General features: G+C 69.6%; 43 protein-coding genes, 1 tRNA gene and 1 pseudogene (1 of these 45 running past the window's edge). 22 read left to right on the forward strand and 23 right to left on the reverse strand.

Annotated elements, in window-relative coordinates:
• Positions 1 to 148 precede the first annotated feature (148 nt).
• Together ABD366_RS00685 and ABD366_RS00690 are read left to right on the forward strand one after the other, a co-directional pair.
• On the forward strand, positions 149 to 1,531 hold the full coding sequence (locus ABD366_RS00685) for a pyridoxal phosphate-dependent decarboxylase family protein (RefSeq protein WP_324773981.1): 1,383 nt from the start codon (positions 149 to 151) through the stop codon (positions 1,529 to 1,531).
• The gene (locus ABD366_RS00690; protein ID WP_324773983.1) at positions 1,528 to 2,970 is read left to right on the forward strand and encodes a lysine N(6)-hydroxylase/L-ornithine N(5)-oxygenase family protein; all 1,443 of its coding nucleotides are present in this window, start codon (positions 1,528 to 1,530) and stop codon (positions 2,968 to 2,970) included. Before ABD366_RS00685 ends, ABD366_RS00690 begins: the two co-directional genes overlap by 4 nt.
• Before the next feature lie 2 nt (positions 2,971 to 2,972).
• On the opposite strand, the gene ABD366_RS00695 is transcribed toward ABD366_RS00690, so the two are convergent.
• Positions 2,973 to 4,787, reverse strand: coding sequence for a bifunctional metallophosphatase/5'-nucleotidase (locus ABD366_RS00695; RefSeq protein ID WP_324773985.1), 1,815 nt, complete (start codon positions 4,785 to 4,787; stop codon positions 2,973 to 2,975).
• A 138-nt stretch (positions 4,788 to 4,925) separates the two neighbouring features.
• Here ABD366_RS00695 and ABD366_RS00700 point away from each other — a divergent pair, with 138 nt between their 5' ends.
• Positions 4,926 to 5,630, forward strand: coding sequence for an SIMPL domain-containing protein (locus tag ABD366_RS00700; protein WP_324773987.1), 705 nt, complete (start codon positions 4,926 to 4,928; stop codon positions 5,628 to 5,630).
• 146 nt (positions 5,631 to 5,776) lie between these two features.
• A complete protein-coding gene (gene pyk / locus ABD366_RS00705; protein WP_324773989.1) occupies positions 5,777 to 7,213 on the forward strand; it encodes a pyruvate kinase in 1,437 nt (478 codons plus the stop codon).
• 3 nt (positions 7,214 to 7,216) lie between these two features.
• Here the strand turns inward: pyk and ABD366_RS00710 are convergent, their stop codons facing one another.
• Positions 7,217 to 8,005 carry a sigma-70 region 4 domain-containing protein gene (locus ABD366_RS00710; RefSeq protein ID WP_324774029.1) on the reverse strand — a complete coding sequence of 263 codons (789 nt, stop codon included), beginning with the start codon at positions 8,003 to 8,005 and terminating at the stop codon, positions 7,217 to 7,219.
• Between the two features lie 105 nt (positions 8,006 to 8,110).
• Positions 8,111 to 8,185: transfer RNA gene (locus ABD366_RS00715), tRNA-Leu, on the reverse strand.
• A 106-nt stretch (positions 8,186 to 8,291) separates the two neighbouring features.
• Between ABD366_RS00715 and ABD366_RS00720 the strand changes: the two genes are divergently transcribed.
• A complete protein-coding gene (locus tag ABD366_RS00720) occupies positions 8,292 to 8,948 on the forward strand; it encodes an ANTAR domain-containing response regulator (protein ID WP_324773991.1) in 657 nt (218 codons plus the stop codon).
• Positions 8,949 to 9,027: 79 nt separating this feature from the next.
• Here ABD366_RS00720 and ABD366_RS00725 read toward each other — a convergent pair whose 3' ends face one another.
• From ABD366_RS00725 to ABD366_RS00750, 6 genes are all read right to left on the reverse strand, one after another.
• Positions 9,028 to 9,744 (reverse strand): ABC transporter ATP-binding protein, encoded by a 717-nt coding sequence (locus ABD366_RS00725; RefSeq protein ID WP_324773993.1) that lies wholly within the window; start codon positions 9,742 to 9,744, stop codon positions 9,028 to 9,030.
• Positions 9,741 to 10,616 carry an ABC transporter ATP-binding protein gene (locus ABD366_RS00730; protein WP_324773995.1) on the reverse strand — a complete coding sequence of 292 codons (876 nt, stop codon included), beginning with the start codon at positions 10,614 to 10,616 and terminating at the stop codon, positions 9,741 to 9,743. Before ABD366_RS00730 ends, ABD366_RS00725 begins: the two co-directional genes overlap by 4 nt.
• 5 nt (positions 10,617 to 10,621) lie before the next feature.
• Positions 10,622 to 12,412: a branched-chain amino acid ABC transporter permease gene (locus ABD366_RS00735; protein ID WP_324773997.1), complete on the reverse strand. Its 1,791-nt coding sequence runs from the start codon at positions 12,410 to 12,412 to the stop codon at positions 10,622 to 10,624.
• 5 nt (positions 12,413 to 12,417) lie between these two features.
• Positions 12,418 to 13,347: a branched-chain amino acid ABC transporter permease gene (locus ABD366_RS00740; protein WP_324773999.1), complete on the reverse strand. Its 930-nt coding sequence runs from the start codon at positions 13,345 to 13,347 to the stop codon at positions 12,418 to 12,420.
• Between the two features lie 105 nt (positions 13,348 to 13,452).
• Positions 13,453 to 14,697, reverse strand: a complete 1,245-nt coding sequence (locus ABD366_RS00745) for a branched-chain amino acid ABC transporter substrate-binding protein (RefSeq protein ID WP_324774001.1) — start codon at positions 14,695 to 14,697, stop codon at positions 13,453 to 13,455.
• A gap of 402 nt (positions 14,698 to 15,099) precedes the next feature.
• Positions 15,100 to 15,756 carry a hypothetical protein gene (locus ABD366_RS00750; RefSeq protein WP_324774002.1) on the reverse strand — a complete coding sequence of 219 codons (657 nt, stop codon included), beginning with the start codon at positions 15,754 to 15,756 and terminating at the stop codon, positions 15,100 to 15,102.
• 144 nt (positions 15,757 to 15,900) lie between these two features.
• Between ABD366_RS00750 and ABD366_RS00755 the strand changes: the two genes are divergently transcribed.
• A complete protein-coding gene (locus ABD366_RS00755) occupies positions 15,901 to 17,826 on the forward strand; it encodes a Xaa-Pro dipeptidyl-peptidase (protein WP_324774004.1) in 1,926 nt (641 codons plus the stop codon).
• Here ABD366_RS00755 and ABD366_RS00760 read toward each other — a convergent pair.
• Both ABD366_RS00760 and ABD366_RS00765 read right to left on the reverse strand, forming a co-directional pair.
• Positions 17,813 to 18,277 (reverse strand): PaaI family thioesterase, encoded by a 465-nt coding sequence (locus ABD366_RS00760; RefSeq protein ID WP_324774005.1) that lies wholly within the window; start codon positions 18,275 to 18,277, stop codon positions 17,813 to 17,815. The two genes, ABD366_RS00755 and ABD366_RS00760, sit on opposite strands and share 14 nt — an antisense overlap.
• A 58-nt stretch (positions 18,278 to 18,335) precedes the next feature.
• The gene (locus ABD366_RS00765) at positions 18,336 to 20,615 is read right to left on the reverse strand and encodes an FdhF/YdeP family oxidoreductase (protein WP_324774006.1); all 2,280 of its coding nucleotides are present in this window, start codon (positions 20,613 to 20,615) and stop codon (positions 18,336 to 18,338) included.
• Positions 20,616 to 20,887: 272 nt separating this feature from the next.
• On the opposite strand from ABD366_RS00765, the gene polA reads away from it, so the two are divergent.
• Positions 20,888 to 23,557, forward strand: coding sequence for a DNA polymerase I (polA, locus tag ABD366_RS00770; RefSeq protein WP_324774031.1), 2,670 nt, complete (start codon positions 20,888 to 20,890; stop codon positions 23,555 to 23,557).
• A gap of 445 nt (positions 23,558 to 24,002) precedes the next feature.
• On the opposite strand, the gene ABD366_RS00775 is transcribed toward polA, so the two are convergent.
• Positions 24,003 to 24,845, reverse strand: a complete 843-nt coding sequence (locus ABD366_RS00775) for a DUF4184 family protein (RefSeq protein ID WP_324774007.1) — start codon at positions 24,843 to 24,845, stop codon at positions 24,003 to 24,005.
• A 213-nt stretch (positions 24,846 to 25,058) separates the two neighbouring features.
• On the opposite strand from ABD366_RS00775, the gene ABD366_RS00780 reads away from it, so the two are divergent.
• The 3 genes from ABD366_RS00780 to pgfA all read left to right on the forward strand — a co-directional run bounded on the left by ABD366_RS00780 (position 25,059) and on the right by pgfA (position 28,216).
• Positions 25,059 to 26,831, forward strand: coding sequence for a lytic transglycosylase domain-containing protein (locus tag ABD366_RS00780; RefSeq protein WP_324774008.1), 1,773 nt, complete (start codon positions 25,059 to 25,061; stop codon positions 26,829 to 26,831).
• Between the two features lie 211 nt (positions 26,832 to 27,042).
• On the forward strand, positions 27,043 to 27,177 hold the full coding sequence (locus ABD366_RS00785; protein ID WP_324774009.1) for an SPW_0924 family protein: 135 nt from the start codon (positions 27,043 to 27,045) through the stop codon (positions 27,175 to 27,177).
• Between the two features lie 46 nt (positions 27,178 to 27,223).
• Positions 27,224 to 28,216 (forward strand): cell envelope lipid trafficking protein PgfA, encoded by a 993-nt coding sequence (gene pgfA, locus ABD366_RS00790; RefSeq protein ID WP_324774010.1) that lies wholly within the window; start codon positions 27,224 to 27,226, stop codon positions 28,214 to 28,216.
• Here pgfA and hrpB read toward each other — a convergent pair.
• Both hrpB and ABD366_RS00800 read right to left on the reverse strand, forming a co-directional pair.
• The gene (hrpB, locus tag ABD366_RS00795) at positions 28,206 to 30,764 is read right to left on the reverse strand and encodes an ATP-dependent helicase HrpB (RefSeq protein ID WP_324774033.1); all 2,559 of its coding nucleotides are present in this window, start codon (positions 30,762 to 30,764) and stop codon (positions 28,206 to 28,208) included. The genes pgfA and hrpB overlap by 11 nt on opposite strands.
• A gap of 4 nt (positions 30,765 to 30,768) precedes the next feature.
• On the reverse strand, positions 30,769 to 31,632 hold the full coding sequence (locus ABD366_RS00800) for a class I SAM-dependent methyltransferase (protein WP_324774011.1): 864 nt from the start codon (positions 31,630 to 31,632) through the stop codon (positions 30,769 to 30,771).
• A 398-nt stretch (positions 31,633 to 32,030) separates the two neighbouring features.
• Between ABD366_RS00800 and rpsA the strand changes: the two genes are divergently transcribed.
• The 4 genes from rpsA to ABD366_RS00820 all read left to right on the forward strand — a co-directional run bounded on the left by rpsA (position 32,031) and on the right by ABD366_RS00820 (position 35,861).
• A complete protein-coding gene (gene rpsA, locus ABD366_RS00805) occupies positions 32,031 to 33,545 on the forward strand; it encodes a 30S ribosomal protein S1 (RefSeq protein WP_324774013.1) in 1,515 nt (504 codons plus the stop codon).
• A gap of 240 nt (positions 33,546 to 33,785) precedes the next feature.
• Complete coding sequence (locus ABD366_RS00810; protein WP_324774015.1) at positions 33,786 to 34,724, forward strand: PAC2 family protein; 939 nt, start codon at positions 33,786 to 33,788, stop codon at positions 34,722 to 34,724.
• 37 nt (positions 34,725 to 34,761) lie between these two features.
• A complete protein-coding gene (gene coaE / locus ABD366_RS00815; protein WP_324774017.1) occupies positions 34,762 to 35,367 on the forward strand; it encodes a dephospho-CoA kinase in 606 nt (201 codons plus the stop codon).
• A gap of 131 nt (positions 35,368 to 35,498) precedes the next feature.
• Entirely contained in the window at positions 35,499 to 35,861 is a 363-nt protein-coding gene (locus tag ABD366_RS00820; protein ID WP_324774019.1) for a tetratricopeptide repeat protein, read from the forward strand.
• Position 35,862: 1 nt separating this feature from the next.
• On the opposite strand, the gene ABD366_RS00825 is transcribed toward ABD366_RS00820, so the two are convergent.
• Positions 35,863 to 36,135: a DUF6343 family protein gene (locus tag ABD366_RS00825; protein ID WP_324774021.1), complete on the reverse strand. Its 273-nt coding sequence runs from the start codon at positions 36,133 to 36,135 to the stop codon at positions 35,863 to 35,865.
• A 62-nt stretch (positions 36,136 to 36,197) separates the two neighbouring features.
• Between ABD366_RS00825 and ABD366_RS00830 the strand changes: the two genes are divergently transcribed.
• From ABD366_RS00830 to ABD366_RS00840, 3 genes are all read left to right on the forward strand, one after another.
• Positions 36,198 to 37,181: an acyltransferase domain-containing protein gene (locus ABD366_RS00830; RefSeq protein ID WP_324774023.1), complete on the forward strand. Its 984-nt coding sequence runs from the start codon at positions 36,198 to 36,200 to the stop codon at positions 37,179 to 37,181.
• A gap of 79 nt (positions 37,182 to 37,260) precedes the next feature.
• Positions 37,261 to 37,953, forward strand: coding sequence for a class I SAM-dependent methyltransferase (locus tag ABD366_RS00835; protein ID WP_324774025.1), 693 nt, complete (start codon positions 37,261 to 37,263; stop codon positions 37,951 to 37,953).
• A 217-nt stretch (positions 37,954 to 38,170) separates the two neighbouring features.
• On the forward strand, positions 38,171 to 38,629 hold the full coding sequence (locus ABD366_RS00840; protein ID WP_324775856.1) for a DoxX family protein: 459 nt from the start codon (positions 38,171 to 38,173) through the stop codon (positions 38,627 to 38,629).
• Between the two features lie 92 nt (positions 38,630 to 38,721).
• Here ABD366_RS00840 and ABD366_RS00845 read toward each other — a convergent pair whose 3' ends face one another.
• On the reverse strand, positions 38,722 to 39,210 hold the full coding sequence (locus ABD366_RS00845) for an RNA-binding S4 domain-containing protein (RefSeq protein ID WP_324775858.1): 489 nt from the start codon (positions 39,208 to 39,210) through the stop codon (positions 38,722 to 38,724).
• 192 nt (positions 39,211 to 39,402) lie between these two features.
• Between ABD366_RS00845 and ABD366_RS00850 the strand changes: the two are divergent.
• The 3 genes and pseudogenes from ABD366_RS00850 to ABD366_RS00860 form a co-directional block, all read left to right on the forward strand.
• Positions 39,403 to 39,651 (forward strand): annotated as a pseudogene (locus ABD366_RS00850) (YfcC family protein); the annotation flags it as partial.
• Positions 39,652 to 39,731: 80 nt separating this feature from the next.
• A complete protein-coding gene (locus ABD366_RS00855; protein ID WP_324775902.1) occupies positions 39,732 to 40,487 on the forward strand; it encodes a uracil-DNA glycosylase in 756 nt (251 codons plus the stop codon).
• Between the two features lie 10 nt (positions 40,488 to 40,497).
• Entirely contained in the window at positions 40,498 to 41,724 is a 1,227-nt protein-coding gene (locus ABD366_RS00860) for a nitrate/nitrite transporter (protein ID WP_324775860.1), read from the forward strand.
• A gap of 67 nt (positions 41,725 to 41,791) precedes the next feature.
• On the opposite strand, the gene ABD366_RS00865 is transcribed toward ABD366_RS00860, so the two are convergent.
• The 4 genes from ABD366_RS00865 to ABD366_RS00880 are packed head-to-tail and all read right to left on the reverse strand — an operon-like array spanning position 41,792 to position 52,036.
• Entirely contained in the window at positions 41,792 to 42,199 is a 408-nt protein-coding gene (locus ABD366_RS00865; RefSeq protein ID WP_324775862.1) for a (2Fe-2S) ferredoxin domain-containing protein, read from the reverse strand.
• Positions 42,200 to 42,227: 28 nt separating this feature from the next.
• Entirely contained in the window at positions 42,228 to 42,920 is a 693-nt protein-coding gene (locus tag ABD366_RS00870) for a GntR family transcriptional regulator (RefSeq protein ID WP_324775864.1), read from the reverse strand.
• A gap of 54 nt (positions 42,921 to 42,974) precedes the next feature.
• Positions 42,975 to 45,200: a UvrD-helicase domain-containing protein gene (locus ABD366_RS00875; RefSeq protein WP_324775866.1), complete on the reverse strand. Its 2,226-nt coding sequence runs from the start codon at positions 45,198 to 45,200 to the stop codon at positions 42,975 to 42,977.
• The gene (locus tag ABD366_RS00880) at positions 45,197 to 52,036 is read right to left on the reverse strand and encodes a DEAD/DEAH box helicase (RefSeq protein WP_324775868.1); all 6,840 of its coding nucleotides are present in this window, start codon (positions 52,034 to 52,036) and stop codon (positions 45,197 to 45,199) included. Before ABD366_RS00880 ends, ABD366_RS00875 begins: the two co-directional genes overlap by 4 nt.
• Positions 52,037 to 52,241: 205 nt before the next feature.
• Here ABD366_RS00880 and ABD366_RS00885 point away from each other — a divergent pair, with 205 nt between their 5' ends.
• Positions 52,242 to 53,330 (forward strand): beta family protein, encoded by a 1,089-nt coding sequence (locus tag ABD366_RS00885; RefSeq protein ID WP_324775870.1) that lies wholly within the window; start codon positions 52,242 to 52,244, stop codon positions 53,328 to 53,330.
• 13 nt (positions 53,331 to 53,343) lie between these two features.
• On the opposite strand, the gene ABD366_RS00890 is transcribed toward ABD366_RS00885, so the two are convergent.
• The 3 genes from ABD366_RS00890 to ABD366_RS00900 all read right to left on the reverse strand — a co-directional run bounded on the left by ABD366_RS00890 (position 53,344) and on the right by ABD366_RS00900 (position 56,659).
• Positions 53,344 to 54,270, reverse strand: coding sequence for a hypothetical protein (locus tag ABD366_RS00890; protein WP_324775872.1), 927 nt, complete (start codon positions 54,268 to 54,270; stop codon positions 53,344 to 53,346).
• Positions 54,271 to 54,342: 72 nt separating this feature from the next.
• Complete coding sequence (locus ABD366_RS00895; protein ID WP_324775874.1) at positions 54,343 to 55,464, reverse strand: AAA family ATPase; 1,122 nt, start codon at positions 55,462 to 55,464, stop codon at positions 54,343 to 54,345.
• A gap of 10 nt (positions 55,465 to 55,474) precedes the next feature.
• Positions 55,475 to 56,659 (reverse strand): DUF262 domain-containing protein, encoded by a 1,185-nt coding sequence (locus tag ABD366_RS00900; RefSeq protein WP_324775876.1) that lies wholly within the window; start codon positions 56,657 to 56,659, stop codon positions 55,475 to 55,477.
• A gap of 288 nt (positions 56,660 to 56,947) precedes the next feature.
• Between ABD366_RS00900 and ABD366_RS00905 the strand changes: the two genes are divergently transcribed.
• On the forward strand, positions 56,948 to 57,671 hold the start of the coding sequence (locus ABD366_RS00905) for a hypothetical protein (RefSeq protein WP_324775878.1). 1,490 nt of this gene lie beyond the right edge of the window; the window shows 724 of its 2,214 coding nt (coding positions 1–724); its start codon is at positions 56,948 to 56,950; its stop codon lies off the right edge, out of view.

Below are 57,671 nucleotides of genomic sequence, written 5' to 3' on the forward strand. Positions count from 1 at the left end.
AACCGCAACTCCCCGCACACGAGTACCCCTTTCGGGTTTTTCTCCCCCCATTTGCCGTACACGCCCTCACGGAATGTCCAAGACTGGTTCTCGGCACGGCCCTGTGGCCCCGCGCCCCACCCACCAGTCACAGACCCGGAGGACGCCCATGAGCAGCCCCCCGCCCCTCGCCGGAGGAACCCAGGGCCCCGACGCCCTGCGGCCGCTGCTCACCACCGTCCTCGACGCCCTCCACGACGGAGCCACCCGCCGCGGCGGCCCCCTCCCCGTCGGCGGCCCCGACACCGTCGCCGCCCGACTCCGGGAACAAGCAGGCACCCTCCTGCCCGACCAGGGCACCGGAGCCCACGACGCCCTGCGCACCCTCGTCACCGCACTCACCGAAGGCGCCGCCGACCCCGCCGACCCCCTGTGCGCCGCCCACCTGCACTGCCCACCACTCGCCGTCGCCACCGCAGCCGACCTCGCCGCGAGCGCCCTCAACCCCTCCATGGACTCCTGGGACCAGGCCCCCGCCGCCTCCGCCCTCGAAGACCTCGTCACCGCCACCTTCGCCCGCGAGGTCTACGGAGACACCACACCGGCCGACGCCCTCGTCACCACCGGCGGCACCGAAGCCAACCAGCTCGCCGTCCTCCTCGCCCGCGAGACCACCCGCGGCCCCCTCCACCTCCTCGTCGGAGCCAACGCCCACCACAGCCTCGCCCGCGCCACCTGGCTCCTCGGCCTGCCCGACCCCATCACCGTGCCCGCCCCCACCGGCACCCTCGACCCCGCCGCCCTCGACGAAGCCCTCACCGACCTGCCCGGCACCAAGCTCGTCACCGCCACCGCCGGCACCACCGACGCCGGCCTCATCGACCCCCTCCCCGAAATCGCCGACGTCTGCGAGCGACACGGAGCACGCCTGCACATCGACGCCGCCTACGGAGCGGGCCTCCTCCTCAGCGACCGCCACCGCACCCGCCTCCACGGCCTCGCCCGCGCCCACACCGTCACCCTCGACCTGCACAAACTCGGCTGGCAACCCGTAGCCGCAGGACTCCTCGCCGTACGCGACCGCACCGACACGCGCGCCCTCACCTACCAGGCCGACTACCTCAACGCCGACGACGACACCGAAGCCGGACTCCCCGACCTCCTCGGCCGCTCCCTGCGCACCACACGACGCCCCGACATCCTCAAGATCGCCGTCACCCTCAAAGCCCTCGGCCGCACCGGACTCGGCGCCCTCACCGACCAAGTCATGGCCCTCGCCCACCACCTGGCCCGACTCGTCGACGAACACCCCGGCTTCGAGCTCTACGACACCCCCACCCTCTCCACCGTCCTCTTCCGGCCCCTCGGCGCCGACGAGCAGGACATCGCCACCATCCGCCGCACCCTGCTCACCGAAGGCCGCGCCGTCCTCGGCCGCGCCCGCACCGACGACGGAAAACTCTGGCTCAAAGCCACCCTGCTCAACCCGCACACCGAACCCGGCGACCTCGCCGCCCTCCTGAAACTGGTGGAAGGACACACCCCCCGATGAACGCCGTGCCAGCCGCGCGCGCCCCGCACCCCACCCGGCCCACCGAAGCACCCCGCGACCTCGTCGGCATCGGCATCGGCCCCTTCAACCTCTCCCTCGCCGCCCTCGCCCACCCCCTCACCGAACTCGACACCGCCTTCTACGACCAGCGCCCCGCCTTCCACTGGCACCCCGGCCTCCTCATCGACGGCGCCACCCTCCAAGTCCCCTTCCTCGCCGACCTCGTCACCCTCGCCGACCCCACCAGCCACTGGACCTTCCTCAACTACCTCAAAACCCGCGGCCGCCTCTTCCCCTTCTACTTCGCCGAGCAGTTCCACATCCAGCGCACCGAATACGACGCCTACTGCCGCTGGGTCAGCGAAAACCTCCCCGGCCTGCACTTCTCCCACCAGGCCGACGCCATCCGCTGGAACCCCGAACGCGCCCTCTTCGAAGTCGACTACACCCAGCTCGACACCGACGGAGAAGCCGAAGCCCTCGGCCGCACCTACACCAAACACGTCGCCCTCGGAGTCGGCACCGAGCCCTACGTCCCCGAACCCCTCAAACCCCTCGCCGACGCACCCACCGTGCCCGTCATCCACTCCGCCGACTACCTCACCCACCGCGACAGCCTGCTCACCGCCGACCACATCACCGTCATCGGCTCAGGACAGTCCGGCGCCGAAATCTTCCTCGACCTGCTCCGCGCCCGCCCCGCCGGCCACGAGAAGATCCACTGGCTCGCCCGCACCGAAGCCTTCGCGCCCATGGAGTACTCCAAACTGGGCCTCGAACACTTCACCCCCGACTACACCCACTACTTCCACCAACTCCCCGAAGCCGAACGCGACCGACTCGTCCCCGCCCAATGGCAGCTCCACAAAGGCATCGACGCCGACACCATCGCCGCCATCCACGAAGAGCTCTACCGCCGCACCCTCCACGGCGGCTGGCCCGACGCCACCCTCACCCCCGGCGTCAGCGTCCGCACCGCCGGCCGCGTCGCCGCCACCAAAGTCGAACTCCACCTCGAGCACCGCGGACAAGGCACCCGCTCCCGCCTCACCACCGACGCCGTCATCCTCGCCACCGGCTACAAAGAACGCCCCCTCGACGAACTCCTCGCCGGACTCGACCCCTACCTCCGCCGCGACAGCGCCGACCGCCCCCGCATCGACGAACACTTCCGCCTCGTCCTCGACAAAAGCGTGCAGGGCTCCGTCTACGTACAGAACGCCGAACGGCACACCCACGGCGTCGGCGCCCCCGACCTCGGACTCGCCGCCTGGCGCAGCGCCACCATCCTCAACACCCTGACCGGCAAAGACCCCTACCCCCAGCCCCAGCGCACCGCCTTCACCACCTTCGGCCTCACCCCCCACGAAAACCGCGCCCCCCGGCCCGGACATCAGGCAGGGGAGCGAGGCAACCTCATCGAACTGCAACAGGGCTAGAGCTAGAACACCGGTGTGCCGTCCCGCGTCAGCTTCCAGTCCACCGAAGCGAAATCAGCCGGATCCAGAACACCCTTCGCCGTCACCCACTCCGCGATCCGCGTCCGGATCTCCGTCGACTCCGCCCACAGCTCCTGCGCATTCGCCACATGCGGGAACGCGCCACCACCGTTCGCCCGGTAGTTGTTCACCGCGAACACGAACTGCGCCGCGTCGTCCAGGTCCTTGCCACCGAACTTCACGTTCTTGATCCGCGAACCCGCCGGCTGCGCGATGTCGATGTCGTACGTCAGCCCCGACACATAGTCGTAGTTGTAGTCCGGCCGGTTCTCCGCGTTCGTCAGCTTCTCGACATCCACCGCCGCACCCGCCGCCGTCTGCACGAAGTACTGCGCCGAGAACTCCAGGTACGCCCGCACCTGCGCACCCGTCAGCAACTTCGCCACCAGCGTGTTGTCGTACACATACAGACTCGACAAATCACGGATCGTCACGTCACCGGCCGGAATCTCCGACGTACGCGAGAACGGCGACGCCTGCGAAAGCACCGGCAGCGACGCGTACTGCGTCGACTTCAGCGCCTCCGTCACCACATCCGCCTGCACCTTGTTGATCAGGTCGATGATCGGCGCATCCTTGTACCGCGCGGCCACCGTGGTCAGCGTCGAAGTCGCCTGACCCACCACCTGGTTGACGTACTTCACGACGAGCGCGTGCTCATCCGTGAGCAGCTTCGTGATCTTCGGATCGTCCTTCACCGAAGCCGAGTTCAGCAGCTTCGACTTCACCGACCCGACCGACCAGCGGCCCTTCTCCCACACCAGGTCGAAGTCGAACAGCGCGAGGCGCTCCGCGTAGCACAGCGGCTCCGCGAGCACGACCGGCTTGCCCGTCTTCTCGTTCTTCACGATCTGCTGCTCGATCTCGACGTGCGCGTGCCCGACGAGGACCGCGTCGATCCCGGGGACCTTCGCCGCCATGCTCGCCGCCGCGTTCTCCACGTACGGCAACTGGTCACCCCATGACGACGTGCCCGACGCACCCGAGTGCACCGACACGATCACCACGTCCGCGCCCATCGACCGCAGCTTCGGCACCCACAGCGCGGCCTGCTCCTCGATACCGGGGAACTTCAGCTTGCCCTGTACGTACGCCTTGTCCCAGATCGCGATACCCGGGTTCGTCAGCCCCAGGATCGCCACCTTCACGTCCTTGCCGTGCGGCGTCCGCAGCTTCTTGATGACATACGGACGGAACGCCGGCTTCTCCGTCTTCGCGTCCACCGCGTTCGCCCCGAGCAGCGGGAACTTCAACTGCGACTCGAACTTGCGCAGCGTGTCGATGCCGTAGTTGAACTCGTGATTCCCGAGAGCCGCCGCGTCATAGCCGATCGAGTTCATCGCCTGCGCCATCGGGTGCACCGGACCGCCCTTGGCGGTGATCGGCTCCACGCGCGCGAAGTAGTACGTCAACGGCGTGCCCTGGATCGTGTCACCCGCGTCGATCAGGAGCGTGTTGCCACGGCCCTTCTCCTCACGGACCTGCTTCACCAGCGTCGAGATCCGCGACAACCCCTGCGCGTTGCCCGCCGTGTCCGTGTACTCGGCGTCCTTGTAGTAGTCCCAGTTGAAGACGTGACCGTGCAGATCGGTCGTGCCCATGACGGTGAAGGAGTACCGCTTGTGCTTGTCGTGCCCGTGGTGCCCGTGACCCCGGCCAGTGGCCTCGGCGGCGGGTGCGGCGACCGCGCCGGTCAGCGCCACCCCCACACCCGTCGCGGCGGACTGTCCCAGAAACCTTCTGCGGTTCAACGGCATCTCTGTACTCCTCGGGGGCGGGCGACGCGCTTGCAACGCGCGTAGATTCTGGCTCAGAACACACCCCCCGCAACACCCCCCCCGCAGGTTTCGATCCGATGACCGGACGCTGTCCAACACCGGTGAGACAGTGAACGCATGACACCCACACCCCCCGAACCCACCCCATACGGCACACCCCAAGCACCCCGCGTCGCCGTCCGCGGCGAAGCCCACCTCGAAGCCGACCCCGAACTCGCCCGCATCGCCATCACCGTCCAGGCCCGCGGCACCGACCGCCGCACCACCCTCGACGACCTCACCCGCCGCAACACCACCGCCCTCGACCTCATCAAGACCTACGGCGACGACATCGCCACCCTCGAAACCGGGGCCTTCTCCCTCACCCCCGAATTCACCAAACACGGCCGCGGCGAACGCATCCGCACTTACCACGGCCTCGTCCGCATCACCGCGGAACTCACCGACTTCACCACCCTGGGCGAACTCACCACACGCCTCGCCGACCTCGACCTCACCCGGATCGACGGACCCTGGTGGTCCCTGCGCCCCACCTCACCCGTCCACGCCCAGGCCCGCAGGCAAGCCGTCCACGAAGCCGTCCAGCGCGCCCGCGAATACGCCGAAGCCCTAGACACCACCCTCGCCGCGCTCGTCGAACTCGCCGACATCGGCGCCGAAGGCCCCGGACCCGCCGCCTTCGGCATGACCCGCTCCGCCACCAGGGCCTTCGCCGGCGCCGACGAGGACACGGCCGCCCCGGCCCTCGACCTCGAACCCGAACGCCAGCACATTCACGCCGCCGTCAACGCACGTTTCACCCTTCACCCCCCGACTCTCTGACCCCACGGCATATGCGTGCTCATCAGAGCGCCATTACGCGCAAATTCAAAACTTGGCGCCCTTTGTCAATAGCCCTTCATGCAAAGGTTGTTGAGTAGTCACCCCCGGCCAATTCTCTACCCACCGGTAAGCCCTAGGCTCGAACCATGCGCCGAGCAAAGATCGTCTGTACCCTGGGCCCCGCCACCGACTCGTACGAGCAGATCAAGGCACTCGTCGAAGCCGGAATGGACGTAGCCCGCTTCAACCTCAGCCACGGCACCTACGCCGAGCACGAGGAGCGCTACCACCGCGTGCGCAAGGCCGCGGAAGAAACCGGCCGCAGCGTCGGCATCCTCGCCGACCTTCAAGGCCCGAAGATCCGCCTCGGCCGCTTCAGCGAAGGCCCCGTACTACTTGAACGCGGCGACGAGTTCACCATCTCCGTCGAAGACGGCATCGAAGGCGACCGCCAGTGCTGCGGCACCACTTATAGCGGCCTCGCCGAAGACGTCACGCCGGGCGAGCGCATCCTCGTCGACGACGGCAAGGTCAGCCTCCAGGTCACCAGCGTCGACGGCCCCCGCGTCCGCACCGAGGTCGTCGAAGGCGGCATGGTCTCCGACCACAAGGGCCTCAACCTCCCCGGCGTCGCCGTCTCCGTCCCCGCCCTCTCCGACAAGGACGAAGCGGACCTCCGCTGGGCCCTGCGCATCGGAGCCGACGTCATCGCACTCTCCTTCGTGCGCAGCGGACGCGACATCGAGGACGTCCACCGCATCATGACCGAAGAAGGCCGCCGCCTCCCGGTCATCGCCAAGGTCGAAAAGCCCCAGGCCGTCGACAACATCGACGACATCGTCGCCGCATTCGACGGCATCATGGTCGCCCGCGGCGACCTCGGCGTCGAAATGCCGCTCGAACAAGTCCCGATCGTCCAGAAGCGCGCCATCAAACTCGCCAAGCGCAACGCGAAGCCCGTCATCGTCGCCACCCAGATGCTCGACTCGATGATCGACAACTCGCGTCCCACGCGCGCCGAGGCCAGCGACGTCGCCAACGCCGTCATCGACGGCACCGACGCCGTGATGCTCTCCGGTGAGACCAGCGTCGGCAAGTACCCGATCGAGACCGTCAAGACCATGAGCCGCATCGTCGAAGCGGCAGAGGAAGACATCCTCGCCAAGGGCCTCCCGCCCCTCACCGACCGCAGCAAGCCCCGCACCCAGGGCGGCGCCGTCGCCCGCGCCGCGGCGGAGATGGGCGACTTCCTCGGCGCCAAGTTCCTGGTCGCCTTCACCCAGTCCGGAGACACGGTCAAGCGCCTCTCCCGCTACCGCTCCCCGATCCCCCTCCTCGCCTTCACCCCCGACAAGGCCACCCGCGCCCAGCTCAACCTCACGTGGGGCGTCGAGACGTTCCTCGGCCCGCACGTCGACTCCACCGACGCGATGGTCGCCCAGGTCGACGAGGAGCTTCTGAAGATCGGCCGCTGCCAGCGCGGTGACATTGTGGTGATCACGGCCGGCTCCCCGCCCGGCGTCGCGGGCTCCACGAACCTGGTCCGCATCCACCACATCGGCGAGGACGACTCGCCGAAGTAGGGGTCAGTATTTGGGGCCTACGTGCATGTCCATGAGGGCTACGGAGGCTTTGCGGGCGACCGAGATGTTGAACGGGTCGACCCCGCGGGCCAGCGAACTCCACTCGACGCCGACCGCGTCGAGTGTGTCGCTGTACAGCTTCCGGATATCGTCGGACTTGTTGGTGAAGAAGTACCGGGGATACTCGTAGCGCTTGCGCTCGCCGCCGACAAGCCGGGTGGTCCAGTTGATGATTCGGCAGCCATCGGAGTGGATCAGCCCTCGAATGAACTCCCAGGGATACGTCCCGACGATCTCTTGTTGCCAGGGGGCGAGGGCGATCTTGCGGTTGTGTTTCATGCCTGGGCCATGCTGGGGGAAGAGGCAGGTCAGGTGTTTCGAGGTGAGTTTGACGTAATGGCACCCGACGCTCCGGACCCTGTAGACCCGGTTGGTCGGGAAGACGCGGCGCATCGCGGTCTCGGTTTCGTCGGCGATGCCGGGCCACGCGTCGGCGCAGGCGATGGAGAGACTCGGTACGCGGTGCTTCACGTAGTGGCTGATGTGGCCGTCCCCTAGGTACTGCCCCAGGAGATACGAGTAGGCGGGCGAGTCCAACGGGTGGTCGTCGCAGTGTGGGCAGGCCGAATTATGCGCTCCGGGGCATTCTCCGCGCTTGGCGCGGTCATTGTGCTTCCAGTGACCGATGGTTCCCACCGGAATGCCGAGCATGCGTGCGACATCTGCGTTCTTGACCCCTCCACGCAGGAGAGAGACGGCGCGCTGACGGATTTCGAGTGGATGCATATCCATGCACTCATGTTGCATGGATATGCGGTCGCGGGATGCAAAAAAGCGGATGTTCACGGGAGCGTGGACATCCGCTTCCAGGTGGCAACCTTCGATTCGAAGGAAAAGTGCCCCGGGTCGGACTCGAACCGACACTGTATGGGTTTTGAATCCATTGCCTGCTGCCAATTGGGCTACCGGGGCCCACGGAATCAAAGGTTTACCCCGACCCGCTGCCCGACTACCTTACCGCAGCTAGGTAGGCTTCTGGGAGCAGTACCCCCGCCCTGCTCAACCAAGGAGCGCCCCCGTGACCGCCCCCGAGTCGCCCCAGCCCGTAGACGACGCCGACGACGACAAGTCGCACGTCCCGCCGCTGACGACCCGTGTCGTCATCGCCGAGGACGAGGCCCTGATCCGCCTCGACCTCAAAGAGATGCTCGAGGAAGAGGGCTACTCCGTCGTGGGTGAGGCCGGCGACGGCGAGCAGGCCGTCGAGCTGGCCCGTGAGCACAAGCCGGACCTCGTGATCCTGGACGTGAAGATGCCGAAGATGGACGGCATCAGCGCGGCGGAGAAGATCGCGGGGGAGTCGATCGCCCCGGTCCTGATGCTGACCGCGTTCTCGCAGCGCGACCTGGTCGAGCGGGCCCGGGACGCGGGCGCGATGGCGTACCTCGTGAAGCCGTTCAGCAAGAGTGACGTGGTGCCGGCGATCGAGATGGCCGTGTCCCGGTTCACCGAGTTGAAGACGCTGGAGAAGGAGGTCGCGGACCTCACTCAGCGCCTGGAGACGCGGAAGCTGGTGGACCGGGCGAAGTCGGTGTTGCAGACGGAGTACGGGCTCACCGAGCCGGCGGCGTTCCGGTGGATCCAGAAGACGTCGATGGACCGTCGGCTGTCGATGCAGCAGGTCGCCGAGGCGGTCATCGAGGACGCCGAGGAGAAGAAGGCGTCTAAGGGCTGACAGCCCCGAGTGCTACGTGATGAGGCCCGTGCCCCGGTTCGTACCCGGGGCGCGGGCCTCAGTCGCGTAAAGGAGCGGCTCAGTCTTCGCCGAGGTATGCCTTCCGCACCGACTCGTCGGTCATCAGGTCCTGGCCCGTTCCTGACAGGACGATCGACCCGACCTCCATGACGTGTCCCTGGTCGGCCAGGGAGAGGGCCGCCTGGGCGTTCTGTTCGACGAGGAGGATCGTCGTGCCCTGGGACTTGAGTTCGACGATGGTCGACATGATCTTCTGCATCATGATGGGGGAGAGGCCCATGGAGGGCTCGTCCAGCATGAGGAGTTTGGGCTGGGACATCAGGGCGCGGCCCATGGCGAGCATTTGCTGTTCGCCGCCGGAGAGGGTGCCCGCTGCTTGCTTTCGACGTTCGCCGAGGATGGGGAAGAGGTCGTAGGCGCGCTGGAGGTCCTTCTCTATCCCCGCTGTGTCCTTGCGGAGGAACGCTCCGAGCTGGAGGTTCTCCATGATGGACAGGCGGGGGAAGATGCGTCGTCCCTCGGGGGAGTGGGCGAGGCCCATGGCGACGATCTTGTGGGCCGGGATGCCGTTCAGGGGCTGTCCGTTGAAGGAGATTCTGCCGCTGAGGGGCTTCAGGAGGCCCGAGAGGGTGCGCAGGGTCGTGGTCTTGCCGGCGCCGTTGGTGCCGATGAGGGTGACGACCTGGCCTTCTTCGACGGTGAAGGAGATGCCTTTGACGGCTTCGATCTTGCCGTAGGCGACCTTGAGGTCTTCGACTTCCAGCAGGGCGGTCACTGGTCGGTTCCTTCCGAAGAGCCTTCTGTCGCGCCTTCCGCGGCGTGGGCCTCGGCTGCTTGTACGTCCTTGAGTGCGGTGTCCTCGGGGGCGCCTTCGAAGGGGGTGCCGAGGTAGGCGGCGATGACGCGTTCGTCGCCCTGGACGACGTCGCTGGTGCCTTCGACGAGTTTTTCGCCTTGGACGAGGACGGCGACGCGGTCGCAGAGGTTGAAGATGAACCGCATGTCGTGCTCGATGACGAGGACGGCGATGCCCTTGTCGCGGATCGCGAAGACGAGTTCTTCGGTGGCGCGGGTCTCCTGCGGGTTCATGCCGGCGGTGGGCTCGTCGAGGAGGAGGAGTCCGGGTTCGCTGGCCATGGCGCGGGCGATCTCGAGCTTGCGCTGTTCGCCGTAGGGGAGGCTGCGGGCGAGGTGGTCGCGTTTGTGGTCGAGTCCGATGAACTCGAGGAGTTCCATGGCGCGTTCCTCGGATGCGGCTTCGGCCTTTTTGAAGCCGGGGCCGCGCAGGAGTGCCGACCAGAGGCCTTCTTTGGTTCTGGTGTGGCGGCCGACGAGGACGTTTTCCAGGACGGTCATGTTGGCGAAGAGCCGGATGTTCTGGAAGGTGCGGGCCATTCCCGCTTTGGTGACGAGGTGGGGTTTGGGCGGAAGGACGGTTCCTTTGTAGGAGACCTTTCCTTCGGTGGGGATGTAGAGGCCGGTCAGGCAGTTGAAGAACGTTGTCTTTCCGGCGCCGTTGGGGCCGATGAGGCCGACGATCTCGCCCTCGTTGACGGTGAGGTCGACGGAGCGTACGGCGGTCAGGCCGCCGAAGCGCATGGTGACGTTGCTGGCTTCCAGCACGGTCTGGGTCGTGGTGTTGGTCATCGTGGTCACGCTCCTGCCTTGGTCGCCTTGGAGGCGCCGGTGGTGCTGTCGGGCAGGCTCTGTTGTTCGGGGATGTCGAGTTGGCCGGTCTCGTGGAACTCGAGCTGCTGGCGGCGGTTGGCGATGATGCCTTCGGGGCGGAAGCGCATGAGGAGGACGAGGGCGATTCCGAAGGCGAGGAGCTCGTACTCCTTGAGGAAGGTGAGCTTCTCGGGGATGAGGTAGAGGAAGGAGGCGCCGAGCAGCGGGCCGCTGACGGTGCCCATGCCGCCGAGGACGACGGCGGCGAGGAGGAATGCGGAGTTGGGGGGTGCGGCGCCCGCGAACTGGTAGGGGCTGGGGACGACGCTGTAGGTGACGTGGGCGCTGACGGTGCCGGCGAGTCCGGCGAGGGTGGCGCCGAGTGCGAAGGCGATGAGTTTGACGCGGAAGCCGTTGATGCCCATGGCGGTGGCGGCTGTTTCGTCCTCGCGGATGGCGATCCAGGAGCGGCCGATGCGGGAGTCGGCGGCGCGGGTGAAGACGAGGACCACCAGTGCGGTGATGAGGAGCATCAGGAAGAAGTAGTTGGCGAAGCGGCCGAGGGTGAATCCGGCGATCTCGTGGCTGACGCCCATGTTGAATCCGAAGATTTCGAGATCGGGGATGGAGGGGATGCCGTCGGGGCCGTTGGTGATGTCGGGTCCTGAGGAGCCGTCCATGTTGTTGACGGCGATGCGGAAGATCTCTCCGAAGCCGAGGGTGACGATGGCGAGGTAGTCGCCGCGTAGCCGCAGGGTGGGTGCGCCGATGAGGACGCCGAAGATGAGTGAGGCGGCCATGCCCGTCAGCGCGGCGGCCCAGAAGGGGAACTGGACGCCGGAGAAGCGGGAGAACTCGGAGCCGGAGACGAGGGCGGCGGCGTAGGCGCCGACGCCGAGGAAGGCGACGTATCCGAGGTCGAGGAGGCCGGTGAGGCCGACGACGATGTTGAGGCCGAGGGCGACGGTGGCGAAGATCAGGATGTTGACGCCGAGGTTGGCGTTGTGGTCGTCGCTCTGGGTGAAGGGGAAGATGGCCGCTGCGAGGAAGGCCATGCCGGCGGCGAAGCCTTTGTGGCGGGCGCAGAGGGTGGAGAAGCGGGCGAGTTGTCCGGCGTGGACGAGGGCCCAGGTGGCGAAGAGGACGAGGAGGGCGAAGCCGACGAAGGTTTCGCTGTCGTCGTCGTTGATGCCGATGCCGTAGGTGAAGGCGATGAGGGCGAGGGCGATGCCGGCGGTGATGACCAGGCGCTGGACCCAGGGTGCGAGGTCGCGGGTGGGGGCGGGCTGGTCGGGGGCGGTCAGGTAGTCCTTGACGCTGTGGCCGGGGTGGGGCAGGGCCAGGGCGCCGACGACGGGGAGTGCCGAGGCGACGGCGGCGACGTAGGCGCCGGGGTCGAGGTTGGCGAGTCCGCCGAGGTCGACGGCGATGGCGATGGCGGCGAACCAGCAGACGCTGAAGGCGGCCAGGGCGGCGAGGAGGAGGGGTGAGGCGGCGCCGGCGGGGTTGAGCCAGCGCAGTCCTCGTACGTCCCACAGGCGCAGGCCGAAGAGGAGGGTGATGGCGCCTGCGACGAGGGCGACGACCTGGAGGCCTGCGGGGTAGCCGTAGACGGTGAGGTCGCCGGGGAATTCGGAGGTCCAGGTCCAGGACATGAAGGTGCTGGCGATGGTTCCGATGGCGCCGGCGGCGACGAGGATGCGGGGGGCGCCGTCGGGGAGGTTGATGGCGCCGCGGGGGGCGTCGGTTTTCTGGGTCTCGGTCTGTGTGGTCATGGTGGTCACGCCCTGTCCGCGACGCGTTCGCCGAGTAGGCCTTGTGGCCGTAGCAGCAGTACGAGGATGAGGAGGACGAACGCCCAGACGGAGGCCCAGCCCTGGCCGCCGAACTGTTCCATGCCGGGGACGTCGGCGATGTATGCGGTGGCCATGGCTTCGGTGAGGCCGAGGACGAGGCCGCCGAGCATGGCGCCGTAGATGTTGCCGATGCCGCCGAGTACGGCGGCGGTGAAGGCTTTGAGTCCTGCGGCGAAGCCCATGTCGTATTGGACGGAGCCGTATTTCACGCCGTAGGCGACGCCGGCGACGGCGGCGAAGACTCCGCCGATGGCGAAGGCGATGACGATGATGCGGTTGGTGTCGATGCCCATGAGCTGGGCGGTGTCCGGGTCCTGGGCGGTGGCCTGCATGGCGCGGCCGGTGCGGGAGAGGCGGACGAAGAAGGCGAGGATGGCCATGCACAGGGGGGCGGCGATGAGGAGGAAGACGTCGCCGCTCTGGATGCGGATGGAGCCGAGGTGGAAGGGCCCGAAGGGGAGTTGGGGGAAGACGCGGGCGGCCTTGGCGTCGGGGTAGAGGTTGAAGACGAGCTGCTGGATGGCGAGGGAGAGCCCGATGGCGGTGATGAGTGGTGCCAGGCGTGGTGCGCCGCGTAGGGGCCGGTAGGCGAAGCGTTCGGCTCCGACGGCGATGAGGGTGGCGACGATGGCGCCGCCGATGAGCATGGCGGGGAGGGCTATCCACATGGATATGCCGTCGGGGAGCGCGAGGTAGACCGTGAGGGCGCCGAAGCCGCCGGTCATGAAGATCTCGCCGTGGGCGAAGTTGATGAGCTGGACGATGCCGTACACCATCGTGTAACCGATGGCGATCAGCCCGTACATCGAGCCGAGGAACAGCCCGTTGGCCAGCTGCTGCGGCAGCGTGTTCACCGCGTGGCCTCCATGGGTGGGGAGTCTGGGGCAGGTATATGGGTGGGGCCGCGCGGAGACGGGTCGTCGTGGCCGCGCGGCCCTGGGTTCGTGCGGTGCGCTGGCTCAGCCGGCGTTGTAGGTGCCGCTCTTGACGGCCTTCCACTCGCCGTTGCTGACCTGGTAGACGGTCAGCTGCTTGTTCGTGGTGTCGCCGTACTGGTCGAAGGCGACGGGTCCTGCGATGCCGTCGAACTTGCTGTTCTGGACGGATTCGACGATCTTGGCGCGGGCGTCGGAGGGGACCTTGCCGTCCTTCACGACGTTGCCGACGGCCTTGATGATGGCGGTGGCGGCGTCGTAGGAGTAGCCGCCGTAGGTGCCGTAGTCGCCGGGGTACTTCTTCGCCTTGTAGGTGGCGATGAAGTCCTTGGCGGCGGGCAGGGTGGTGACGGGGACGCCGACGGAGGTGGCGAGGTCGCCCTCGGCGGTCTTGCCGGCGGTCTTGATGTAGGTCGGGGTGAACATGCCGTCGCCGCCGAAGAGCGGGATCTTGGCGCCGGCGTCCTTGAGCTGCTTGGTGAGGACCTGCGACTCGTCGTACTGGCCGCCGTAGTAGAGGAGGTCCGCGCCGGAGTTCTTGATCTTGGTGACGAGGGTGCCGAAGTCGCTGCTGCCGCCGCTGGAGATGGTGGTGACGTGGTCGGTGCCGACGACGGTGCCGCCCGCCTTCTTGAAGCCGGCGGTGAAGAGCTTGGCGAGGCCCGCGCCGTAGGTCTGCTTGTCGTCTACGACGTAGACCTTCTTCTTCTTGAGCGTGTTGTAGGCGTAGTCGGCCGCGAAGCCGCCCTGGAGGGCGTCGGTGGTGGCGGTGCGGAAGTACGTCGGGTACGTGCGCTTCTTGGAGGTCTGCCAGTTCTTGCCCTGGGTGAGCTCGGGCGCGGTGTTGGAGGGGGAGATCTGTACGAGGTTGGCCGTGTTGAAGACCTGCTGCATGGAGGTGGCCACGCCTGAGTTCAGGGGGCCGACGACTCCGAGGACGTCCTTGTTGGCGACGAGCGCCGTGGCGTTCTGCTGGCCGGTGGCGGGGACGGCCTTGTCGTCGAGTGCTTTGACCTCGAAGGTGACACCGGGGACGGTGTTCTTCTTGTTGGCGTCGTCGACGGCTATCTGGACGCCGTACTGGATGCCGAGGCCGGTGGCGGAGTTGGCGCCGGTCAGAGGGGCGTCGACGCCGATGACGACGGTGGTCTTCTTGTCGCTGCTGCTCGACCCCTTGTCGTCGTCGCGCGATCCGCAGGCGGTGAGCGTCAGTGCTCCGGTGGTGAGCACGGTGGTGAGTATGAGCAGAGAACGGTGTCGCACGATCATTCCTCTCCCTGGCGCGATCCCCGGGGTCGGGGACCGTGTGTCTCGCCGGGCCGTACTGGTGGTACAGGGGCCGTGCAATGGACGCGCCCGGCGGCGCGGTGACTGGCCGTGACTATAAGCGCAGGTCGCAGAGCACGGAGCGGTGCGGGGGAGGATGTGACGCTCTTGTTATGCCGGGCGGCCTTTGGGCGGGTGCAGTGGGGGCGATTGGGGCGTATGCATATCGCACTCGCGTGTTCGCAATGTGAGAACGTGCAGTTCCGCTAAGGGACTTGAGGCGATCTTGGTCCTTACTTGAAGGCCGTTCTGGTGCTGTGCGAGGGCTTGTGTCCGGGGTGGTGCGGGTGTAGAGGGCGGTGGTGTGGAGGGGCATGGCCGCGTTGCGATGCCGGTAACTGTGTGTTACTTCCGTGTGAGATCGTCCGGGCCCGCCGCGACGGGTGTCCGGGGGGCGGGGGCGGGGTCGCAGGAGGCGCGGATCCACCGCCACAGGTCGTCGCGGTAGGCGCCGCCGAAGAGGTACAAGTGGCGTTGCTGCGCGCGGCGGTTGCTCAGGGTCAGCTCGATGTAGGGCTCGTTGATGCCCTGGGGCAGGGCGTCGCAGGTGTGCAGGGTGAGGCGGACGGTCAGGTGCCAGCGGGTGCCGGGTTCCACCGTCACCGGGAGCGTGGGTGCGCTGTCCGTGGTCAGGCGGGCGGGTCCGGTGTCGAGCTGGCGCACGGTCACCGGGTGCGCGCCGGTGACGTGCACGGTGAAGCGGAAGCGGCCGAAGCCGGGTCCGGGGCCGTCGTAGCGGAGTGCGGTCACCTGGGAGGGCCAGAGCGGGAGCGTCGATGCGGGGGGATCCGGTCGCAGCAGGAGGAACGCGGTGGCGGCGAGGGCGGCGGCGAGAACGGCGGCGAGGGCCTGGGCGGCGCGGCGCCACCGGGCGGGCAGTGCTGCCCAACGCTCCGGCAGGCGGGGGGAGTCGGAGCCGAACGTGTCGAGGGTGTCGAGTCTGGATGCGGGGCCGGCGTCGTCGGCGGGGTCGTACGGCTCGACGGGCCCGATGCCGGTCATGCCTGACGGTAAGCCGGAGCAGGGCGCTCCGCCAACGTCCGTGGTGCGGGCTTCCCGGGGACGCCCTCTGGCGGGCCGGGGTCTGTCGCGGTGGAATACCGGCGTCCCGTGAGTGAACTCCCTTCCCGCGCCCATGGAGGCACGATGGTGAGATCCACCGGCTTGCGAGTACGCCGCTCGCGCGGTCCGGCCGTGGTGTGCGCGCTGGCGGCGGTGCTGGCGACGCCGTCCGCGTACGCTGCTGAACCGGCCGCGCACAAAGCCGAGTTGAGGATTTCCGGGCAGGAGACGCAGCCCGTCTTCTCCCGGGCCGACGCCGTGCTGCAGCAGGTCGACATCCGGACGGAGGCCGACAGTGACGGCGACGGGAAGCGGGACACCGTACGGATGCGGATCCTGCGTCCGAAGGAGACCGTGACGGCGGGCCTGAAGGTCGCCACGATCGTGGAGGCGAGCCCGTACTGGGCGGGTGGCAACGATGTGCCGAACCATGGTGTCGACCTCGACGAGGACGGGCTGCCCGTCTCCGGTCGTAGCGGTCAACTCCGGTCGCACAAGCCTGGGTTGACGGGCCCTGCGGTCGCGTACTCCGGCTACTACGACAACTACTTCTTGCCCCGTGGTTATGCCGTGGCCCAGGTCGACAGCCTCGGTACGGGCGGCTCCACCGGCTGTCCGACCTCGGGCGGCCGCAACGAGACGCTGGGCGCGAAGGCCGCCATCGACTGGCTGGGCGGCCGTGCCAAGGGCTGGGACCTGGACGGCAGGGAAGTGCGCGCCGACTGGTCCACCGGGAACGCCGCCATGATGGGCATCTCGTACAACGGCACACTGCCGACCGCCGTCGCCACCACGGGAGTCGAGGGCCTCAAGGCGATCGTGCCGATCTCCGGTATCTCCTCCTGGTACGACTACTACCGCGCGAACGGCGGCGTCGTCGCGCCCGGCACCTTCCAGGGCGAGGACACCGACGTCCTCGCCCGCTACGTGTACTCGCGCGCCGACCGGGAGATCTGCAAGCCGGTCCTCGACTCCCTGGAGCGCGACCAGGACCGGGTGACGGGCGACTGGTCGGCGTACTGGCAGGAACGCGACTACCTCAAGGACGTCCGCAGGATCAAGGCGGGTGTCTTCGTCGTCCACGGCCTCAACGACTGGAACGTGAAGACCAAGAACGCAGGTCAGCTGTGGGACGCCCTGAAGAAGAACCACGTCCCGCGCAAGCTGTGGCTGCACCAGGCCGGGCACACCAACCCGATGCCGCTGCGCATGGAGGAGTGGCTCGACCAGGTCCACCACTGGTTCGACTACTGGCTCTACGACATCCGCAACGGCGTCCTGTCGGAGCCCCGGGTCGACGTCGAGCAGGCCGACTTCGGTTGGCGGCAGCAGCGGGACTGGCCCGCGCCCGGCACCCGGTCCACCACGCTCGCGCTGCGCGCCGACGGCACGCTGGGCCGCCGGGCGGGACCGCAGCGGGTCCAGTCGCTCGTCGACGCGGGCCGCACCGTCCCCGCCGAGCGACTCGTCGCCTCACCCGACAGCGGGAACCCGAACCGGCTCGCGTACACGACGGGTCCGCTGGCGGAGGATCTTCGGGTGAACGGGGTGCCCGAGATCGACATCCGTTCGTCACTCTCCGGTACATCGCCGTACGTGACCGCGCTCCTCGTCGACTACGGGCGTGACACCCGCGCGACGTCCGGCACGGTCACCGACACCACACAGCAAATCTGCTACGGCGAACGCGTGCCGGATCTGCCCGGCGAGACCGGTTGTGCGTACCGGACGAAGCATGCGACCGAGACGGCCGACTTCAAGATCGTGACGCGCGGCTGGCTCGATGCCCGCAACCGGCACTCCTTCGCCCACCAGAGCAGGGTCGTGGAGGGCCGGGAGTACCGGCTGCGCTGGTCGATGCAGCCCGAGGACTACGTCTTCAAGGCCGGGCGCCGGCTGGGCGTGGTGCTGATCTCCACGGACCACGACTACACGCTGCGGTACCCGGCGGGCACGAGGATGACCGTGCGCGCCGGGGCCGGGGAGCTCACGCTGCCTACGGCGCCGTAGGGGCGTCCTTGAGGAGGCAGGTCAGGCGGGCCGTGCAGACCCGCTTGTCCTGCTCGTCGGTGATGACGATCTCGTACGTCGCCGTGGTGCGGCCGCGGTGCACGGGGGTGGCGACGCCGGTGACGAGGCCGGAGCGGGCGCCGCGGTGGTGCGTGCAGTTCAGGTCGACGCCGACGGCGATCTTGCCGGGGCCGCCGTGCAGCATGGAGCCGACCGAGCCGAGGGTCTCGGCGAGGACGGCGGAGGCGCCGCCGTGCAGCAGCCCGTACGGCTGGGTGTTGCCCTCGACGGGCATCGTGCCGACGACGCGGTCCGCGGCCGCCTCCCTGATCTCGACGCCCATCCGGGTGCCGAGGTGCCCGGCGGAGAACAGGGCGGGAAGGTCGACGCCGAGCGTCGCGTACTCGTCGATGACCTCTTGCGGGAACTTCACGTGGTTCTGCTCGCCCATGGGATCCGGCTCCGTCCGTAGTCCACTGCCTGTGTCGTCCAGGTGGCTGAGCAAACGCTCAGTCGGTGCTCGATTGTTCCAGGCGGACCACGACGGACTTGCTGGCAGGGGTGTTGCTGGTGTCCGCGGTGGCGTCCAGCGGCACCAGCACGTTCGTTTCCGGGTAGTACGCGGCGGCGCAGCCGCGGGCCGTCGGGTAGTGCACGACACGGAAGCCGGGGGCGCGCCGCTCGACGCCGTCGCTCCACTCGCTGACGAGGTCGACGTAACTGCCCTCGGCGAGGTCGAGGTCCTTGGCGTCCTCGGCGTTGACGAGGACGACCCGGCGGCCGTTCTTGATGCCCCGGTAGCGGTCGTCCAGGCCGTAGATCGTGGTGTTGTACTGGTCGTGCGAGCGCAGGGTCTGCAGGAGGAGGCGGCCCTCGGGCAGGTGCGGGTACTCGACGGGCGCGGCCGTGAAGTTGGCCTTGCCGGTGGCGGTGTCGAAGCGGCGCTCGTCGCGCGGGGCGTGCGGCAGGGCGAAGCCGGACGGGTCCGCCACGCGCGCGTTGAAGTCCTCGAAGCCGGGGATGACGCGGGCGACGCGGTCGCGGATCGTCGCGTAGTCCTTCTCGAATTCCTCCCAGGGCGTGGCGGATCCGGCGCCCAGGACGCGGCGGGCGAGGCGGGCGACGATGGCCGGCTCGGAGAGCAGGTGGCGGCTGGCGGGCTCCAGGCGGCCGCGCGAGGCGTGCACCATGCCCATGGAGTCCTCGACGGTGACGAACTGCTCGCCGCTGCCTTGAAGGTCGCGCTCGGTGCGGCCGAGCGTGGGCAGGATGAGGGCGCGGGCGCCGGTGACGGCGTGCGAGCGGTTCAGCTTCGTGGAGACGTGGACGGTCAGCGCGGCGCGGCGCATGGCCGCTTCCGTGACGTCGGTGTCGGGGGATGCCGACACGAAGTTGCCGCCCATCGCGAAGAAGACCCGCGCCTCGCCGTCGCGCAGGGCGCGAATGGCGCGGACGACGTCGAAGCCGTGCTCGCGCGGCGGCGCGAAGCCGAACTCCTTCTCCAGGGCGTCCAGGAACGCGGGGGCGGGGCGCTCGAAGATGCCCATGGTGCGGTCGCCCTGCACGTTGCTGTGGCCGCGGACCGGGCAGACGCCGGCGCCGGGGCGGCCGATGTTGCCGCGCAGCAGCAGGAAGTTGACGACTTCGCGGATGGTCGGCACGGAGTGCTTGTGCTGGGTGAGGCCCATCGCCCAGCAGACGACGGTGCGCTTGGAGGCGAGGACCATTTCCAGGGTCCGCTCGATGTCGGCGCGGGACAGGCCGGTCGCCTTCAGGGTCTCGTCCCAGTCGGCGGCGCGGGCGGCCTCGGCGAACTCCTCGTAGCCGTGCGTGTACTCGGCGATGAAGGCGTCGTCGGTGGCGCCCTCCGTCTCCAGGACCAACTTGTTCAGGAGGCGGAAGAGGGCCTGGTCGCCGCCGAGGCGGATCTGCAGGAACAGATCGGTCAGGGAGGCGCCCTTGGTGAGGCCCTTGGGGGTCTGCGGGTTCTTGAACTTCTCCAGACCGGCCTCGGGCAGCGGGTTCACGGAGATGATCCGGGCGCCGCCCGCCTTCGCCTTCTCCAGGGCGGAGAGCATGCGCGGGTGGTTCGTGCCCGGGTTCTGCCCGGCGACGATGATCAGGTCCGCCTTGTAGAGGTCCTCCAGGAGGACGCTGCCCTTGCCGATGCCGATCGTCTCGGTCAGTGCGGAGCCGGACGACTCGTGGCACATGTTCGAGCAGTCGGGCAGGTTGTTCGTGCCGAACTCGCGGGCGAACAGCTGGTAGAGGAACGCCGCCTCGTTACTGGTACGGCCCGAGGTGTAGAAGACCGCCTCGTCCGGGGAGGCGCACGCGGCCAGCTCCTCGCCGATGATGTCGAAGGCACGCTCCCATGTCACCGGCTCGTAGCGGTCCGCGCCCTCCGCCAGGTACATGGGGTGGGTGAGGCGGCCCTGCTGGCCCAGCCAGTATCCGGAGCGCGTCGCCAGGTCCGCGACGGGGTGCGCGGCGAAGAACTCGGGCGTCACCCGGCGCAGGGTGGCCTCCTCGGCGACCGCCTTCGCCCCGTTCTCGCAGAACTCCGCCGCGTGCCGGTGCTCCGGCTCGGGCCAGGCGCAGCCGGGGCAGTCGAAGCCGTCCTTCTGGTTGACGCGCAGCAGCGTCAGGGCGGTGCGCTTCACACCCATCTGCTCGCGGGCGATCTTGAGGGAGTGTCCGACGGCCGGGAGCCCTGCCGCGTGGTGCTGCGGCGCGACGACCTGCGGTGCGTCCTGAACCGGATCCGACGCGGGCGGCTTGCTGGCCATGGCTGGCTCCCCTTCGAGCTGGTCCTGCGAGCGTGCTGTGCGGTGCTGCAAAGCGCTGTGGAGTACCTCAGTGCCTGCGCTGTTGCTTGCGCTGTGAAGTACGTCTCCGATCCTCGCACGTACGACTGACAGGGTCCCCGGCCGGTCCGGGATGGACCGGGCTGTCAGTGGGGCGTGGCAGGATCGGGGACGTGGCAGAGAAAGCAGCAAAGACGGCGAAGACAACCGCGACGAAGGCGACGGGCACCGGTGCGGGCGGGCGCCCCCGGCTGATGCTCATGGACGGGCACTCGCTGGCGTACCGGGCGTTCTTCGCGCTGCCCGCGGAGAACTTCACGACGGCGACGGGCCAGCCGACGAACGCGATCTACGGTTTCGCCTCGATGCTGGCGAACACGCTGCGCGACGAGGCGCCCACGCACTTCGCGGTGGCGTTCGACGTGTCCCGCAAGACGTGGCGCTCGGAGGAGTTCACCGAGTACAAGGCGAACCGGTCGAAGACCCCGGACGAGTTCAAGGGGCAGGTCGAGCTGATCGGCGAGCTGCTCGACGCGATGCACACCCCGCGCTTCGCGGTCGACGGCTTCGAGGCCGACGACGTCATCGCCACGCTGGCGACGCAGGCCGAGGCCGAGGGCTTTGACGTCCTCATCGTCACCGGCGACCGCGACTCCTTCCAGCTCGTCTCGGACCATGTGACGGTGCTGTACCCGACCAAGGGCGTCTCCGAGCTGACGCGCTTCACCCCGGAGAAGGTCTTCGAGAAGTACGGGCTGACGCCGGCCCAGTACCCGGACTTCGCGGCGCTGCGCGGCGACCCGTCGGACAACCTGCCGGGCATCCCCGGCGTCGGTGAGAAGACCGCCGCGAAGTGGATCAACCAGTTCGGTTCGTTCGCCGAGCTGGTCGAGCGGGCCGAGGAGGTCAAGGGCAAGGCGGGGGCGAACCTGCGGGAGCACCTGGACGCCGTCAAGCTCAACCGCCGCCTCACCGAGATGGTGCGCGACGTCGAGCTGCCCAAGGTGGTCACCGACCTGGAGCGCGCGGCGTACGACCGCACGGCGATCGCGATGATCCTGGACACCCTGGAGATCCGTAACCCCTCGCTGCGGGAGCGGCTGTTCGCCGTCGACCCGGGCGCCGAGGAGGCCGAGGAGGCACCGGCCGAGCCCGGCGTGGACGTCGACGGGACGGTCCTCGCCACCGGTGAGGTCGCGCCCTGGCTGGCCGAGCACGGCACGGCCGTCCTGGGCCTGGCCTCCGTCGACACCTGGTCGCTCGGCACGGGCTCGGTCACCGAGGTCGCGCTGGCCGCCGCCGGGGGCGAGGCCGCCTGGTTCGACCCCTCGATGCTCGACGAGGCCGACGAGAAGGCGTTCTCCGCCTGGCTCGCCGACGCGGACAAGCCCAAGGTCCTGCACAACGCCAAGGCAGTCATGCGGGTCTTCGCCGAGCACGGCTGGACCGTGGACGGCGTCACCATGGACACGGCGCTCGCCGCCTACCTGGTCAAGCCGGGCCGCCGCTCCTTCGCCCTGGACGCGCTGTCCCTGGAGTATTTGGGCCGCGAGCTGGCACCGGCCTCCGCTCCCGACGGGCAGCTCGCCTTCGGCAGCGAGGAGGACGACCAGGCCGAGGCCGACGCGCTCATGGTGCAGGCCCGCGCCATTCTCGACCTGGGGGAGGCGTTCGGCGAGCGCCTCAAGGAGGTCGGCGCGGCCGAGCTGCTCACCGACATCGAACTGCCCACGTCCGTGCTGCTCGCCCGCCTGGAGCGGTACGGCATCGCCGCCGACCGTGCGCACCTCCAGGAGATGGAGCAGATGTTCGCGGGCGCCGTGCAGCAGGCCGTGCAGGAGGCGCACGCCTCTGTCGGCCACGAGTTCAACCTCGGCTCGCCCAAGCAGCTTCAGGAAGTCTTCTTCGGCGAGCTCGACCTGCCCAAGACGAAGAAGACGAAGACCGGGTACACGACGGACGCGGACGCGCTCGCCTGGCTCGCCGCGCAGACCGACCACGAACTGCCCGTGATCATGCTGCGCCACCGCGAGCAGGCGAAGCTGCGTGTCACCGTCGAGGGCCTGATCAAGACGATCGCCGCGGACGGCCGTATCCACACCACGTTCAACCAGACGGTGGCCGCGACCGGCCGCCTCTCCTCGACGGACCCGAACCTGCAGAACATCCCGGTCCGCACGGACGAGGGGCGGGCGATCCGGCGCGGCTTCGTCGTCGGCGACGGCTTCGAGACGTTGATGACGGCCGACTACAGCCAGATCGAACTGCGCGTCATGGCGCACCTGTCGGAGGACGAGGGCCTCCTGGAGGCGTTCAACTCCGGCGAGGACCTGCACACCACGGTCGCCTCGCAGGTGTTCGGCGTCCCCCGGGACGCCGTCGACGCGGAGATGCGCCGCAAGATCAAGGCGATGTCGTACGGGCTTGCGTACGGCTTGTCGGCGTTCGGTCTGTCCGGGCAGCTCAACATCGAGCCGGGGGAGGCGCGGGTCCTGATGGACACGTACTTCGAGCGGTTCGGTGGCGTACGGGACTATCTGCGGCGCGCCGTCGACGAGGCGCGGGCCACCGGGTACACGGAGACCATGCTGGGGCGCCGCCGCTACCTGCCCGACCTGAACTCGGACAACCGGCAGCGTCGTGAGATGGCCGAGCGGATGGCTTTGAACGCGCCGATCCAGGGCACGGCCGCCGACATCGTCAAGATCGCGATGCTGAACGTGGACCGGGCGCTCACCGAGGCGAAGCTGAAGTCCCGGATGCTGCTCCAGGTCCACGACGAAATCGTCCTGGAGATCGCCCCCGGTGAGGCCGCGGCCGCGGAGGAGCTGGTCCGCCGCGAGATGGCCGGAGCGGTGGCCCTCCGGGCGCCGCTGGATGTTTCGGTGGGGCTGGGTGGGGACTGGGAATCCGCAGCGCACTAGCCTCCGGCGGTTGGGGGGATGGGGCCGGCCCGGGTTCGGGTGATCCCGCTGGGTTGGTGGCTGCGGAGGCGGGGGGCTGTTTTGCGCAGTTCCCCGCGCCCCTGGAGTGTGCGTTGTAGCTCCGCTTGCGGGTGGGTGAGTGCGGGTCCGGTGGGGGTGAGTCGCGCAGTTCCCCGCGCCCCTGGAGTGTGCGCTGTAGCTCCGCTTGCGGGTGGGTGGGTGCAGGTCCGGTGGGGCTTCTCGCGCCGTTCCCCGCGCCCCTGGTGCATGCGGCTTCGCCGCAGCCCCAGAGCCGGCGCACGAAGTGCGCCGCACAGGGGCGCGGGGAACGGCGCGACCAGCCCCCACCGGCCCGCAGCCACGTTCGACCTTCGGGGGCGCGGGGAACTGCGCGACCAGCCCTCGCCGGCCCGCAGCCGTACTCGGCCTGCCGGGGTGTCGGGGCTCAGCCCGGTAGGTCGGCGGGCTCGGGGTGTGGTTGGGCGCGCCTCGTCCTGATCGCCGCCACGCGACACACCGCCGCGTACAGGACGACCCCGAGCACAACCCCCGCCCCCGCTCCAAAACAGAGCGTCGGCACGATCTCCCAGGGCTTCCAGGCGAGGCCGCCCTCCTCCACGTAGGAGAGCCAGCGCCCCACCCGAACCGCCGCGCAGCCACACACGCAGCCCCCGATCAGCACACACGCCCCCCACCGTCGGAGACCTGACGCGGAGACGGGCCCGCCGACCCCGGGAACGACACCTCGCAGCGCCCGCCACACGAACATCGCGACCACCCCCATCGCCAGCGCCGAACTCCCGTACTGCGCGTACCAGTAGAGCGGCGACCCGCCCACCTCCTCACCGAGGACGGGAAAGACCCGCATGCCCCAGCGCCCGGGATGCGTGAACGCGTCCCACACCACATGCGTCGTGGCCCCGAGCGCCGCGGAGACGTACCACCACACGGGCCACCACCGCCCGGGCCCGCCCTCCGGCCCCCGCAGCAGGGCCCACACCCGGCCGCGCACCCGCCGGGGCAGCAGCGCAAGGACCGGCTCCCGCACCAGCCGCTCCAGCCCCACCAGCGCGAGCGCGATCAGTACGTCCACGGTGAAGACCCCGACGAAGGAGTGCGTGAAGTCGCCGAACCCCATCGCCCCCGGCACCGCACTCGCGACGAAGTACGTGACGTCCGGCGCGAACGACCCGGCGACGAGCAGCGACGGCACCAGCCGGCCCCGCCCGGAGCCGTCGCGCCGCACGAACGGCAGCACCGCCGCGGCATGGCTGATGGTGAACGGCACGAGGCCCCCCGAAGATCGAAAACGTACAAGCGTGGAAGCCTACGACAGCGCGTACATGATCAATCGGTTAATAACGGGCGCGAACAGGTGTCTGCGCGGCGGAAGTTGTCGTAGTGTCGGCTGGGTCCGTGCGCTGGGGAGTGCAGGGATCCGGAAAGCCCCGCGAGCAGGGGCGGACCGGTTTGAACGGGCTATATGGGAGGGGTTCGCGGCATGGCGGCGGTATTCGGCAGGAGGCTGCGCAGGAGTGCGATGACGGCAGCGGTCGCCGCCGCGGCGGTGGCGGCTCTCTCCGCTTCACAGGCCCCGGGCGTGACCGCTCCGCAGGCGGGCGGCCAGTCCACCGCGGACCGTTCCGACGATCCGGCGTCCGGCTCGTCGACCGTTCCCGACTACTACACGGACCTGCCGCCGCTGGAGAGTCCCACCGTGGACCCCAGCGCCGGCCCGGGTTCCGGCGCGAACGCCGGCGACAGCGAATCGGGCATCCCGGCCACGGTCCTGGACGCGTACAAGAAGGCCGAGGCGGAGCTGGCGACGAGCAAGCCCGGCTGCAATCTGCCGTGGCAGCTGCTCGCCGCGATCGGCAAGGTCGAGTCGGGCCAGGCCCGCGGCGGGAACGTGGACGCGAACGGCACGACGATCAAGCAGATCCGCGGCCCGGCCCTGAACGGCCAGGGGTTCGCCCTGATCGAGGACACCGACGGCGGTAACTACGACGGTGACACGGCCCACGACCGGGCCGTCGGCCCCATGCAGTTCATCCCCTCCACGTGGGAGTGGGCGGGCCGCGACGGCAACGCCGACGGCAAGAAGGACCCGAACAACGTCTACGACGCGGCCCTCGCCGCCGGCCACTACCTGTGCCGCTACAACTGGGACCTGTCGAACGCCGCGGACCTGAACAAGGCGATCCTCAGCTACAACAACTCCTCGGAGTACGTCGCCCTCGTCCTGAGGTGGCTGGAGTACTACCGCAAGGGCGTGCACGAGGTTCCCAACGGCACCGGCGTCCTGCCCACGACCCCCAGCGGCGGTGGCGCCGGCAGCCCCTCGCCGAGCCCGTCGCCGACGACCCCCGGCTCGACCAGCCCGTCACCGAACCCCGGCGGCTCCGGTGGTTCCGGCGGCTCCGGTGGCGGCAGTACCCCCGGCTCCGGCGGCGGCAGCACTCCGGGCTCCGGTTCGGGCGGCGGCTCCGAGAGCCCCGGCCCCACGGACCCGCCCACCACACCCGCGCCGACCCCCGCCGAGACCGTCACCAAGCTCACCGACGCGGACACCGGCAAGCTGAGCGCCATGGCCGGCGACGCCTTCGGCGAGCGGGTCGCGGTGCGCCCGCAGAACGCCAAGGGCAAGGGCGTGGCCAAGGTCCAGGTGCGCTTCGTGCTCGTCGGCGAGACGGACACCAGGTTCACGGGCGGCGCCACGACCGCCACCGTCACCACGAACAGTGCGGGCGTCGCCACCGCGCCCAAGCTCACCGCGGGCGAGAAGACCGGCGGCTTCAGGGTCCGCGCCACCGTCGTCGGCCGTTCCCTGCCCGGGCTCGACTACACGGCGACCGTCACCGCGCGGGCGGCCGACGCGCTGGCCCGCACCAGCGACAAGGAACTCAGCTGCGTCGCCGGCCAGGAGTTCGCGGACGCCGTCGAGGTGAAGGCGACCTACAAGGGCGCCGTCGCCGACGGGGTCGCCGCGACCGCCACCCTCATCAAGGCCGACGACGACCCGGCAGAGGCGGACAAGGGCCCCTACTTCAAGGACGCGGACGGCAAGACGGTCCGAACCCTCAAGGACCTCAAGACCGACGCCGACGGCCTGATCAAGCTGCCGAAGCTGTACGCGGACGGCACCGCCGGCACGTTCCTGCTGCGGATCGGGACGACGGGCGGCGCGACGCTCACCGTGGAACTGAAGGTGACGGCGGCCCCGGCCGACGGCGCCTCCGGCACGCCGTCCGAGTCGGCGAGCCCCTCCGCGTAAACACTCGGCGCGCTCGACGCACGAAGCCACCCGGCGCACGCGCCGCACGAAGCCCTCCCGCCCCACCGGGCCGGAGGGTTTTGTCGTGTGTGCAACGTGTTCTCATCTGGCCGCGCCATTGCTACGGTGCACCGACCCCGAGGCCTGACGCCTCATCAGATCCCGTGTGTCGCACGGCTGAAGTGTGCCGCACGGTGAAGGGAGGTCGGACATGCGCGCCTTCGTCGCCGCGGCGATCGGACTCGCCTTCGCCTTCGCCCTCGTCCTCGCCATCACCGCGATCGGCGCCCCGCCGGGCGAGACGTCCCCGAAACCGCTCCTGACCACCGTCCCGGAACACCCGTAGTCCACACGACAGGCAAGTCCGACCGACGTCGAGGAGGGCCGCCGAGATGCGCCGCAAGGCCAGCCTGATCCTGCTCGCCCTCGCCGTGTTCTTCACGGCGCTGTCCCCGCTGATGCGCTGGTACGCCTTCCCGCGCCTCGCGAAGATCCCGCCGAGCCAGTACCAGACGATGGTGCTGGAGGCGAAGGACGCGACCCTCATCGACTACGGCTCCATGCAGGCCAGGACGGTCCCCAAGCTCACCGTCGTCCAGACCCTCAAGGGCGATGTCGAGGAGTCGGAGAAGATCGAGAAGAGCGCCGGACGCGACGTCGTCGTCTGGGACGGCCTGAGCTACATCGTGGGCCCCGACGGCAAGTTCGTCTCCCAGATCCCCGAGCGCTACATCTTCGACGCCCACAGCCAGGAACCCGTGCACGCCACCGGCGAATCCGTCGACGGCGACCCGGTCAGGCGCGAGGGCATCGAGTTCAAATGGCCGTTCCTGACGGAGAAGCGGGACTACGAGTACTTCGACGCGCGCGCCCGCATCACCCGCCCCATCCACTACAAGGGCACCGAGACCTTCCGCGACGTCACGGTCTACCGCTTCGAGCAGACCGTCCCGTGGACGAAGGTCCCCTTCCCCAAGAAGCTCCCGGTCGCGGGCATCACCGCGGAATCCCTCGCCAGAACCGGCACCGAGATGTGGTACACGACCGTCCGTACGTTCCTGGTCGACCCGACGACCGGCGCCCCCGTCTACGGCGAGGAACGGCACAAGGAGGAGATGCGTGGCGGCACCCTGCTCGGCGACCGGGACAAGGTCACCGCGTTCGCCGGCGACGTGAAGATGCGCGAGGACTACATCAGGTCGACCGTCGACCTGGTCAAGTCCCAGCGCACCGTCGTCCTGCTGCTCACCTCGTACCTGCCGTGGGGCTTCCTGGTCCTCGGGGTGCTGCTGCTCGCGCTCGCGCTCTGGCTGGAGGCCCGCGGCCGGCGCCCCGGGGAGCCGGAGGAGACAGGAACGCGGGAGCCCCGGCCGGTCAGCGCCTGAGGCGGGCGTTCGTGTACCGCGTCGGCTCCGCCGCGGCCGGGTCCTCGGGCCACGGGTGCTTCGGATAGCGCCCGCGCAGATCGGCCCGTACGGCCAGATACCCGTCGCGCCAGAAGGACGCCAGGTCCGCGGTCACGGCGGCGGGCCGCCCGGCGGGGGAGAGGAGGTGCACGAGGACCGGCACCCCGGCCAGCCGCGGTGTCTCTTCCAGCCCGAACATCTCCTGCAACTTGACCGCCAGAACCGGCTGTTGAGGATCGGAGTAGTCCACCCGGATCCGTGAACCACTGGGCACCTCCAGCCGCTCCGGCGCCAGTTCGTCGAAGCGGGCCGCGACGCCCCCCGCCCACGGCAGCAGCCGTTTGAGCGCCTGCCCGGCGTCGATCCGGCCCAGATCCGCGCGGCGCCGCGCCGTGCTCAGCTCGGGCTCCAGCCAGTCGTCCACGCGCGCGTGCAGACCTTCGTCGCTCACGTCGGGCCACGGTTCCCCGACGTGCCTGTGCACGTAGGCCAGCCGCTGCCGCAGCGCCTCGGCGTCCCGGTCCCACCGCAGCAGCCCGAGGCCCTCGCGCCGCAGCCCCTCCAGCAGGGCTTCGCGTACGAGGCCGGGCGCGGCCTTCTTGAGCGGGCGCACGGCCAGTTCGACGGCACCGAGCCGGGTCACGTTCCGCGCCACCAACTCCCCGCCCGCCCACGCCACTTCGTCGCCCTCGGAGTACAGCGAGGCGGCCGCCCGGCGCGCTACCTCCTCGTCGACGACCGCCGCGAGCCGCACGCGCGCGTGCCCGGCCCCCACGGGCCGGTCGGCGACGGCGACGGCCACCCAGTCGGCGTGCCGCAGGGCGGAGCCGTCCCCGATGTCCGCCCGCGTCCCGGACACCATCAGATACGAGCCACCGGACCTACGGGCGACGCGCTCGGGAAAGGCGAGAGCGGCGACGAGCCCGGCGACGCGGTCGTCGGAGGCGTCACCGGGTCCCTCCTGTCGCCGTGCGGGCCCTTCCTGCCGCCGTCCGGGCCCCTCCTGCCGCTGTGCGGGCTGTTCCACGAGGCCGGACAGGCGTCGGACCTCTTGGCGCCACCGGGCCCCGTAACCGTCGGCCCCGCGCCGAGCGGCCCGCAGCGCCCCGCCCAGGTCGTCCCCGTACTCCCGCGGCGGCTCCTCGCTCAGCAGGGCGACCGCCTCCGCCGCCCGCCGGGCACCCACCGCGGGCGCCGCGTCGAGCAGCGCCCGGCCGAGCCGCGGATGCAGGCCGAGCCGGGCGAGCCGGGTGCCCCGCTCCGTGGCCCGCCCCGAGGCGGGGTCCACCGCGCCGATCGCCGTCAGCACACTCCGCGCCGCCGCCATCGCCCCGCCGGGCGGCGCGTCGAGCAGGGCCAGACCCGAGGCTTCCGGGCCGCCCCAGACCGCGACCTGCAACGCGAACGCCGTCAGGTCCGCCACCTTGATCTCCGGCGCCGGGAACCGCGTGAGCCGCCCGTCCTCCGCCTCGTCCCAGCACCGGTACACGACACCGGGCGCCTCCCGCCCCGCGCGCCCGGCCCGCTGCGCACCGGCCGCGCGCGAAGCCCGTACGGTCGTCAGCGCGCTGAGTCCGCGGGCGTGGTCCACCCGCGGCTCCCGGGCGAGGCCCGCGTCCACGACGATCCGCACCCCGGGCACGGTCAACGACGACTCGGCGACGGCCGTGGCGAGCACGACCCGCCGCCGCGCCCCCGCCGAGAGCACCGCGTCCTGCACGGCGGCCGGGGCGCGCCCGTGCACCTGGAGCACGTCGACGTCGCCGAGCGCACCCAGCTGCCCGGCGACCCGGGCGATCTCGCCCACCCCGGGCAGAAAACACAGCACGTCCCCGGTGTGCTCGGCGAGCGCCCGCCGTACGGTCGCCGCCACGTGCGACAGGAGCGCCGGGTCCACCCGCATCCCGTGCGGCGGCCGCACCGGACGCGGGGGCGGCGCCCAGACCACGTCGACGGGGTACGAGACGCCCGCGGCCTCGACGACCGGCGCGCCGCCGAGCAGCTGCGCCCATCCTTCGGCGTCCGTCGTAGCCGATGCCGCGACCAGTTTCAGCTCCGGCCGCAGCGCCTCCCGTACGTCGCACAGGAACGCCGCGACGGTGTCCGCGTCGAGATGCCGCTCGTGCACCTCGTCGAGCATGACGGCGTCGATGCCGGTCAGCTCCTGGTCGCGCTGGAGCCGTTGCAGCAGCACACCCGTCGTGACGACCTCCACGCACGTGCGCGGCCCGACGACCCGCTCGCCGCGCACCGTGTAGCCGACCCGCTCCCCGACCTTCTCGCCGAGCAGCCACGCCATCCGCCGCGCGGCGGCCCGCGCCGCGATCCGGCGCGGTTCGGCGACGACGACCCGGCGGGCGGGCGCGTCCGCGTCGAGGAGCCCGGCCAGGACCAGTGGGACGAGGGTCGTCTTGCCGGTGCCCGGCGGGGCGACGAGCACCGCCGCCCCGTCCGCGTCGAGCGCGCTCCGCAGCGCGGGCAGCGCGGAACGTACGGGCAGCTGATCGAGGAGGTCGGCGCGGATCACCCCCTCAGTCTCCAGCACCCCCGGCGGGGTCGGCGTCCCGCTCGCACACGAAGATCGCCGTCCCGGGGATCAGGTTCCCGCGCAAGGGGGACCAGCCGCCCCACTCCTGTGTGTTCCACGCCGGCCACTGCGGCTCCACGAGGTCCACCAGACGGAAGCCGCCCGCCACCACGTCGCGCACCCGGTCCCCGACCGTCCGGTGGTGCTCGACGTACACGGCACGTCCCTCCTCGTCCTGCTCCACATAAGGAGTGCGGTCGAAGTAGGAGCCGGAGACGCTCAGCCCTTCCGGGCCGGGCTCGTCGGGGAAGGCCCAGCGGATCGGGTGGGTGACGGAGAAGACGAAGCGGCCGCCGGGCCGCAGCACGCGGCGCACCTCGCGCAGGACGCCTACGGAATCGGCGATGAAGGGCAGCGCCCCATAGGCGGAGCAGGCCAGGTCGAACGAGGCGTCCTTGAAGGGGAGGGCCCCCGCGTCGGCCTCCACCAGCGGCACCTTCCCGCCGTCGATCCGCATCGCGTGCTGGAGCTGGCGGTGCGAGAGGTCGAGGGCGACGGGCCGCGCGCCCTGGGCGGCCAGCCAGCGCGAGCACTGTGCGGCGCCCGCGCCGATCTCCAGGACGTCCTTGCCGGCCAGTGCCTCGACCGGGCCGAGCAGTTCGGCCTCCACCTCGTCCAGGCCTTCGGGGCCCCATACGAAACGGTCGTCCCCGAGGAACGTGCCGTGCTCCACCTGATAGTCGTCCGCGTTCCGGTCCCACCAGCCGCGGTTGGCCCGCGAACTCTCCGTGGTCCCCGCGTCACGCCTGGTCGCCGTCGACTCGTCGTCCACCGACGAGCCCCCCTGACGCCCCTGATCCGCTTCCATTGGTCCGGACTCTTGGATGATCGGCTCCCTCGTCGTACTCTTCCGTCCAACCCCGCGGCAGGAGGGCATCTACGGCGGGCTCTGCGCCCCTCGTAGCCTCGTGCGACAGGTTTTGTGCCGGGTATGCGGCGTTCGCCCCGGGTGTGCGCCTTCGCGACATTGACCCTGCCCGGCAGTCCCCGTATGCTACAAGTTGCGCTGCGGGCCTGCGCACCTCAGACATAGCAGGCTGTGCTCGCATCTGTTGCATGTCCCCTCGGTTGTCGAGGCGCCACCAGGGTCGTGGAGACGCGGCCAAGGATTCGGCGCTTCCAAGGCTGTCCGGCTTCTTCGGTGCGAAACAGGCTCCCGGCGTAGCAGTACCTACGACTTCAATGTCCGCCGGAGCCCTTTCCCACATGACGAGCAGCACCGAGACCACCGCCACCACCCCGCAGGTTGCGGTCAACGACATCGGTAACGAGGAAGCATTCCTCGCCGCCATCGACGAGACGATCAAGTACTTCAACGATGGCGACATCGTCGACGGCGTCATCGTCAAGGTTGACCGGGACGAGGTTCTCCTCGACATCGGTTACAAGACCGAAGGTGTCATCCCGAGCCGCGAGCTCTCGATCAAGCACGACGTCGACCCGAACGAGGTCGTCAAGGTCGGCGACGAGATCGAGGCCCTTGTTCTCCAGAAGGAGGACAAGGAAGGCCGCCTGATCCTCTCGAAGAAGCGCGCGCAGTACGAGCGTGCTTGGGGCACCATCGAGAAGATCAAGGAAGAGGACGGCATCGTCACCGGTACCGTCATCGAGGTCGTCAAGGGTGGTCTCATCCTCGACATCGGCCTCCGTGGCTTCCTGCCGGCCTCCCTTGTCGAGATGCGCCGCGTCCGCGACCTCCAGCCCTACGTGGGCAAGGAGCTCGAGGCGAAGATCATCGAGCTGGACAAGAACCGCAACAACGTGGTCCTGTCCCGCCGTGCCTGGCTCGAGCAGACCCAGTCCGAGGTCCGCCAGACGTTCCTCACGACCCTCCAGAAGGGTCAGGTCCGCTCCGGCGTCGTGTCCTCCATCGTCAACTTCGGTGCCTTCGTGGACCTGGGTGGCGTCGACGGTCTGGTGCACGTCTCCGAGCTGTCCTGGAAGCACATCGACCACCCGTCCGAGGTTGTCGAGGTCGGCCAGGAAGTCACCGTCGAGGTTCTCGACGTGGACATGGACCGCGAGCGTGTCTCCCTGTCGCTGAAGGCGACGCAGGAAGACCCGTGGCAGCAGTTCGCCCGCACCCACCAGATCGGCCAGGTCGTGCCCGGCAAGGTCACGAAGCTGGTTCCGTTCGGTGCGTTCGTCCGCGTGGACGAGGGCATCGAGGGTCTGGTGCACATCTCCGAGCTGGCCGAGCGCCACGTGGAGATCCCGGAGCAGGTCGTCCAGGTCAACGACGAGATCTTCGTCAAGGTCATCGACATCGACCTCGAGCGTCGTCGCATCAGCCTCTCGCTGAAGCAGGCCAACGAGGCCTTCGGCGCCGACCCGTCGGCCGTCGAGTTCGACCCGACCCTGTACGGCATGGCCGCGTCCTACGACGACCAGGGCAACTACATCTACCCCGAGGGCTTCGACCCCGAGACGAACGACTGGCTCGAGGGCTTCGAGACCCAGCGCGAGGCTTGGGAGGGCCAGTACGCCGAGGCGCAGCAGCGCTTCGAGCAGCACCAGGCCCAGGTCATCAAGTCCCGCGAGGCCGACGCTCAGGCCGAGGCCGAGGGCGCTTCCACCACGAGTGCGGCTCCGGCCGCCTCCGGTGGCAGCGGTGGCGGCGGCGGTTCGTACTCCTCGGAGTCGGACGACAACTCCGGCGCGCTCGCCTCGGACGAGGCGCTTGCCGCGCTTCGCGAGAAGCTGGCCGGCGGCCAGAGCTGAATCGCTCTGCGCTAGCAGGTAGTTGAGCAGTGGGGCCGCACCCTTGAGGTGCGGGCCCACTGTTGTTTTCGCCTGAGCGCCGTGCGGGTTCGCCTGTGCGGCGGGTGCGCGTAGTAAGTGGTTGCTCGCGCCGTTCCCCGCGCCCCTTCGGGGGCGATTCCGTGGGCGTTTTCCGGTCGGCGGGAATGACTGTGGCCTTCTGCGGCGTTCTTCTGATGAACACGAGGAGGAGCGGTCACAGTGCTTGATGCGCAGGATCTGTACACATGGGAGCCGAAGGGCCTTGCCGTGGTGGACATGGCGCTCGCCCAGGAGTCCGCCGGCCTTGTCATGCTCTACCACTTCGACGGATACATCGACGCGGGTGAGACCGGCGACCAGATCGTCGACCGGGTGCTCGACTCGCTGCCCCACCAGGTCGTCGCCCGTTTCGACCACGACCGTCTGGTGGACTACCGGGCCCGCCGCCCGCTGCTCACCTTCAAGGGCGACCGCTGGAGCGAGTACGAGGTGCCTTCGCTGGAGGTGCGGCTCGTCCAGGACGCCACCGGCGCACCCTTCCTGCTGCTCGCCGGGCCCGAGCCCGACGTCGAGTGGGAGCGGTTCGCGGCAGCCGTGCAGCAGATCGTGGAGCGCCTCGGAGTGCGCCTCGCGGTGAACTTCCACGGCATCCCGATGGGCGTCCCGCACACCCGCCCCGTCGGCCTCACCCCGCACGGGAACCGTACGGAGCTGATCCCCGGCCACCGCAGCCCGTTCGACGAGGCGCAGGTCCCGGGCAGCGCCGCGGCGCTGGTCGAGTACCGGCTGATGGAGGCCGGGTTCGACGTGCTCGGGGTCGCCGCACACGTCCCGCACTACATCGCGCGCTCCGCCTACCCCGACGCCGCGCTCACCGTCCTCGAGGCGATCACCGCCGCGACCGGGCTGGTCCTGCCGGGCATCGCGCACGGCCTGCGGACCGAGGCACACCGTACGCAGACGGAGATCGACCGGCAGATCCAGGAGGGCGACGAGGAACTGGTCGCGCTCGTCCAGGGACTTGAGCACCAGTACGACGCGGCGGCCGGCGCCGAATCGCGGGGCAACATGCTGGCCGAGCCGGTCGACATCCCGTCCGCCGACGAGATCGGCCTCGAGTTCGAGAAGTTCCTGGCAGAGCGGGAAGGCGACGCCTGATCGCCGGGTCCGCGGGACAGGCCCTAAGCTTTCGCTCATGCTGAAGGTGGGGTTGACCGGCGGAATCGGCGCCGGAAAGAGCGAGGTGTCCCGGCTGCTCGTGGAGCGCGGGGCCGTCCTGGTCGACGCCGACCGGATCGCGCGCGAGGTCGTCGAGCCCGGTACGCCGGGGCTCGCCGCCGTCGTCGACGCGTTCGGCCGCGAGGTGCTCACCCCGGAGGGCACTCTGGACCGGCCGAGACTCGGTTCGATCGTCTTCGCCGACTCCGACAAACTGGCTGCGCTGAACAGGATCGTGCACCCGCTGGTCGGTACGCGGTCCGCCGAGCTTGAGGCCATGGCGGGACCCGGCTCCGTCGTCGTCCACGACGTGCCGCTGCTCACCGAGAACGGTCTCGCCCCGCTCTACGACCTGGTCATCGTCGTCGACACGAGCCCCGAGACCCAGCTCGAGCGGCTGACCAGGACACGCGGCATGACCGAGGAGGACGCACGGGCCCGGATGGCCGCGCAGGCCACCCGCGAGAAGCGCCGCGAGATCGCCGACGTCGTGATCGACAACGACGTACCGCTGGAGAGGCTCACGGAGCAGGTCGACGCGGTCTGGGCCGACCTGGAGCGCAGGGCGCGCGCCACGCGGTGACGTGTGTACGGGAGTGCGGGAGTGCGGGAGTACGTGTGTACGTGTTCCGGGCGCGGCCCGCGGGCAGGAATAGCCCCCACGGTTCGCGGTGTTGACCTGAGCGACCGGTCTGCACCAGAAGGGAGTTCACCGTGCCTGACGCCACCCCCGAGACGCATGTCATCGACTACCGCGCGGCCGAGCAGCTGCTGGCCGCGCGAGATCCGCGCGGTGCGGTGAAGCTTCTGGACGACGTGATCGCGGCCCATCCGGAGAACACGGCGGCCCGGCTGCTCAGAGCCCGCGCGTTCTTCGCCGCGGCGCAACTGCGCGCCGCGGAGCTGGAGTTCTCGATCGTCCTGGAGCGCGAGCCGGACAACGCGTTCGCGCACTTCGCCCTGGCCAGGACCTACGAGCGGTGGTCACGGCCGCAGCAGGCCCGCCGGCACTTCCGGCTCGCCGCCGCGCTGGACCCGCAGCCGGACTATCTGGCGGCGGCCCGGTTCGACGACTGAGTCAAGGCGCCTTTCGGTACGGTGGGACGTCGCGGCCCGGCTGGTAGTGCGGGCCCTGGCGGATGTGGCGCAGGATCACGAGGACGTCGACCGTGGTGACCAGCCACAGCACCCCGCAGGCCAGCGCCCACCACGGGCGGTGCGCCAGCAGGAAGGCGACGGTGCCGAAGACCGTCCAGACGAGGCCGAACAGGGCCAGGCCGAGCCGCAGCCGCAGGGGACTGCGTGCGGTGACCGGCTCGTCACCCGTACGCACCGGATGTACCAGATGCATGGTCACCATCCCCTCATGACGAAGAGGCTCCCTTCCAGGGTGCCACGATCGAAGGAGCGGGAGTGCTGGACGTACTGAAGGGCGACGAGGCGTGCGCCGCCTGGCTGGCGGCGCTGGACGATCCGGCGATACCCCGGCTGACGGCCGAGCTGCCGGACGCGTTCGACCTGCCCGACGTACTGCTCGACCTGGCCGTGCCGCACGAGGACATCAACGAACTGGTGCGGCTGCGCGCCGAGCTGCTCGCGTCGCCGGTGCTGCGGGCGCTGCTGGAGCGGGCGGTCGGCGGGCTGCTGTCGCGGCCGCGGGAGCCGGGCGGGGGCACGGGCCTGCCGGTGTTCCCCGCGGCGACCGGTGCGCTGGGGCGCTGCTTCGCCGTGTTCGTGTTCGTCGCCGCGCTCCCGTACACGCGGGCGCATCACCGTGAGCGCGGCATCCCCGACGACGTGTCCCGGCGCACCCTCGCCGACCTCGGCCGCAATCTCGCCGTGCACCGCAGACGTTTCGGTACGACCGGGCTTCTCGTGCCGTGGTGGCCGACCCGGCACTTCCGCGGCGAGCTCTATCAGCTGGGGCGGCTGCAGTTCGAGCGCGTGCGCCTGGGGCGGCGTACGGGGGAGGGACTCGCGGCGACGGGCGCGCCGCTCGGGCCCGGGACGCAAGCGCTCAGTATGCACATCCCCGACTTCCGCGGACCCATGTCGCCCGAGGCGTGCGACGACTCACTCGCGCGTGCCCGGGAGTTCTTCGCCCTGCACTACCCCGAGGAGCCGGGCAGGCTCGCGGTGTGCCATTCCTGGCTCCTGGACCGGCAGTTGAAGCAGTACCTGCCCGCCGACTCCAACATCATCCGCTACCAGGACCGGTTCGACATCGCGGCCCTGACCGAGACGCCGGACGACGACAGTCCGGTCGCGTTCGTCTTCGGCGGCACCGAGACACCGCGCGGACTCCTGCCGCGCCGTACGAGCCTGCAGCGCGCCGTCCTCGACCACCTCGACGCGGGCGGGCACTGGTACCCGGGGATCGGCTGGTTCCGCATGTAGCGGGAGGCCAGGGGGAGTTGAGGGGAAGTCAGGGGGAGTGCGGAGGGAACGGTGCCGTGGGGCCGTTCGTTGGCCGGGTATGAGCCTTGAGATGCGTGTGGGGTACGAGGGGACGGGGCCGGGTGCGATCACGCCCGACGGATGTGCCGTGGAGCTGTACTCGAGACTGCCCGTCGAGGGCGAGCCGGAGATAGTCGCGGGCGCCGTGCCCGCGGGCGCGTCCCTGCTCGAACTCGGGTGCGGGGTGGGCCGGGTGACGCATCCGCTGGTGGAGCGCGGCTTCACGGTGACGGCGGTGGACGAGTCGCAGGAGATGCTGGACCGGGTGCGGGGCGCGCGCACTGTGGCCGGCACCATCGAGGGGCTCGACCTGGGCGAGAAGTTCGACGTGGTGATGCTCGGCTCGATCCTGGTCAACACGGGGGACGCGGCGGTGCGGCGCGGGATGCTCGACACGTGCCGGCGCCATGTCGCCGACGACGGCTGCGTGTTGATCGTGCGTGAGCGTGACGGCGTGCATGAGGGCCTGCCGCGCGAGCATGTCCTCCCCGGCGGGGCCGTCATCCGGAAGCTGTCCTCGGAGCCGGTCGGTTCGGAGGGGGTGCGCTCGGTGAAGGTGGAGTACGTGTTCCCGGACGCCGTGTGGACCCAGACGTACCGGATCCGGCCGATGGTGGTCGCGGAGTTCGAACGGGCGCTTGGCGAAGCCGGGTTGAAGGTCGACCGGTATCTGACGGAGGACAAGAGCTGGGTGCGTGCGGTGCCCGTGTGAGCGGGAGTGAGCGCTGACGGTGCGATGCGTTGGCGGTGCGATGCGTTGGCGGTGCGATGCGTTGGCGGTGCGATGCGTTGGCGGTGCGATGCGTTGGCGGTGCGATGCGTTGGCGGTGCGATGCGTTGGCGGTGCGATGAGTTCTGGTGGCGGCGCCGGTCTTATCCGGTGACAGTGACCGACCCCCCGCCCCCATAGCATCGCTCAGGAGACCGCCATGACGAACCTCGCCGCCACCGCTCCCGCCGCTTCCGCCACCGCTCCCGTCCGCTCCCGGCGTGCCCGGATCGCGCTGCGCACGACCGCGATCCTGCTCGCCGCGTTCTTCGGCGCCGCGAGCGGGCTGCCCAAGCTGTTCGCCGCCCCGGCCGCGGTGGAGGCGTTCGACTCGATCGGATGGGGCGCGCTGGGCATGTACGCGATCGGCGCGGTCGAAGTCGCCGGGGCGATCGGCCTCGTGGTCCCGGTCCTCTCCGGCCTGGCGCCGATCGGTCTGAGCACGCTCATGGTCGGCGCCTTCTTCATGCAGGTCGTGGCCTTCGACGGGGAGAACGCGGCGACGCCGCTGATCCTGCTCGTCCCGCTGGTCGCCCTGGCCTGGGCGCACCGCGGACGCAACCGGGAGCTGGCGGCCCTGCTGTCCCGGCGCGACGCCGCGCGGGGAGCCGGCGCCTGATGGTGCGGGACCCCTGAACCTCGCCGGCCGAGGCCCACCGCGGTGAGCCTCGGCTCAGTGCTGCCCGGAGTGCTCAGTGCTGCCCGGAGTGCTCAGTGCTGCCCGGAGTCCGGTTCCGCATCCTCGCCGGGGCCCTGGCCGAAGATGCCGCGCAGCCGCTCCAGCTCCCGGCGGTCCCGCTTCGTCGGGCGGCCCGCGCCACGGTCACGGACGCCGACCGGGGCGATCACCTCGCGCGGCGGGGGCGGCGGGGAGTTGTCGACGTACGTCTCGGCGGCCACCGGCGCCCCGACCCGCTTGCGGATCAGCCGCTTGACCACGACCAGACGCTCACGCCCGCCGGGCTGACGCAGGCGCACCTGGTCACCGACGCGCAGTGCGTACGCGGGCTTCACGCTCGTGCCGTTGACCTTGACGTGGCCGCCCTTGCAGGCCGCGGAGCCCGCCGAGCGCGTCTTGACCAGGCGTACGGCCCAGATCCAGCTGTCGACGCGCACGCTCTCGCCGCCCACAGGAGCCGCCGCCCGTGCGGCGCTCACCGGGTCCGGGGTCTTCGACGTCCCTGATGTCTCCGATGCCATGCGTCGACTGTAGTACCCACCTTGGTGCCCACCTCCGGCTTTTTCGGCGAGCCCCGAGCGGGCCATATGCGCCCGGAACGGATAATCCGGGCAAGCAGCATGTGGCCGACAGCGAGAGGCGTCCCCGTCAAAGAGAAGCCCGTCACCAAGAAGCTCACCTTCCCCAGCGCCCTGACCGTCCTCGCCGTCGTCACCCTCGCCATGCCGATCCTCGCGCCGCTCGCCGACTTCGCGGGCGTCCCGCGCGCCGTCGTCGTCACCGCGTGGCAGGCCGCGAGCGGCTGGATGAACCTGTGGGTGCCGACGACCGCCGTCACCATCGGCGGGGTGGCCCTCGCCTAGGTCGGCTACGACAAGTACCTGCGGTTCGTGTGGCCGCTGCTCGCCCTGCTGTTCCTCCTCATCTGCGCGTTCGTCGCACTGGGCGCCGCGTTCACGTAGCGCCGGCGGGGCCTATGGTCGGAGAGATGAACGACGGACTCGGGACGAACGACGGACTCGGGACGAACGACGGACTCGGGATGAACGACAGACTCGGGAGACTCGACGGACTCGGGCACCTCGACGAGCGGATCACCCGGTGCCGGGCCTGCCCGCGCCTGGTCGAGTGGCGTGAGGAGGTCGCGCGGACCAAGCGCGCGGCCTTCGCCGACGAGACGTACTGGGGCAGGCCCGTGCCCGGCTTCGGCCCGCACGACGCGTCGTTGCTGATCGTCGGCCTAGCGCCCGCCGCGCACGGCGGCAACCGCACGGGCCGCATGTTCACGGGCGACCGCTCCGGCGAGGTGCTCTACCGGGCGATGTACGACGTCGGGCTCGCCTCCCGCCCCGACGCGGTGGACCTCGACGACGGCCTCACCCTGCACGGCGTGCGCATCACGTCCCCGGTGCACTGCGCGCCGCCCGCCAACAAGCCGACCACCACCGAGCGCGACACCTGCCGCCCCTGGCTGGTGCGCGAACTGGAACTGCTGCGGCCCACCCTGCGCGCCGTCATCGTGCTCGGCGGCTTCGGCTGGCAGGCGGCGCTGCCCGCGTTCACCGAGGCGGGCTGGACGGTGCCGCGCCCGCGCCCCGCGTTCGGCCACGGCGCGCGCGTGGACCTCGGCGGCCTCGCGCTCTTCGGCTGCTACCACGTCAGCCAGCGCAACACCTTCACCGGCCGCCTCACCCCCCACATGCTGCGCGGTGTGCTCCGCACCGCCGCCATGGAAGCGGGCCTGGACGTGGCACCGTTCGGAGCAACAGATCTGGAACCGCCCCCGCAGGCTTCCTAGCCTGAAAAGGGTGACGACACCTTCTGCGCCGAAGACGCCCTCCACGCCGGCCCCGCAGACGAGCAGCCACCCCCCGGCCGCGGCCTACCGCAACCTGATCGTGGCCACGATCGGCTTCGCGCTCACGTTCTGGGCCTGGAACCTGATCGCGCCGCTCGCCGGTGTCTTCGGCTCGGACCTGGAACTCAGCTCGTTCGCCCAGTCGTTCCTCGTCGCGGTGCCCGTGCTCGTCGGTTCGCTCGGCCGCATCCCGGTCGGCGCGCTCACCGACCGCTACGGCGCCCGGCTGCTGTTCCCGCTGATCTCGGCGCTCACCATCATCCCCGTACTCCTGGTGATCCCCGCCCGGCACAGTTTCGGCGCGATGATCGCCGTCGCTTTCCTGCTCGGCCTCGGCGGCACCACCTTCGCCATCGGCATCCCGCTGGTGAACTCCTGGTTCCCGCCCGCACACCGGGGCCTCGCGCTCGGGGTCTTCGGCATGGGCATGGGCGGCGTCGCCCTGTCCGGCTACTTCACGCCGCGGATGGCCAAGCACGGCGAGAACCTGCCGTTCCTCGTCGTCGCCATCGCCCTCGCCGTGTACGCGGTGATCGCGGCCGTCCTCATCACCGACCACCCTGACCGCAAGATCCCCACGACGTCGCTCGGCACCCGCCTCGGCGCGGCCGGCAAGCTGCGCGTCACCTGGGAGCTGTCGGCGCTGTACGCGATCGGCTTCGGCGGCATCGTCGCCTTCGGCGTCTACCTGCCCACCTACCTGAAGACCTGGTACGAACTCAGCCCCACGGAGGCGGGCACCAAGGCGGCCGGATTCGCGCTCGTCACCGTCGTCTTCCGGCCCGTCGGCGGCTGGCTCTCCGACCGGATCCACCCGGCGACCGTCACCGCGTGGGCCCTCGCCCTCGTCGCCCTGTTCGCGATCCTCCAGGCCTTCGACCCGGCCCTGAACCCGCTGGGCACGATCTGCTTCCTGCTGATGGCGGCGGGCCTCGGCACCGCGAGCGGCAGCGTCTTCGCCCTGGTCTCGCAGGTGACTCCGCAGACCCAGGTCGGCTCGGTGACCGGCATCGTCGGCGCGATGGGCGGCCTCGGCGGCTTCGTCCCACCGCTGGTCATGGGGGCGATCTACAGCGCCAAGGACTCGTACTCCATCGGCTTCATGCTCCTGTCCGACCTGGCGCTCGCGGGGTGCGTGTACGCGCTCGGGCGGATGCGGAGCACGAGGGCCGAGTAGCTCCGACCCGCGCTCGCCGGCTGCGGGGCACCAAGGCCGGACCGGATGGTCGACGCCCTCGACCGGTTCAGCGCCCCCGGCGCCGCCTGACGCGTTCGCCCTGCGCCTCGATGAACTGCAGCTCCAGGGAGACCGGCGCCGGCGCCACCCCCGGGCCGCCCGCCTCGGCCCAGGCCAGGATCTCGTCGGTGGCGTCGTCCCCCATGGACCAGCCGATCCACGCCGCGCGGCCGCCCCGGGCGCGCCCCTGCCCCGACGGCTGCACGACGACCACGTTCGCCTGGTCGCACGGCCCGAGACAGTCGCTGACCCGCACCGCGATCCGTCCTCCGGACGCGGCCGCAGCGGCCCGCAGCCGCTCCAGCTGCCAGTCGTGGTCGTATCCGGGGTACTTGCGGGAGTCGCCACAGCAACAGCCCCGGCACACGACGAGGGTGCAGGGGCGGGTGCGGGCGGCGCCTATGAGGGTGGGCACGGTGCTCCTGGGGCTTCGCGTACGTGGATCAGTGCTCGGTGTCGGTGTCGGTGTCGGTGTCGGTGCCGGTGCCGGTGTCGTCGCCGAAGAGGTGACGCACGGTGGAACGGTAGTTGGTGCGTACGTGCCCGAGCGCCACGGCCCGTGCCCGCTCCGGGTCGCCGGCGGCCACGGCGTCGTACAACTGCCGGTGCTCGTCGAGCTGTTGGGACCACGCCTCGTTGCGCCGGGTCAGCCAGCGCAGACGGCCGTCGACGGGCTGCATCACACCGATCAGCAGCCCGTTGCCCGCCATGGCCAGGAGGCGGTCGTGGAAGAGGCTGTTGATGTCGGCGATCGTCTCGTCGTCGCCCTCGCGCGTGGCCCGCGCCGCGCGATCGAGCAGCTCCTCCAGCTGCGCCAGGTCGCCCCGCCGCGCCCGCTCGGCGGCGAGCCCGGCCGCGTAGACCTCCAACGCCTCACGCAGTTCGTAGAGTTCGGTGACGTCGGTCCGGGTGAGGGTGCGCACCACGGCGCGGCGCGGCGTCTCGAACGTCACGAAGCCCTCCGCGAGCAGCGCCCGGATCGCCTCGCGCGCCGGGACCCGGGACACCCCGAACCGCTCGGCGACCTCCCGCTCCACCAGCCGGTCGCCCGGGCGCAGGCGGCCGCCGATGATGTCCTGCCGCAACGTGGCAAGCACGCGCTCACGCACCGCGCCCAGGGGTTCGACCGTCGTCATGTGCCTATCTTCGCCGATGGGCCGGGTTGCCCGGGCGTGGGGGACTCGGCCGCATCACGTAGGAGGCAGCAGGGGTGTCAGGAAGCGGCTGGGTGCCCCGTGCCAGAAGATCGCAAGGGAGTCCCGGGATCGTGTGGCCGCCACGAAAAGCAGCGAACGAGCACGCAGCAACTCGCGCCTGTAGCGCAACGCATCGGTGCTCTTGAGCTGGAGTACGGCCTGTCGCGGTACAAGTCCCTCGCTCACTCCGGCGATGATCATGCGCTGGTATTCGAGCCCCTTGAAGCGGAACATCGTGCCGATGTGCAGGCCTTCCCCGCCTCGCGGTCCGTCCGGGCCGATCTCGACGGCCCGGATGCCGACGTGGGCGAGAGTCACCGCGACTTCCCGGGCCATCTCGTTGGTCGGCACGCAGATGGCGATCTGCTCCAGCGGGATGTCCTCCCACGCCGCCACCAGCTCGGCGATGGCCTCACGCTCCGCCGCCCAGTCCGCGCTGGGGTGCAGTTCGGGCAGTCCGCCACTGAGTACGGAGCGATAGCCCGCCAGCGTCTCGGAGTTCCCGTCGAGGTCGTCGAAGGACTCGCCCTCCAGGACTTCGAGCGCCTTCTCGAGGATCTGCCGAGTGGTCCGGTAGCTGAGCGTCAGCTTGGCGGAGCGGCCGCGGATGTTGATGCCGAGGCTGCCCAGCGTCACCTGGTTGTTGTAGATCCTCTGGTGGGTGTCACCGACGAGGAAGAGATCGTTGCGGTCCCGGGCGACCATCGAACGCAGCATCTTCCAGTGACCGGGCCGCAGGTCCTGAGCCTCGTCCACCACGATGTGCCGGTAGCGGTACCGCAGCCAGGCCGCTGAACCGTCCTGCTGGTGGATGTTGTCCAGGCCCCCCGCCTCGGCCCGCTGCCGCTCGATGGCCTGGATGCGCTGCTCGCGTTCCATCTCCAGACGCGCCGCCCGCTCGGCGACCTGCGCCCATGTCTGGCGGCCGAGCCGGTCCAGACGCTGGGTGAACTTCTCGGCGAGCTGCCAGATGTCGGCGCGTTCCGCCCGGGTGATGTTGCGTCCGCGGCCCGCTCGTCGCGCACGGAAGTACTCGGTGCGGGACACGACGGCCTGACCGAGGATGACCTGGGTCCACTCCTCGTGCAGGAACTCCGCGTCCCAGCCGGTCTCGTCGAGTTCGTCGAGCATGGCACGCCACTCGCGCAGCACCTGGTTGTCGTCGATGGTCTGCTTGTTGCTGCCGGGTTCCGCTTCCCGTACGACGCGCAGGGCCAGCTGGTCGACGTGGCTGATGTCCACTCGGGACAGCAGGGCCTCCCCGCCGAGTTCCAGCAGCCGGGCCCGTAGATCGGCCGCGAGGTTCTTGTTGTACGTCGTCAGCAGTACGGGCTTGGTGCGTCCCGGCGGGAGCTGGTCCACCAGCTGCTTCACGCGGTGCAGGGCGACGATGGTCTTGCCCGTGCCGGGGCCGCCACCGACCCGGGCAGGGCCCGAGTAGTCACGTTCGACCAGCTTGGCCTGGGCCGGGTGAAGGAAGACCTTCCAGCGTCCGAAGCTGCCCCCTTCGAGCGCTTCGCGCAGTGCGTCGTCCGTGGTCGTGACCATGGTGGCCGGACGCTGGGCGGCGGCCTGGAAGTCTTCGGTGTCCACGGGCTCCGGCGTGGCGACCGGGGCCGTCACCTGCTCCAGGACTTCCTCGTAGGACTTGCCGTCGAAGAGCCACAGCAGCACTTCACCGGTGAGTTGCGGCGCGTACTCGATGAGGCCGAGCAGCTGGTCCTCGGTGGTGAGGGTGCGGATCACGGGGAGCAGCGGTTCGGCGACACCCAGATCGGTGAGCTGCTGATCCGTGATGTGGCCGAACAGGGGCTCGGGCTGCCGTGGCGCGGTCGTCGGCGGCTGCGGGGGAGCGGCTTTGCGCAGCACGCTCTCCTCGACGACCTGGAGGTCGACGTACTCGATGCCACCCGTGATCTGGTTGACGCCGTACGTCAGCCGGTCGAGGTTCTCGTAGACCTCCTTGCGGTGCTTGACCGAGACGATCAGCCAGTCGCCGTCGGCGAGCCGGAGCAGCAGGGCGCGGTAGTCGTCATTGATCCGCGCGGACCAGAGCCGGTTGTCGCCCTTGAGCTGCTTCAGCTGGAGCCCGGTGGCCTGTGGGTTGGCCTTGAACTTGTGCTGGAAGTCGTACAGCGCGCCCTTGACGGCCCGGGGGAGTTTGAGGATTTCCTTGTCGGCCTTGTCGAGCAGACGCAGTGTCACACTCGTGCTGTTCATCGGTGGGGCTCCCCGCTGGTGTCTCCGTCGTCTTGCTGTTCACGATCTCCGACCGGCGCGGATGGTTGTGCTGTCAATCGATCTTCCAGTTCCTGCGCCGTCCACATGACAGCCGGCCGGACCTCCCAGCCCGCGACGGCGAAGGCCTTGTCGCGGTCCTGTGCCTCGTAGTCGGGCTCCGGTCCGTCGAGCCGGGGAGTGCGTACCACCGCGACCTTCGCTTCGGGCCAGGCGAGTTCGGCCATCCATCCGCGGTCGTCGAGTTCGTAGCCGTCGACGGGTGTCGGAAGCCGACGAGCGGCGAGTGAAGCCGCGAGTTCCCCGAGCCCCGTCTCCTCCGGGTCCAGGTACTCCAGCACGCTCTCCCAACCGGCCGGAGGGGCGACGGCAACCGGGGTCTCGGCTGCCGGCGCGCCTTGCGGTTCGCTCTCCTTCGCCGGGAGTTGCGGCTGCTCGCTGATCTCGATGCGCGTCGAGGCGAGCCACCCGGAGCCACCGGTCACGGCCAGCGCTTCGACGGCGAAACCGTCCAGGAGGCTGGTGGTCAGCTGGGCGCTGTCGCCGCCCCCGTGTTCCAGAAATTGCAGCAGGTTGCTCCAGAACAGCCAGGCCTGCCAGCGCCGTTTGTGCACGTCCGTGTCCGCGACCGCGGCCGGAGCGTCATCGAGCAAGGTCAGCGCTGTCCAGGCCGGGGGCTTGCGTCGTCCGTCCGCCACGGCCGTGACCGGACAACCGGAGTCGTCGACGGCGGCGAACAGCCGGAGGGGGCCGCTCCGGCCCGTGGGCGGCGTGCCTCGGAGCGCCGCGGCGAGTTGGGTCCCGACCGTCTCCTCCGTCACGGCCGCCATGAGCGGGCCGGTGCCGAACAGGCCCGCCACGACGGCTTCGGCGCGGGCCAGCCACAGATCCGCGCCCGGGGCGCGAAGGTAGGCGAGGAGCAGATCCGCCGGGTTGACCCACACCTCGTCGGCCAGCTCTCCCGGAAGGCCGCCGCGTGACGTGGCGTAGTAGTCACGGGCGTGCTTCTGGGCCGGTGCGCCGTAGGGGTGCCAGACGGGGCGCGCCGGGCCGGCCGCCGCGTACCCCGTGTCGCGTACGCGGGTACGCCACTCCTTCACGTCGTAGTACGTGAGCTGGAAGACCCGCAGCCCTTCGGACCGCAGCCGGGTGCGTTTGGCGGCGTCGTCGGCCAGACGGTTGTGGCTGCTGCTGGCATGGAACTCGTACCCGTCGAGGTAGAGGGCGACGCGGGGGCCCGGGGCGTCCAGGCGCTCGAAGAGCACGTCGGGCCGGGTGCCGTCGAGGACGCGCTGCTGGGACACGCGCCAGCTCACTGTCGTACCACCGGCGGCGCTGAGCCGCAGATCCAGGGAGTACGTGCCCGCGGTCGTGGTGTACGCGTCGGCGCTCGCCTGCGCGTCGGGCTGTCTGGCCCACTCCTTGAGTGTGTCGATGAACAGGACTTCGAGATCGCTCTCGGCCTGCCGCTCGAGGGGGATCGCATGCGTGGTGGCGACCTGTGACGTCTTCCACGACTCACCGGTTTCGCCGAGCAGTTCGTCGAGCATCTGCCGTACTTCGCCACGGCTCACGCGGTCGTAGTCGCCCGCCGGGACTCGGCGCAGCAGGCAGCGGTGGCAGCCGTCGAGGCCCTTCTCCCTGCACGGGCAGTTGTCGATGACCTCCCGTGCCTTCAGAAGTACTTCGCGGAAGCCTTCCGCCGACGCGAGGCGGTGCAGGTAGCCGGTACCGCCCGGCAGCCGGTCGTACACGACCAGGAAGCGCCGGGGCCAGTCGGCGTCGTTGCCGTCGGGCATCGACGCGGACGCGATGTCGATGTGGTCCGGGTCGCCGCCGTAGCGGGCCGCGATACCGACGAACAGGGCCGCCGTGAACGAGGCGAGTCGTTCCTTGGCACGTGCGACGGATGCGGGCAGGAGGATACGGACCGCTTCGGTGACCAGTTCGTGGGCGAGCAGCAGGGGAAGGTCCTCGCCCTTGCCCTGTTGTTCCCCGCCGCCGGCGCGCACCTTGCGGCGCGGGCACCACAGCAGGTGGTGCGCGCTGGCCTTGGTGCTGGCGGCAAGGGACTCGGTCAGGGCGTTGGCCGTCTGCTGGACCACGGGGCGGCCGTCGGCCGTCGCGCCACCGCAACTGGTGCACACCAGGAAGGGGTTGAGCCGCACCTCGTCACCGGCCAGGGACACCGTGCTGCTGCCGTCCTGGCGGTCGAGGCCCAGATTGAGCGTCCGGATGACGGCGCGGCGGGTGAAGTCCACGCCGAAGATGGCGGTGTCGTGGCGCCAGGACCCCGGCGCGAGGTGGTCCGGGTCGATGTCCACGGTGGTGAGCATGGCGTAACGGCGGCGGTCGCGTTCGTCGCTGTCGTCACGGACCCGGGCGTCGTCGCGCTTGTCGCGGGCGACGACCCGTTTGGGCTCGAGGACGTGCTGCACACAGCCGGCGTCGGCGATCTCCCGTCCGCCGCAGCGGGGACAGGGGGAGGTGTCCGTCTTGGCGTTCTCGGTCCGGGCGTAGCCGCAGGAGGGGCACAGTCGCCATACCGACCAGGCGCGGCGGTCCGGGCTGCCGATGTCCAGTGCGCGGACGACGTGCCGGTAGCCGTTGACGTAGAAGCTGTTGCCCGGGGCCAGTTCGGTGAGCGCGAGTTTGCGGGAGCGTTCGTAGTCGCGTACCTCGCTTCGGTACGTCTTCTTGGCGCTGTCGTCTTCTTCGGTGTCGTCGGACGGCTTCTCGTTCCAGTAGAGCGTGGCCTCCAGCTGGGTGGTGGTGTCGGCGAGGCTGTAGTTCGGCAACAGGCCGAGGTCGACGAGGGCGCCGTGGGCGCTGGTCTGGCTCAGCTCACGCAGCAGATCGCCGGTCGAACGACGTTCGGCGAACAACTGCCGTTGTTCATCGCGCTGTTCGGGGTCGGAGCTGACCAGACCCTCCATGGCCGTGTCGATCGCGGCGATCCGGCGGCGTAGCTCTTCGCGGCGCGCCGTCCAGTCCTCCTCCGCCTCCTGCAAGGTGCGGACGATGCCGGAGGCCGCGTACGACCGCAGTTCTCCCCTGGCGTGCTCGGAGACGCCTGTCCCCTCGACGGTGCCCGGGGGGAAGAGGGCGAGGAACTCCTCGACCAGGTCGGCGCCGTGGGTCTGCGCCGCGTCCGCCAGGTCCTGGCACCATCCTGTGGTGCCGAAGAGGGCGGAGACCAGGCGGGGGACAGGCTGCAACCGCTCGCCGTCGGATGTGGTCAGCGCGCCACGGGCGGCGAGGTCGAGCAGGTGGGCCGTGTACTGGCGGCGCAGGATCTCGACGGCGGACAGGTAGCAGCCCGGCGGGACGATGTCACCGGCGATCATCTCGCGTGGTGCGTCGAGGTAGTAGAGGTCACGGGCGCGCCGCCCGCCGAAGGCGACGACGAGGGCGTTGCCGGTCCTGCGGCCCGCGCGACCCGCGCGCTGGACATAGTTGGCGGGGCCCGCCGGCAGGGAGCCGAGCAGCACGGCCGACAAGTCGCCGATGTCGATGCCGAGTTCGAGCGTCGGCGTGCAGGACAGGACGTTCGGGTCGGTGTAGTGCGTGCCTTCCCTGAAGGTGCGCTCGACGCGCTCGCGCTGCGGGCGGGTGAGCATGCCGGTGTGCTCCGCGGTGACGACACGGAACGTTCCGCCCGTCCGGTACAGACGCCGGTAGTAGTCGCCCCGGTAGTCGCGCTCCTGGGAGCCGCCGAAGCTGTCCGTGAGGCCGACCACGTCGGCGGACGGACGGAGCATCCCCTTGCAGCGATAGCGCGGGCAGGGGTGCCCGTACCAGCGTGTTCTGCGTTCCGGGAGCACGACCTGCTCCCAGCCGCAGTCGCCGCAGCTGACGAACGCCTTGTTGACGGTGTCGTCGTCGAGCAGGCGCACCGCGATGTGGCCGGGCTGAAGGCCGTACACCCGCGTGGTGCGGTCCTGGGCGGTGCGTACGGCGAGAACCCCCTCCTCCGCGAGTACGGGAAGCAGCCGTCGCAAGTACTCGCTCGCACCCGCCGTGTCCAGGTCGAGGCAGCGCCGCGTCCAGTCCTGGTACCAGCCGAGACGGCCGGTGGCGGCGTCGAAGGTCGATTTCTCCTTGGGGCTGTCGAGGAGAAAACGCGGGGCCGCCAGTCCGTCCGGGAACGCGGGCATGCCGTCGGGCCTGCCGCCCCAGATCTTGAACCGGGTCACTCCGGCGTCCCGCATCCACGGTTCGAGCCAGCGGTGCCGCACACCACCGCGGGTGCGGACCCGCTCCAGCAAGCCGCGCACGAACGCGAGATAGCGCTCGGGTGTGGGCAGGCCGCCCGCGCCCGTCACCAGTTGGCCGGGCAGCGACAGATGCAGATCCCGTGCGAGGGCGGTGATGCGGGCCGGGTCCTCGATGTTCACCTCGGCGGCGGCGGTCCGGGTGAGTTCCAGGGTGCGCCCCTGCCGCGAGCGCAGTCCGAACTCCATCACGGTGGCGAAGGCGAGCCGTTCACCGATGAGCTTCCAGGTGCGTCTGTCGCCCGTCCCCCGACCCGAGAGGAGCCGGTCCACGCCGGGTTCGTCGTGCAGGTCCGGCGGGACGACGGCGGCGAGGGCCTGCGCGTCGTCGACGGAGTCGAGCACATCCCCTATGAGGTCGTTGAGCGTCGAGGCCTCTCCGGTGTCGGTGAGGTTGTGCGCGAGCAGCGAGCGCAGCGAGAACTTGTACGAGGCGTTGGCGACGTATCCGGCCCGGTGCGCCGCGTCCTGCGTCGAGTCGTTGAACAGAAGGGTCTTGCGTTCCTCGGGGACGAGGGCGATGTCGCCGCCGGTGAACAACTGGGTGACCGTCGCGGAGGCGAGCGCGGCGAGCGCGGTACCGAGGAAGCGGATGCCGTTGTCGGTATTGCAAGCGGGGCACCGGTCGTCCACGGCCGCCTTGTCAGCGGATTTCTTGTCGGTGATGGCGAGGGCGAACCAGCCGTCCTGCAACGCCTCCCGGTCATCGGGCGTCGGCAGCCGGTAGGTGCCCTGTGCTCCGTCGAGGACGACCACGGAGAGCGGGTCGACACCCCCGGAGGCCGGTTTCGCACCCGTACCGGTCAGGGCGTTCAGCGCCTCGTCCCGCTCCGCGTGGGTGGCCGCGATGAAGTACCGGATGCGCCGCTTGTCTCGCCCCACACCCGCGCGCCACACCTTGTCCTGCGCCATGACGAGCTGTTGCGGATCGGCTTCCGGGGACAGCGCCGCCCACCCCGACCGCCCGCAGTTGCGGCAGTAGACGGCGGGCAGATGCACGGCCGCGGGGCGCATCGCGGTGTCCGACCCCGGCTCGGGATCCGGGCGCCGCGCGTTCCCGGAGGGCCAGCTTCCGGACGACCGCTCGTCCTCGTCGCCGTCCCCGCTGGACGGAGCGGCGAGTGCGGCTCTGCGTGCCGCGGTCCGGTCGTCCTCGTACCACCGGAACTCGGCCGCGGGCCCGACCCCTCGCAGGACGCGCGTGACGGGCCGCACCCACAGGTGGGCCTCGATGTGCAGGAGCGGACGCGGGCGTTTCTCGTCGGATTCCGGGTCGCGGGCGGCGGAGAGCAGCGCGACGAACCGTGACAGGGCCTGGAGCACCAGCCGCGGGTTCTCCCGGGCGGTCCGCCCCCACGCGTATCCGAACCGGCTCATCCGGTCCCGCAGTTCCCATTCGCTGAGCGGGTCGCCGTCGAGGAGGGAGAGCACGCCGTGCGTGAAGTCGTGCCGCTTGAGGAGCCGCCCGATCTGGAACGCGTCCAGGCCACGGCGCCCCAGCAGCCGCTCCGCGAGCCCGTCGAGGTCGAGGAGGTCCGGCCGGGCCTCGATGTCGGGGCCGCCGGAGAAGTCGACGACCTCCTTCGGGGACGGCGGCTCGGGCAGTTCGTAGTCCACCTCGCCGGTGAACTGTCCGGCGGACATGCGCTCCTCACCGATGACGGCCCCGTCGGGGAACTCCATCCCGAAGACCTGAGCCGCCACATCGAGGATGCCGCTGTCCTGCCCGCTGCCCTCCCCGAGCGTCGCCGACGTGGCCACGGGACAGATCGTCCCGAGCGGCCGCCCCGGCCGGCTCTGCCCGGTGGCGGACGCGAGTCTGCGCAGCAGCATGGCGACATCGGTGCCCTGTGCGCCGTCGTACGTGTGGAACTCGTCGAGTACGACGTACGCGATGTCGGCGTCCTGCCACAGCGGCTGGTCCTCGCCGCGCTGCAACAGCAGGTCGAGCATCTTGTAGTTGGTGACCAGGACGTCCGGCGGCGAGATGCGCATCTCCTCGCGCCGCGTCATGACCCTGCGGAAGTCGGTGTCCGGGCGGTCTCCGATGTAGAGACCGGCGGTCACCTGCGCCAGCTCCGGCTGCGCGAGGTAGTCACCGATGCGGCTTGCCTGGTCGGTGGCGAGCGCGTTCATCGGGTACAGCAGCACGGCCTTCACGCCGCTGCGGCCCCGGGCCTTCTCCCGTCGGCAGTGGTCGAGCACCGGGACAAGGAAGGACTCGGTCTTGCCCGACCCGGTCCCGGTGGTGACCAGCGTCGGCTGCGCCGGTCCGCGCAGCGTGCTCAGCCGCTCCCACGCCTTGGCCTGGTGCCGGTAGGGCGGAAACCCGGGACGCCATTCGACGTGCCGCTGCCAGCTGTCCTCGGCCTTGTGGAACGGCGTACGGATCCGCAGGTAGGGGCCCCGGAAGATGCCGGTCTCCGGGTGACCGAGGAAGCGCTCAAGGGCGGCACGGGTGGTCGAGTCGGTGAGGGCGTAGGTCGTCGTGAGGTACTGCGTCAGACTGCCGCGGATCTGGGCGGCGGCCAGGGTGGGCCTCACGGTGGGACTCCCTCTTCGGTGCGCGCTGGATCAGGTGCTTGAGCTGCATCAACCGTATAGCGACGGCCTCGCCGGCGTCCCCGGAACTGATGTTGGCGCGATGCAACCTATGGCCATCGATGCCCTCTTACGCGTTGAACCGTCCCGAGTGACCCTGCGACCAGGACTTTCTTGAAGGGAACAGGAAAGACGGGGGCTGTTCACCATGGCTCGACCGATCTATGTGCCAGTGCTGGGAACGAGACGCAGCACGATCTCCGCTTACGAGTCATTGCCGGGCCGGGTCCGTTCCCGCATCGCGCCGCTGTGGACAGTGGTGCCGCGGGTCGCTGAACGACCACGGGGCGTCCGGCCGGATCCCGACCCCGATCCGGACCCGGTTGCTCTGGACCGATGGCTCACACCGAGGATCGAGGGCCTGATCGGTGCGACAGAGGGGCGACCGGGCTGGATCGACGCGGGTCATGTGGAGGCACAGATGGGGGCTTCAGCGGCTGCTCTGTGGCGTGTGACGACCCGCAGCGGACTGCGCCTGGTGACCGGCCTCGAACGTCCCCCACGGCTGCAGCGTTACGTTGCAGACCTGGCCTTCACGAGCGGGCGGGGCCTGGGCATACGGGTATTGCTCGACGGGAGAGCCGGGGAGGGGCAGGCCGGGGAGCTTAGCGCCCTCGTGGCACGGCTGTGCCTACCGGCTGCGGGGCTCGACCTCATCCTCGACCTCGGGCCGGTCGTCGATGCGGAGGAGTCCGCGAAGTCGGCCCTCACGGCGTTGGATCTTCTGGTCACGCTGATCCCCTGGCGCGACATCGTCCTGCTGTCCGGCGGGTTTCCTCGGCCAGTGGAAGGTCTCGGGGATCATTCACATCTGCACGTGCCACGCCTGGACCGGCACGTATACCGAACTGTTCGGGCGGCTCGGCCGACGGCGCGCCACATGCTTTACGGGGATTACGGCGTCGAGGAAGCCCAGGCCGCGAACCGACCCCGTGCGGACAAGGCCGGACCGCCTTGGGGGCTCATGCGCTACACGACGGCCGACACCTTTCTCGTGGCGCGAGCGCCCACGCGCGGCCCGGACCGGGCCGAACGTGTCCGTGCGGTGGCGCACGGCATCGTGCACGACCGGGCCTTCCGCGGGGCCGGACACAGCGCAGGGGAGCGTTGGCTTTTCGACTGCGCCCATGGCACCGGGTCTCGTGGGACGGGTAATCCGGAGTCCTGGATCAAGGCGGGTCATGTGCAGCACATGGTCTGGGTCGTCGAGCAGCGCTCGGGGGCCACAGGGGCGTGAGCGTATGCAGAGCTCAAGAAAGCCGATCGCTCCCCGGCTTCGGCCCGACGTAGGCAAGACGGAAGGTCTTCCTCTCCGGTACGAGCCGGAAATAGAGCCGCCCCTTGCCAGGGGTCATCCGGCCGTGCCAGGAGAAGACTTCCGGTCTGTCGTCCGACGCCGGGTCCGCGAACGTGCACAAGTGGCGGCGGGTCTGCGACTCCGGAGTGATGTGCGGGTTCTGCCAGACCGGTTCCGGAGACCGGTCCAGGTCCCAGTGATCGGTGGCTGTGACCTGCAGTTCGGCGAGAAGCTCTCGCACCGGCCGGAACCACTTCGCGTCGAGCCGGCGCAGGTCACGGTCGAACCGGGGCAGCCGTTCGAGGGCGGGAAAGAACTCCTGCCAGCCGTCCAGGAGTTCGGCAGGAGAGGTGAGTGCGTGGAGACCGGCACTACGTGCCCACTCCTCGTGCTCGTCAGCCTCGCCAGGGGTCGAGCAATGGCGTACGCGATCGCTTTCCTGCTCGATCTCCGTCAGGCCGAGACGCTGGATGTCGACGTTGATCCACGAAGCCGACCATTTAGGAGACACGGGCAAACTGATGGAAATCCCTTGCATGAGATGTGCGGCGCCGAGCCCCTCGGCGCGGACGCCGTCGTGCAGGTACTCGGTCTCGGCCGGCTCATGACCGCTCTCCTGTAATACGTCTTGGAAGGGGGAACGACGGTTGCGCAGAGCGAGGATGTAGCGGTGGCGATCGCGATTGCGAGCCGACGCGTGCACCCACTGCTGGTAGACGTAGCCGCGGGCGAGTTCCGCGGCCGGCAGGGGACTTTGTGTGGTCAGGGAGAGCTCTTGCCAGGTGCGGAGGTGCTTGAGCGTGTCGACGAAACAGGCCATTGCGTCGTCGACACGTCGTGGTCCTGCATCGGATGCGCAGGACAGCTCGTTCAGGAACAACGACAGTGGCACCAAGTCCCCCGTTGTGATGAGTGCAGTCGTCAGGTCAGCGCGTTTCCGGGCCGACCGAATTCAGTCGAGGAGCTGTTCCAACGAGTTCTCCCACTCGTCGAAGAACCCCTTCGGCCAGTCGGAGAGCATGCCGTCGTCGGCCATGGCGGGGCTGACAACTTCGGACGTCTGCCCCTTCCGTGCTTGACCGGTACGGCGGAAGAAGTGCACGGCGGTGGACGCTGCCGAAATACGGCCGTCCTTCACGGCGAGACGCAGACCATTGAGCACGTGGTCCGAATGCGTCTCCAAGATGATCTGCGCTCCGGCTGCGACTGCGGCAACGGCCAGAAAAGCGAGCCAGGTCTGTCCTTGCGGATGGAGATGTGCCTCGGGATTCTCCAGCAGAATCAATGAACCGGGTCGGGCCGACACACAAGCAACGACGATCGGTAGCGCGTAGGTGAGACCGAACCCCACATTCGTGGGACGGTAGCGTCCGGAACCGGAGAATCCGGAGCCGAAGCCGTAACTGAGGCGCACGGTGTCGGTGCCGGGAATGCCGTCGGCGAGGATATTGACTCCCGGACACAGCCGTTGCATCCAGTAGTCCGTGGCTTCGAGCAAGGAAGTCGTGGACGCTTCTGGCAGACGCAACGACATCGCGGTGACCGTGTCGTCCTGATGGGCCCGCAGGAAGTTGACCGTGTGCTCGCCACGAGCACCCAGGAAACTTCGGCGGACAGCGGCGTCGTGGGAGCGGGGATAGCTGACAGCGGGGACGATGCGGTCGGCCCTGAGGTACTGGAAACCGGGACCGAAGAGGGACGGGAGGTCGCGCAGCGCCTGCGAGTGGTGTCCCGGGGGAGCATCGAGAAGCTTGAGGAGATCATCCTCGCGTCCGTACGCGGCCTTCCACTTGTAGAGGCTCTTGTCTTTGGTGACCGCGATGGTGATGTGCGGGTCGTTCTCCGTGTACGACTCGTGGCGCACGTCCTGTCCGGTCCCGAGTTCCACGAGTTCTCCGTTCAGGAGGAAACCGCTCGTGTCATCGGTATGGTCCAGGAGTCCGGCTTCATACGACTGCCGCAGCAGTGCCAGGGCTTGGAGCACCGTGCTCTTCCCCGACGAGTTGAGGCCAGTGAGGAGAGTGAACGGCGCCAGAGCGACCTCTTGTCGAGCGAACGCCTTGAAGTTGGTCATGCCGATTCGCTCAAGCACCCCTCAATACCTCCTGGAAAATGTGGTCTAGGGAATCAAATCGGTGACGCACTTTTCCGGTGTCGCCAGTACTTGACGAGACGGAATTGAAAAAATACGGCTCGTCCATGAGGTCGAGAAATTTCTCGGTGACACGCTCGTGTTGTTCGGCGAAGAAATCTATGTGCCTCTCGGGGTAGCGGGAGAGCGTGACAGATTGCGCCTCGAACAGGGCCTTGTTCACGGGCGTGCGACGGTTACTGCCCCGGAACTGCTTGCGAAACGCATGCTCACCGAAGACGGCCGAACTGGCGCGCATGGCGTCTTTGAATACTGTCTCCAATTGTCTGAGTTCGCCCAGATCCAGTCGATTGATTGCATGCATGGCGCCCCGGAGGAAACCATCGAAATCTTGGCCGTAATAGTCGTGATGAGGGGTAAGGTAGAAAGCGAGGAAGCGCAGGCACATCTCGCGGTCCGACATGCGCTCGGATGAGACGCTGTTCCCGGTTGCGTGCTGAAACTCGTTGGAGGAGGCGAGTTCGGCAAGAAATGATCGCGCATTTCCTGGAATGAGCGCGTGTCGGAGTTCTTGACGGGTGAGAGGGCGACCGCCTGTGTTGATCCGGGCGAAGATATTGAACTTGACCGGTTCCGGTGTGCCGCGCCGAATGAGCAGTACCACCAGTTCCGTCTCCTCTATACGGGTCTGGAGGCGGCCGGGCAGGGCGTCGAAAGTGCAGTCCTCGTACTCGTGCAGATACTCCAGGCCGGTCAGCCGGAGCGGCTCGGCACCGATGCTGTCCGGGGCGACGAAGCGGGCGATCGTCGACAGGCGTTGGACCCCGTCCACGACGGCCCAGCTGTCATCGTCGCCCTCGGCCGCGTACAGCGTCGGGAGGGTGATGCGCAGGAGCAGCGACTCGATGAGCCGACTCTGAGCCTGCGGAGTCCAGATACCCGCTCGGCGCTGGAAGTCCGGCGCGAGGTCGATGGTGCCGCGGCGAATACGGTTGAGAAGCAGGGAGACCGTGGGATTGCGGGTCTGGACCTCGATCAGATCAGGGTCGAAAGGGCTGCCGATCCGCTCGCCGACATCCTCCGATTCCACATCCGTGCTGTAGCCGGCGTCGTCGAGCTCCACGGCGATCTTGGCCGAGGTCGACGGGGCGTCCATGGTGAACAGGCCTTCAGGCATGGGTGGTTGGTGTCGCCTCTCTGCCTCACCGCTCATGATCGGGGTCCTTCGTGCGCATCATATGAGCCAGTTATGTGGTTCTGGAGTTCGTTTGCGGATCACAGCACAGCGTAGTCGTCCGAGCGCGTAGAGGACTCTCTGGCCTGACCTGTGGCATTCGCTGTAGGCGACCCCCGCGCCCAAGTCGGAAGTTGCCGCACTTGTGATTGTGGTGTGTGGATTTCGTGTGTAAAGCTGCGTTCCTTCGCCGCGCAGAGCGGCTTCGCATCGGGGGGGGGTCCACCGCACGTGAACGTTCGCGTCTTCCTGCGCCGGTGCGCGACCGGCGGTGCCGCTCTGGCTTTCGCCGCGGCCGGCCTGTTCGTGAGTGCACCGTCCGCCACCGCGCACCGGGACGGTTGCCACCGCTGGCACTCCTGTCCTTCCGACACCGGCTCGTACGTCTGCGGTGACCTCGGGTACTTCTCCGAATGCGGCTACGACAGCCTGCCGGACGCGGGTACTGACGACGATGCGGGCGCGGACCCCGGTACGGACGACGACGCGGGCGCGGGCTCCGATGCGGGCTCCGGTACGGACGATGATGCCGGCGTGGACGGAGGTACAGGCTCCGGCACGGAGGACGGTGCCGGTGCGTACGACGGACAGGAGGCCGCCGAGGACTACGAGTCTCCGGAGGCACCGTCGGCCGTGAAGCCCGGGACCGGAGCCGGGGGCAAGGTGACTGTGACGGCGAAGGCCGAGAGCGGCTCGCGCATCGAGGTGCGGGAGGTGACCGACCCGGACTACCCCGAGGACGGCGAGACGGTCGCGAAAGCGACAGCGACCGGCGCGTCCCAGACCGTCAGCTTCACGGCCGACAGCGGCGAACACACCTACGTGCTCATAGCCGTCGACGCGGCCGACAACTCCAGCGAGGCGAGCGAGGAGTTCACCGTCGAGGTGGACGCCGACCGGCCGGCGCTGGACGACCTCGCGGTCGGTGACCCGGACGGGAGCACCGGTGCCGTAG

The sequence above is a fragment of the Streptomyces kunmingensis genome, assembly GCF_039533535.1.
Lineage (GTDB): Bacteria > Actinomycetota > Actinomycetes > Streptomycetales > Streptomycetaceae > Streptomyces > Streptomyces kunmingensis.

Coding starts and splice junctions, on each gene's coding strand:
- ABD366_RS00685 (WP_324773981.1), top strand. CDS start 149: ATGAGCAGCCCCCCGCCCCTCGCCGGAGGAACCCAGGGCCCCGACGCC.
- ABD366_RS00690 (WP_324773983.1), top strand. CDS start 1,528: ATGAACGCCGTGCCAGCCGCGCGCGCCCCGCACCCCACCCGGCCCACC.
- ABD366_RS00695 (WP_324773985.1), bottom strand. CDS start 4,787: ATGCCGTTGAACCGCAGAAGGTTTCTGGGACAGTCCGCCGCGACGGGT.
- ABD366_RS00700 (WP_324773987.1), top strand. CDS start 4,926: ATGACACCCACACCCCCCGAACCCACCCCATACGGCACACCCCAAGCA.
- pyk (WP_324773989.1), top strand. CDS start 5,777: ATGCGCCGAGCAAAGATCGTCTGTACCCTGGGCCCCGCCACCGACTCG.
- ABD366_RS00710 (WP_324774029.1), bottom strand. CDS start 8,005: ATGGATATGCATCCACTCGAAATCCGTCAGCGCGCCGTCTCTCTCCTG.
- ABD366_RS00730 (WP_324773995.1), bottom strand. CDS start 10,616: ATGACCAACACCACGACCCAGACCGTGCTGGAAGCCAGCAACGTCACC.
- ABD366_RS00735 (WP_324773997.1), bottom strand. CDS start 12,412: ATGACCACACAGACCGAGACCCAGAAAACCGACGCCCCCCGCGGCGCC.
- ABD366_RS00745 (WP_324774001.1), bottom strand. CDS start 14,697: ATGATCGTGCGACACCGTTCTCTGCTCATACTCACCACCGTGCTCACC.
- ABD366_RS00750 (WP_324774002.1), bottom strand. CDS start 15,756: ATGACCGGCATCGGGCCCGTCGAGCCGTACGACCCCGCCGACGACGCC.
- ABD366_RS00755 (WP_324774004.1), top strand. CDS start 15,901: ATGGTGAGATCCACCGGCTTGCGAGTACGCCGCTCGCGCGGTCCGGCC.
- ABD366_RS00760 (WP_324774005.1), bottom strand. CDS start 18,277: ATGGGCGAGCAGAACCACGTGAAGTTCCCGCAAGAGGTCATCGACGAG.
- ABD366_RS00765 (WP_324774006.1), bottom strand. CDS start 20,615: ATGGCCAGCAAGCCGCCCGCGTCGGATCCGGTTCAGGACGCACCGCAG.
- polA (WP_324774031.1), top strand. CDS start 20,888: ATGCTCATGGACGGGCACTCGCTGGCGTACCGGGCGTTCTTCGCGCTG.
- ABD366_RS00780 (WP_324774008.1), top strand. CDS start 25,059: ATGGCGGCGGTATTCGGCAGGAGGCTGCGCAGGAGTGCGATGACGGCA.
- ABD366_RS00785 (WP_324774009.1), top strand. CDS start 27,043: ATGCGCGCCTTCGTCGCCGCGGCGATCGGACTCGCCTTCGCCTTCGCC.
- pgfA (WP_324774010.1), top strand. CDS start 27,224: ATGCGCCGCAAGGCCAGCCTGATCCTGCTCGCCCTCGCCGTGTTCTTC.
- ABD366_RS00800 (WP_324774011.1), bottom strand. CDS start 31,632: ATGGAAGCGGATCAGGGGCGTCAGGGGGGCTCGTCGGTGGACGACGAG.
- rpsA (WP_324774013.1), top strand. CDS start 32,031: ATGACGAGCAGCACCGAGACCACCGCCACCACCCCGCAGGTTGCGGTC.
- coaE (WP_324774017.1), top strand. CDS start 34,762: ATGCTGAAGGTGGGGTTGACCGGCGGAATCGGCGCCGGAAAGAGCGAG.
- ABD366_RS00825 (WP_324774021.1), bottom strand. CDS start 36,135: ATGCATCTGGTACATCCGGTGCGTACGGGTGACGAGCCGGTCACCGCA.
- ABD366_RS00835 (WP_324774025.1), top strand. CDS start 37,261: ATGAGCCTTGAGATGCGTGTGGGGTACGAGGGGACGGGGCCGGGTGCG.
- ABD366_RS00840 (WP_324775856.1), top strand. CDS start 38,171: ATGACGAACCTCGCCGCCACCGCTCCCGCCGCTTCCGCCACCGCTCCC.
- ABD366_RS00845 (WP_324775858.1), bottom strand. CDS start 39,210: ATGGCATCGGAGACATCAGGGACGTCGAAGACCCCGGACCCGGTGAGC.
- ABD366_RS00855 (WP_324775902.1), top strand. CDS start 39,732: ATGAACGACAGACTCGGGAGACTCGACGGACTCGGGCACCTCGACGAG.
- ABD366_RS00870 (WP_324775864.1), bottom strand. CDS start 42,920: ATGACGACGGTCGAACCCCTGGGCGCGGTGCGTGAGCGCGTGCTTGCC.
- ABD366_RS00875 (WP_324775866.1), bottom strand. CDS start 45,200: ATGAACAGCACGAGTGTGACACTGCGTCTGCTCGACAAGGCCGACAAG.
- ABD366_RS00885 (WP_324775870.1), top strand. CDS start 52,242: ATGGCTCGACCGATCTATGTGCCAGTGCTGGGAACGAGACGCAGCACG.
- ABD366_RS00895 (WP_324775874.1), bottom strand. CDS start 55,464: ATGACCAACTTCAAGGCGTTCGCTCGACAAGAGGTCGCTCTGGCGCCG.
- ABD366_RS00900 (WP_324775876.1), bottom strand. CDS start 56,659: ATGCCTGAAGGCCTGTTCACCATGGACGCCCCGTCGACCTCGGCCAAG.